Raw genomic sequence first — 57671 nt, forward strand, 5'->3', positions numbered from 1 at the left:
ACTATTTGCCTTTTCAACAATGATATCTTGGTCTTATTACGGACTTCAATCTTGGAAATATTTGTTTGGAAGAGGGAAAACTGCAGATATCGTTTATAAGGTTCTTTTCTTAATGTTCGTGGTTATTGGTGCGGCAGCAACGCTAGACGCTGTAATCAAGTTTTCAGATGCTATGATTCTGGCATTGGTATTTCCAAATATGATAGGTCTGCTTATCCTTTTCCCTAAGGTTAAGAAGAGTTTTGATAGGTATTTGACAGCCATTAGAAAGGTGTACTAATATTTATATAGATTTTGAAAAATCTCAAATCCCACTTCAAGTTGAATAAACAAGAACGAAGTGGGATTTTCTTTTTGTTGTTATTGCTTATCCTTGTTCAAATAGGTTACTATGTCTACAGATCCTATTCTTCAAAAGTGTCAGGTCCTTTAATTTTAGAAAATTCCCTTCAGGTCCAGGTAGATTCTCTAAAAACCATAGCAGCAAAGAATAATAAGGAGCGTGTCTACCCATTTAATCCTAATTTTATTACTGATTTTAAAGGATATTCTCTTGGTATGACAATAGAAGAGATTGATAGGCTACATGATTATAGAAAGCGAAATAAGTTTGTGAATTCAGCGGAAGAGTTTCAGGAGGTTACCAAGGTTTCAGATTCCTTATTAAATGTAATCTCTAAGGATTTCAAGTTTCCGGAATGGACACAAAATGCTAAACCAAAATCTACCCATGAGTCTAGGTCTATTATATCTGAAAAGGTCCATAAAGTTATTTTGAAGGATTTGAACACTGTTACTGCTCAAGACTTGCAGAAAATAAGTGGAATTGGTGAGAAATTGTCTGCTAGGATTATAAAATTTAGAGATAGGTTGGGTGGTTTTTTAATCGATGAGCAACTGTATGATGTTTATGGTCTTGAAAAAGATGTGGTAAAAAGAACTTTGAAAGAGTTTAGGGTGATCAGTAAACCAAAAATCGTAAAAATTAACGTAAATATTGCAACTGCTTCAGAATTGTCAAAATTGATATATCTTCAAAAACACGTATCAGAAAGCATTGTAAATTATCGTAATCTCAACGGAAGTATCAATTCTTTGAACGAATTATCAAAAATAGAAAATTTTCCTATAGAGCGTATTGATAGAATTGCCTTATATTTGTCATTATAAAAATAACGCTATGCAAAGTATGTACTTCACCGAAGAACATCAATTATTTAGGGCCAGCCTTAAAGATTTTTTACAAAAAGAAGTAGTTCCCCATATAGACAAGTGGGAAGAAACAGGGACTATAGAAAGGTTTATTTGGAAGAAGTTTGGGGATATGGGCTATTTTGGTTTGGCAACTCCTGAAGAAGATGGTGGACTTGGACTTGATCTCTTTTATACTATTATACTGTTAGAGGAACTTCAGAAAATTAATTCTGGAGGATTTGCGGCGGCAATATGGGCACATGCATATTTGGCAATGACCCACTTGAACAAAGAGGCAGATTCTTTTTTAAAGGAAAAATATCTGCGTCCAAGTGTAGATGGTGATAAAATTGGCTGTTTATGTATATCTGAACCTTTTGGTGGTAGTGATGTAGCTGCAATGAGAACAACTGCAATTAAAAAAGGTGATCATTATGTTTTAAATGGTTCTAAGACCTTTATTACTAATGGGGTTTATGCGGATTATATGATTGTTGCGGCTAAAACAAATCCTGAATTAGGGAATAAAGGAATAAGCATATTTGCAGTAGATAGAAACAGTGAAGGTGTAACGGCTAATAAGTTGAATAAACTGGGTTGGCGAGCATCCGATACTGCAGAATTGGCTTTTGATAATGTTAAAATACCTGTTGAGAATTTAATGGGTGTTGAAAATATGGGCTTTTCTTATATAATGGAGCACTTTTCATTAGAAAGGTTGATCATGGGGGTAAATGCCCATGCCCGTTCTGAGCATGTTTTGGAGTATGCATTGAATTATATGTCAGAAAGAGAGGCGTTTGGTAAACCTATCAATCAATTTCAAGCGTTAAGGCATAGGGTAGTTGATCTTTATGCGGATATAGATATGTGTAAAGAGTATAATTACTCTGTAGCCTATAAATTGGATAAGGGACAATATGTGGTGAAAGAAGCCACTATTTCAAAATTGAAATCCACAAAGGTTGCAGATGAGGTTGCTTATGAGTGTTTGCAATTTTTAGGTGGTTACGGGTATATTGAGGACTACCCCATGGCACGAAATTTTAGAGACAGCAGGTTAGGACCTATTGGTGGTGGAACATCTGAAATATTAAGGGAAATAATTTCTAAGATTATCATTGATAAGAAAGAATATAAGCCGGCTACGGTTTAGTTCTGGAAATTTTATAGTTTAAAGGTTGCCCATTTAAATATAGTTAGTATATTTGCAGCCTTAATCATAAAGAAAGGAGGTTGTAGCCCATGTTAATAATACCAGTAAAAGAAGGAGAAAACATCGATAGAGCTTTAAAGCGTTTCAAGCGTAAGTTTGATAAGACAGGTACAATGAGACAGTTGCGTAAGCGTCAACAGTTCACAAAACCTTCAGTTGAGCGTAGAGCACAGATACAAAAAGCAGAATATATTCAAGGTCTAAGAGATCAAGAAGAAGTTTAGGCTTTGTTTTAGAAAATAAAAATCCCGCAATTTGCGGGATTTTTTTTGCTCCATAATCAAGTAATTTAAAACTTTGATACCTTTAGGTAATGTATTTATCAGAATTTATATCATACCTCACATTAGAGAAAAAATACTCTGCACATACGGTTAAGGCGTACCAAAATGATGTTCTGGAGTTTAAGAATTTTTGTGGGGCCAATTATGAGATTGAAGATATTGATACGGTAGAATATGTTTTAATTCGTCATTGGATAGTAGAATTGTCTGAAAAGCAGATTGATAATAGGACAATAAATAGGAAAATTTCATCATTGAAGGCGTATTTTAAATTCCTTCAAAAAATTGATGTGACTACTGTTAGTCCTTTGAGTATGCACAGAGCATTAAAGACAGCAAAAAAGATAGAGATTCCTTTTTCTGAGCTTGAGATGGGGAAAGTATTATCTGAAATTGAATATGCAGATGATTTTGAAGGGGTGCGGGATGAATTATTAATACATGTTCTTTATGTTACCGGTATGCGTAGGGCAGAGGTTATTTCTTTAAAAGTGTCAGATGTAGATTTTGCGAATATGACCATAAAGGTGCTGGGGAAAAGAAATAAAGAGCGACTTGTGCCAATGCTTTTGGAAACAAAGGAAAAGTTTAAGATTTATTTGGATAACAGAAAGGATTTAAAGGAAATTAATGACGGTTCATATATGTTTTTGACTTTGTCAGGTAATAAATTATATGAAACACTTGTTTATAGATTAATAAAAAAGTATTTTAGAGAGGTTTCCTCAAAGGTGAAAACGAGTCCGCATATTCTTAGGCATACGTTTGCAACACATCTTTTGAACAAAGGTGCAGATTTAAATGCGGTCAAAGAATTATTGGGTCATTCTAGTCTGGCATCAACCCAGGTATATACGCATAATAGTATTGCTGAATTAAAGAAAGTGCATGCTAAAGCTCATCCAAGGGGAAATAAAAAATAAATGTTTAATCTGGCTAAATTCTTAAGGCCTATAAATTTCCTGACTATGAAAGTAAATACGCAATCGGTAAATTTTAATGCAGACAGAAAATTGATAAATTTTCTTCAAAACAGACTTGATAAGGTGGAAACCTTTTATTCTAAGGTGATTAGCTCTGATGTTTATATGAAAGTGGAAAATACGAGTGCAAAGGAGAATAAGATAGTTGAGATTAAGATTTCTGTACCTAAAGATAAATTTGTGGTAAAAAAGCAATGTAAGTCATTTGAGGAGGCTGTGGATTCAGCTTGTAGTTCGCTGGAACGCAGGCTAATAAAACAAAAGCAGAAATTAAGATTACAAGTTTGAGAAAAATTTTTCAAAATTTGTTTTGAATAAATAAAAAATACTATACATTTGCAGTCCGTTAGAAATAGCGGGCTTTTTTATGACGGAAAAAGTCGTGAAATAAGCCGATGTAGCTCAGCTGGCTAGAGCAGCTGATTTGTAATCAGCAGGTCGTGGGTTCGAGTCCCTCCATCGGCTCTGAAGTTCTTTAAAATAATAGTTTGAGGGGAGATACTCAAGCGGCCAACGAGGGCAGACTGTAAATCTGCTGACTACGTCTTCGCAGGTTCGAATCCTGCTCTCCCCACAAAACTTTTTACTTGAAGGATTTTATTGAAATATTGTAATATTATAAGCGGGAGTAGCTCAGTTGGTAGAGCGTCAGCCTTCCAAGCTGAATGTCGCCGGTTCGAACCCGGTCTCCCGCTCTATAAATTTTGACAGAAATGTCATTCCTGCGAAGGCAGGAATCTGCTATTTGGTAGATTCAACACTTTACGCCGGTGTAGCTCAGGGGTAGAGCGTTTCCTTGGTAAGGAAGAGGTCACGAGTTCAAATCTCGTCATTGGCTCAATTAAGGTATAAATTTGTACACTAATATAAACTAAGATTAAAATACATTAAACATGGCAAAGGAAACTTTCGATCGTTCCAAACCGCACTTAAATATAGGTACTATTGGACACGTGGATCACGGTAAAACTACATTGACTGCTGCTATTACTACTGTTTTGGCAAATGCAGGTCTTTCTGAATTGAGAAGTTTCGATTCTATCGATAACGCTCCTGAGGAAAAAGAAAGAGGTATTACAATTAACACTTCTCACGTAGAGTATTCTACAGCTAACCGTCACTATGCACACGTTGACTGTCCTGGTCACGCGGATTATGTAAAGAACATGGTTACTGGTGCTGCTCAGATGGACGGTGCTATTTTGGTTGTTGCTGCTACGGATGGTCCTATGCCACAAACTCGTGAGCACATCCTTTTAGGTCGTCAGGTAGGTATTCCAAGAATCGTTGTATTCATGAACAAAGTGGATATGGTTGATGATGCTGAGTTGATCGAATTGGTAGAGATGGAAGTAAGAGAATTACTTTCTTTCTATGAGTATGATGGTGATAATGGTCCTGTGATCGCTGGTTCTGCATTAGGTGCATTGAACGGTGAGCAAAAATGGGTTGATACGGTTATGGAGTTGATGGAAGCTGTTGATAACTGGATCGAACTTCCTGCTAGAGATGTTGATAAGGATTTCTTAATGCCGGTTGAAGATGTATTTACTATTACTGGTCGTGGTACTGTTGCTACTGGTCGTATAGAAACTGGTATTGCAAACACTGGTGATCCTGTTGAGATTATTGGTATGGGTGCTGAGAAATTGAACTCTACTATTACTGGGGTTGAAATGTTCCGTAAAATATTAGATAGAGGTGAAGCTGGTGATAACGTAGGTATCTTGTTAAGAGGTATTGAAAAATCTCAAATTAGCCGTGGAATGGTAATCTGTAAGCCAGGTTCTGTAAAGCCACATGCTAAATTTGAAGCTGAGGTTTACGTATTGAAAAAAGAAGAAGGTGGTCGTCACACACCATTCCATAATAACTATCGTCCACAGTTCTACGTAAGAACTACTGACGTGACAGGTAACATTTCTTTACCTTCTGGAGTTGAAATGGTAATGCCGGGTGATAACCTTACGATTACAGTTGAGTTGATTCAGCCAATCGCATTAAGCGTAGGTTTACGTTTCGCTATCCGTGAAGGTGGTAGAACAGTAGGTGCTGGTCAGGTTACTAAGATTATAGATTAATTTAGTCTTAAAAGAGTATTGTGTATAAGGGTGTTCTGCTCAAGCGGGACACCTTTACATGCAAATAATAGAATTGGTGATTTGGTTCACCGTTCATACGGGTGTAGCTCAGTTGGTAGAGCACTGGTCTCCAAAACCAGGTGTCGGGAGTTCGAGTCTCTCCTCCCGTGCACAATAGAATTTGGATGAATAATCCTATTTGTTGAAATTGTAAAACAGTATTTAAATGTTCACATATATAAAAGAATCCGTTGAAGAGTTAAGGAATAATGTTACTCTTCCTTCACGTGCAGAATCATCTAATTTGATGGTTGTTGTAGCTGTGTTTTCTATCCTTTTTGCTTTGGCTACTTGGGGTGTAGATACGGTCTTTAGTAAGGTGATAAAAGCATATTTCAACTACGTTTTAAACTAATAGGACTATGTCAGAGGTTTTAGAGAAAAAATGGTACGTTGTTCGAGCTGTAAGTGGTCAAGAGAATAAAATCAAAGGATACATTGAAAGTGAAGTAGAGCGTCATGGTTTTTCAGACTATTTAGAGGATGTTCTTGTTCCTACTGAAAAGGTAGTTCAGATTAGAAACGGCAAGAAAATTAATAAAGAAAGGGTTTATTTTCCTGGGTATATCATGATCAAAGCCAATTTAGGTGGGGAGATGGTGCATATCATACGTTCAATAACCAATGTTATTGGGTTTTTAGGGGAAACTAAAGGGGGAGATCCCGTTCCTTTGAGAAAAAATGAGGTTAACCGTATGCTTGGTAAGGTAGATGAGTTAGCTGTGAATACAGATAGTGTTGCAATTCCATTTGTTTTTGGTGAAACGGTTAAGGTAATTGATGGTCCTTTTAATGGCTTCAATGGAACTGTTGAGAAAATTAACGAAGAAAAACGCAAGCTAGAGGTTATGGTTAAGATTTTTGGTAGAAAAACACCATTGGAGCTTAGCTATATGCAAGTAGAGAAGATTTAAGTATTTAGATTAAGTGTTACATACATATAATTAAAGTAGTGTTGCTTCCGTAAACACGCTTTTAATTTAATTTTAAACAATGGCAAAAGAAGTAGGTAAAGTAGTTAAACTACAAGTTAGGGGAGGTGCAGCGAATCCATCGCCACCGGTTGGACCCGCCTTAGGTGCTGCTGGTGTTAACATTATGGAATTCTGTAAGCAGTTCAACGCTCGTACGCAGGATAAACCAGGTAAAGTATTACCAGTTGTTATCACCGTTTACAAAGATAAGTCTTTCGACTTCGTTGTAAAAACACCACCGGCGGCAATTCAGCTATTGGAAGCGGCTAAGATTAAAAAAGGATCTGGCGAACCTAACAGAGTAAAATTAGGTAGTGTTACCTGGGACCAAATCAAGGCGATAGCCGAAGATAAAATGGTTGACCTTAATGCGTTTACAGTTGAATCGGCAATGAGTATGATTGCTGGTACTGCACGTTCAATGGGTATGAAGGTAGCTGGTAAAAGACCTTTTTAAAATCTTAAAAGTAATTAAATGGCAAAGTTAACGAAGAAGCAAAAGGAGGCGCATTCTAAAATAGAGAAAGATAAACTATACTCTGTTACAGAAGCTTCTGCTTTAATAAAAGAAATTACCAATACAAAGTTTGATGCATCAGTAGATTTAGCGGTTCGTTTGGGTGTAGATCCAAGAAAAGCTAATCAAATGGTTCGTGGTGTGGTAACATTACCTCATGGAACTGGTAAAGATGTAAAGGTTTTGGCTTTGGTAACCCCAGATAAAGAAGCGGAGGCTCAAGAAGCAGGTGCTGATTATGTTGGGTTAGATGAGTATTTGGAAAAAATTAAAGGCGGTTGGACAGATGTTGATGTTATTATCACAATGCCAAGCGTAATGGGTAAATTAGGACCGTTAGGTCGTGTATTAGGGCCTAGAGGTTTAATGCCTAATCCAAAAACAGGTACTGTAACTATGGATGTAGCAAAGGCTGTATCTGAAGTTAAAGCAGGTAAAATAGATTTTAAAGTTGATAAAACGGGTATCGTACATGCTGCGATAGGTAAGGCTTCTTTTTCCGCTGATAAAATAGCGGATAATGCTAAGGAGTTGTTAGATACTTTGAATAAGATGAAGCCAACTGCGGCAAAAGGTGTTTACATGAAAACTATTTTCATGTCTAGCACTATGAGTCCTAGTTTGCAATTAGATCCAAAGTCAGTTTAACAGCTGGTAGTTAAAAATTAATAGTATGACAAGAGAAGAAAAGGCAACGGTTATAAAAGATTTGACTACGCAGTTGGCAGATAGTGCCACTATTTATGTGGCTGATATTTCTGGTTTAGATGCAGGTACAACTTCTGATTTAAGAAGAGCTTGTTTCAAAGCTAATATTAGACTGGCTGTAGTTAAAAACACATTGCTTGCTAAAGCAATGGAGGCTTCTGAAAAAGAATTTGGTGAATTACCTGAAACGTTAAAAGGAAATACTTCTTTAATGTTTTCAGATGTAGCCAACGCTCCGGCAAAATTGATAAAGAATTTTAGAAAAAAATCTAATAAACCTTTATTAAAAGGAGCTTTTGTTGAAGAAGCAATTTACATAGGTGATGAGAACTTGGATGCGTTAGTAAGCATTAAGTCTAAAGAAGAGATGATTGGTGAGATTATCGGATTGTTACAATCTCCAGCCAAAAATGTTATTTCTGGACTTAAGTCTGGTGGTGGTAAAATCGCTGGTATCCTTAAAACATTATCTGAAAAATAAGTACGCACAATAAACTAAGTATATTTTAAAAATTTTATTAAACGATAGAAAATGGCAGATTTAAAAGATTTCGCAGAACAATTAGTTAACTTGACAGTTAAAGAAGTAAACGAGTTAGCTGATATATTAAAAGAAGAGTACGGTATTGAGCCTGCAGCAGCAGCAGTAGCAGTAGCTGCCGGTGGTGGTGGTGAAGCTGGGGAAGCAGCAGAGGAAAAAACTGAATTCGATGTTATTTTGAAAGCAGCAGGTGCTTCTAAGTTAGCAGTTGTAAAATTAGTTAAGGAATTAACTGGTTTAGGATTAAAAGATGCTAAAGATATCGTTGATAGCGCACCAAAAGCTGTTAAGGAAGGTGTTACTAAAGACGAAGCTGAAGGTATCAAAAAATCATTGGAAGAAGCTGGAGCAGAAGTTGAGCTTAAATAATAGCAACAACCATATTACTTTTGGTTTAGGTCTTTGCGCTTTTTGCGTTTAGACCTAAGCCTTTTTATAGAATTAGGTATATTAAGAGGTATACAACCCAACTAGTACTCACGATCAAAACACTGTCCGTAGATGTTCACAAATAATACTGAAAGAATAAGCTTTGCTTCTGCAAGAAACACACCGGACTATCCGGATTTCTTAGATATTCAGATTAAATCTTTCCAAGACTTTTTTCAACTTGAGACTAAATCAGATGAAAGAGGTAATGAAGGTCTTTATAACACCTTCATGGAAAATTTCCCAATTACTGATACCAGAAATCAGTTTGTATTGGAATTCCTTGATTATTTCATAGACCCACCTAGATATTCTATCCAAGAATGTATAGAGCGTGGTCTTACTTATAGCGTTCCCTTAAAAGCTCGTTTAAAATTATATTGTACAGACCCAGAGCATGAAGACTTTGAAACTATTGTACAAGATGTTTACTTAGGTACAATTCCTTACATGACACCTAGTGGTACTTTTGTTATCAATGGTGCTGAGAGAGTTGTAGTTTCTCAATTGCATAGATCTCCAGGGGTTTTCTTTGGTCAGTCTTTCCATGCAAACGGGACAAAATTATATTCTGCAAGAGTAATTCCTTTTAAAGGATCTTGGATAGAATTTGCTACCGATATCAACGGCGTAATGTATGCTTATATCGATAGAAAGAAAAAATTACCGGTTACTACTTTGTTTAGAGCTATTGGCTTTGAACGTGATAAGGATATATTAGAGATTTTTGACCTTTCTGAAGAGGTGAAGGTTTCTAATGCCGGTCTTAAAAAAGTACTAGGTCGTAAATTAGCGGCAAGAGTATTGAACACTTGGCATGAGGATTTTGTTGATGAGGATACTGGTGAAGTAGTATCTATTGAGCGTAATGAGATTGTTCTTGACCGTGATACTATTTTAGAAAAGGAACACATAGCTGAAATTATTGATGCCGATGTAAAAACTATTCTTTTACATAAAGAGAATAATGCTCAGTCGGATTATGCTATAATTCACAATACACTACAGAAAGATCCAACGAATTCTGAAAAAGAAGCCGTTGAGCATATCTATCGTCAATTACGTAATGCGGAGCCGCCAGATGAGGAAACGGCACGTGGTATTATTGATAAATTATTCTTTTCTGATCAACGTTATAACTTAGGTGAAGTTGGTCGTTATAGAATGAACAAAAAATTACAGTTGGATATTGGAATGGACAAGCAAGTCTTGACTAAAGAAGATATCATAACTATTATAAAATATTTAATTGAGTTAATAAACTCAAAAGCTGAAATTGATGATATTGATCACTTATCTAACCGTCGTGTAAGAACTGTAGGTGAACAATTATCTTCTCAGTTTGGTGTTGGTCTTGCGCGTATGGCAAGAACAATACGTGAGCGTATGAACGTTCGTGATAATGAAGTGTTTACACCAATTGATTTGATTAATGCTAAGACGTTGTCTTCAGTAATTAATTCTTTCTTTGGTACGAACCAATTATCTCAATTTATGGATCAAACGAATCCATTGGCAGAGATTACGCACAAAAGAAGATTATCGGCATTAGGTCCAGGTGGTTTATCAAGAGAGCGTGCAGGTTTTGAGGTTCGTGATGTTCACTATACACACTACGGTCGTTTATGTCCTATTGAAACTCCTGAAGGTCCAAACATTGGTTTGATATCTTCATTGTCGGTGTTTGCGAAAGTAAACCCAATGGGCTTCTTGGAAACTCCTTATAGAAAAGTGGAGAATTCAGTAGTAGACTACAAAAACTATACTTATTTAAGTGCTGAGGAAGAAGAAGGAATGAAAATAGCTCAGGCTAACATTCCAATGAAGGAAGATGGTACTATAGATGCGGAAAAAGTAATTGCAAGGGAAGAAGGTGATTTCCCAGTTGTGGATCCATCGGAAATTCAATATACCGATGTTGCTCCTAATCAAATTGCTTCAATTTCTGCTTCCTTGATTCCGTTCTTGGAACATGATGATGCAAACAGGGCTTTGATGGGGTCTAACATGATGCGTCAAGCAGTTCCTTTGTTGAAACCACAATCTCCAATTGTTGGTACAGGTCTTGAACGTCAAGTTGCTTCAGATTCAAGAGTATTGATCAATGCTGAAGGAGATGGGGTTATTGAGTATGTTGATGCTCAAAAAATCACTATCAAATATGATAGAACTGATGAGGAAAGATTAATCAGTTTCGAAGAAGATAGCAAGACTTATTTCTTGGTGAAGTTTAGAAAAACCAACCAAGGTACCAACATTAACTTGAAGCCAATTGTACAAGTAGGTGATAGAGTTAAGAAAGGACAAGTTCTTTGTGAAGGTTATGCAACTGAAAAAGGAGAATTAGCATTAGGTAGAAACTTAACCGTTGCATTTATGCCATGGAAGGGGTATAACTTTGAGGATGCAATTGTAATTTCGGAGAAAGTTGTACGTGAAGATATTTTTACATCTATTCATGTTGATGAGTATTCTCTAGAAGTTAGGGATACTAAATTAGGAGCGGAAGAACTTACACATGATATACCTAACGTTTCTGAAGAGGCTACAAAAGACCTAGATGAAAATGGTATGATTAGAATAGGTGCAGAGGTTAAGCCTGGTGATATTCTAATTGGTAAGATTACACCAAAAGGTGAGTCTGATCCAACTCCTGAAGAAAAATTATTACGTGCCATATTTGGTGACAAAGCTGGTGATGTAAAAGATGCTTCATTAAAAGCATCACCTTCTTTAAGAGGTGTTGTTATTGATAAGAAATTATTCTCTAGATCAGTAAAGGATAAGAGAAAACGTTCTGAAGATAAAGAAGAACTATCTAAATTAGAATTGGAATACGAAGTGAAATTCCAAGAATTAAAAGATATTCTTGTTGAGAAATTATTTACTATAGTAAATGGTAAGACCTCTCAAGGTGTTCTTAATGATTTAGGTGAAGAAGTATTACCTAAGGGTAAGAAGTATTCAATGAAAATGTTGAATTCTGTTGATGATTTTGCTCACTTAGTAGGTGGTAGTTGGACAACGGATGCAGATACTAATGCATTGGTAGCTGATCTTCTTCATAACTATAAGATTAAGCTTAACGATTTACAAGGTAACTTAAGAAGAGATAAGTTTACTATATCTGTTGGAGATGAATTGCCTGCTGGTATTATGAAACTTGCTAAGGTGTATATCGCCAAAAAGCGTAAGCTTAAAGTTGGTGATAAAATGGCAGGTCGTCATGGTAACAAAGGTATTGTTTCAAGAATTGTTCGTCACGAAGACATGCCTTTCTTGGAAGATGGAACACCAGTTGATATTGTATTGAATCCGTTAGGTGTACCTTCTCGTATGAATATTGGTCAAATCTATGAAACAGTTTTAGGTTGGGCTGGTCTTAAGCTTGGAAGAAAGTATGCTACACCAATTTTTGATGGGGCAACTTTAGAAGAGATAAACAAGTATACAGATGACGCAGGTATTCCAAGATTTGGACATACTTACTTATTCGATGGTGGAACCGGTCAACGTTTTGATCAACCTGCAACAGTAGGTGTGATCTATATGTTGAAACTTGGTCACATGGTAGATGATAAGATGCACGCACGTTCAATTGGACCATACTCTCTAATTACACAACAACCATTGGGTGGTAAAGCTCAGTTTGGTGGTCAGAGATTTGGTGAAATGGAGGTTTGGGCATTAGAAGCTTATGGTGCATCTGCAACTTTACGTGAGATACTTACAGTTAAGTCCGATGATGTAATCGGAAGGGCTAAGACTTATGAATCCATAGTTAAGGGAGAAACAATGCCAGAGCCTGGTTTACCAGAATCTTTCAACGTTTTAATGCACGAACTTAAGGGACTAGGTTTGGATATTAGACTGGAAGAATAGTTCAATAGTTAGTATTGAAGACTATTAAGTAAAACAAATTAAAACATTATCAGAACGCTATTATGGCTAGAATAAAAGATAATAACCAAGTAAAAAGGTTTGATAAAATTTCCATAGGTTTAGCTTCTCCAGAATCTATTTTGGCAGAATCTAGAGGTGAAGTTTTAAAGCCGGAAACAATTAACTATAGAACTCACAAACCAGAACGTGATGGTTTGTTCTGTGAGCGTATTTTTGGTCCTGTTAAGGATTATGAATGTGCTTGTGGTAAATACAAGCGTATTCGTTACCGTGGTATCGTTTGTGACCGTTGTGGTGTAGAGGTAACGGAAAAGAAAGTTCGTAGAGATCGTGTAGGTCATATTAACTTGGTGGTACCAGTAGCTCATATTTGGTACTTCCGTTCTTTACCTAATAAAATAGGTTACCTTTTAGGTTTACCTTCCAAGAAATTGGATATGATTATTTACTACGAGCGTTACGTAGTAATACAACCAGGTATCGCTAAAGGACCTGAAGGTGAAGAAATCAATAAAATGGATTTCTTGACAGAAGAAGAGTACTTGAATATATTAGATACTATTCCTCAAGAAAATCAATATTTAGAAGATACTGACCCTAATAAGTTTATTGCTAAAATGGGTGCAGAGTGTTTAATTGATTTGTTGGGTAGAATAAATCTTAAAGAACTTTCTTTTGAGTTAAGACACAAAGCAAATACTGAGACTTCAAAGCAGAGAAAAACTGAAGCTTTAAAGCGTTTGCAAGTAGTTGAGGCACTTAGGGAATCTCAAGAAAATAGAGAAAACGAACCAGAATGGATGATCATGAAGGTAATTCCGGTGATTCCACCAGAATTACGTCCATTGGTACCATTAGATGGTGGTCGTTTTGCAACATCAGATTTAAATGATCTTTATAGAAGGGTAATTATTCGTAATAACCGTTTAAAAAGATTGGTTGAAATAAAGGCTCCTGAAGTAATTTTACGTAATGAAAAACGTATGCTTCAAGAAGCGGTAGATTCTTTGTTCGATAATACGAGGAAAGCGTCTGCAGTAAAAACGGAATCTAATAGACCTTTAAAATCTCTTTCAGATTCATTAAAAGGTAAACAAGGTCGTTTCCGTCAAAACTTACTTGGTAAGCGTGTAGATTATTCTGCTCGTTCGGTAATTGTTGTAGGACCAGAGTTGAACTTATATGAATGTGGTCTTCCAAAAGACATGGCTGCTGAGCTTTACAAGCCTTTTGTAATCAGAAAATTGATTGAAAGAGGTATTGTAAAAACAGTTAAGTCCGCTAAGAAAATTATAGATAAGAAAGAGCCTGTAGTTTGGGATATTTTGGAAAATGTATTGAAAGGTCATCCTGTATTATTGAACAGGGCCCCTACTTTGCACCGTTTGGGTATCCAAGCTTTCCAACCTAAATTAATAGAAGGTAAAGCAATTCGTCTACACCCATTGGCATGTACTGCATTTAATGCGGATTTTGATGGGGATCAAATGGCGGTTCACTTACCATTAGGACCAGAGGCTATTCTAGAAGCACAGTTGTTGATGCTTGCTTCTCAGAACATATTAAACCCTGCTAATGGTTCGCCGATTACTGTACCATCACAGGATATGGTCTTGGGTCTGTATTACATGACCAAAGAGCGTAAATCAACTCCTGAAGTTCCAATTATCGGTGAAGGTTTAACATTTTATTCTGCAGAAGAAGTAGAGATAGCTTTTAATGAAGGTAAAGTAAATCTTAATGCTGGTATTAAGGTTAGAGCTAAGGATTTTAATGAGGAGGGTGAATTGGTTAATCAAATTATACCTACAACTGTTGGGCGTGTTTTATTTAATAAAAATGTACCAGAGGAAGCGGGTTATATTAACCAAGTATTGAACAAGAAGGCATTAAGAAATATCATTGGTGATATTTTAGCCGTAACAAGTGTTCCTGCAACTGCAGCTTTCTTGGATAAGATTAAGACTATGGGGTATGAATTTGCCTTCAAAGGTGGATTGTCCTTTAGTTTAGGTGATATTATTATCCCGGCTGAAAAAATGGATATGATCGGTGAGGCCAATGGTCAGGTTGATGGCATTATGGCTAACTATAACATGGGTCTTATTACCAATAACGAGAGATACAATCAGGTTATTGATGTATGGACATCAACAAATGCTATGTTGACGGAGTTGGCTATGAAACGTATCCGTGAGGATCAGCAAGGTTTCAACTCGGTGTATATGATGCTTGATTCTGGAGCAAGGGGTTCTAAGGAACAAATTCGTCAGTTAACAGGTATGCGTGGTTTGATGGCCAAGCCTAAAAAATCAACAGCTGGTGGTGGAGAAATTATTGAAAACCCTATTCTTTCTAACTTTAAGGAAGGTCTTTCAATTTTAGAATACTTTATTTCTACACACGGTGCACGTAAAGGACTTGCGGATACGGCATTGAAAACTGCGGATGCTGGTTACTTAACGAGAAGACTTGTTGATGTTTCTCAGGATGTTATTATTAACACCGAAGATTGTGAAACATTAAGAGGGGTGGAAGTTCAGGCACTTAAGAAGAATGAAGAAGTTGTTGAAAGCTTAGGTGAAAGAATTTTAGGTCGTGTTTCTCTACATGATGTATATAACCCAATGACAGAAGAATTGGTTCTTCAAGCGGGTCAACAGATTATGGAAGCCGATGTTAAGAGAGTGGAAGCATCTCCTATTGAAAAAATAGAAGTACGTTCAGCACTTACATGTGAAGCTGAGAAAGGTATTTGTGCTAAATGTTACGGTAGAAACCTTTCAACCAATAAAATGGTACAAAGAGGTGAAGCTGTTGGTGTTGTGGCCGCACAATCAATTGGTGAGCCGGGTACACAACTTACACTTAGAACATTCCACGTAGGTGGTATTGCAGGTAACATTTCTGAGGATAATAAATTAGAAGTAAGATTCTCGGGTATTGCTGAAATTGAAGATTTAAGAACGGTTACAGGTGAAGGTTCTGATGGTAAACCAGCAGAGATCGTAATTTCTAGAACAACTGAGATTAAAGTTGTTGATGCCAAAACCGGTATTACTTTGAGTACAAGCAATATTCCTTATGGGTCTCAGTTGTTTGTGGAAAATGGAGCTAAAGTTGAAAAGGGCGATGTAATTTGTTCTTGGGATCCATATAACGGGGTAATCGTTTCTGAATTCCCAGGTAAAATTGCTTATGAGAATATTGAGCAAGGTGTTACTTATCAAGTTGAAATAGATGAGCAAACAGGTTTCCAAGAGAAAGTAATTTCAGAATCTAGAAACAAGAAGTTGATACCAACTTTATTGATTCAAGATGCTAAAGGTGAAACATTACGTTCTTACAACCTACCGGTAGGTTCTCATATAATGGTCGATGATGGCGATAAGATTAAAGAAGGTAAGACTTTGGTTAAGATTCCACGTAAATCTGCAAAAGCGGGTGATATTACAGGAGGTCTTCCAAGAGTTACCGAATTGTTTGAAGCTAGAAATCCATCTAACCCTGCAGTAGTATCTGAAATTGACGGTGTTGTTTCTTTCGGTAAAATAAAGCGTGGTAATAGAGAGATAATCATTGAATCTAAATTAGGTGAGGTTAAGAAATATCTTGTGAAATTATCTAATCAGATCTTGGTACAGGAGAATGATTATGTAAGAGCAGGTATGCCATTGTCAGATGGATCAATTACACCAGAAGATATTTTAGCAATAAAAGGTCCTTCCGCTGTACAACAGTACTTGGTAAATGAAGTTCAGGAAGTTTATAGACTGCAAGGGGTGAAGATTAATGATAAGCACTTTGAAGTAGTTGTTAGACAGATGATGCGTAAAGTAAGAATTCAAGATCCAGGTGATACTATCTTCTTAGAGAATCAATTGATTCATAAAGATGATTTCATTAAAGAAAATGATGAAATTTTTGGTAAGAAAGTAGTAATGGAAGCTGGTGATTCTGACAATCTTAAACCGGGTCAAATTGTAACTCCAAGAGAGTTAAGAGATGAAAATTCGTTGTTAAGACGTGGGGATAAGGCATTGGTTGAGGCAAGAGATGCAGTTTCTGCAACGGCAACTCCAATCCTTCAAGGTATCACTAGAGCATCGTTGCAGACGAAATCATTTATTTCTGCTGCATCGTTCCAAGAAACGACTAAGGTGTTAAATGAAGCCGCTGTAAGTGGAAAAGTAGATACTTTAGAAGGTCTTAAGGAGAATGTTATCGTTGGTCATAAGATTCCTGCTGGTACAGGTATGCGAGACTATGATAGTATTATCGTTGGGTCCAAAGAAGAATATGATGAGATAATGGCCAGAAAAGAGGCATTAAGATTCTAATTATAATACTGACCCTCAAATTTTATTTGAGGGTCATTTTTTTTTAATATGATATAAACATGAGTGAACATAAGAACCCAAATCAAAAGCAGATAAATATTGAATTGGACGAAAAAATGGCAGAAGGTATATACTCTAATCTAGCTATTATTAATCATTCAGTTTCTGAATTTGTGGTTGATTTTATTAGTATGATGCCAGGAGCTCCAAAGGCAAAAGTTAAAAGTAGGATTATTTTGACTCCTCAACATGCTAAAAAGTTTTTAAAAGCTTTAAACGATAATGTGCAACGTTTTGAGAAAGCACACGGAACAATAAAGGATTATGAGCAACCTTCAATACCAATTAATTTTGGTCCTACAGGAGAAGCATAAAAAAAGCCCAATTTTTAAATTGGGCTTTTTTTATTCAAATTCTGAAGTAAAATGTAGTTTAACTGATGGATATTTTTGCTGGGTCATTTGAAGGGAGAATTGAGAATCTGCTAAAAATACCAATTGACCTCTCTTGTCCTTGGCAAGGAACTTTTGCTTAACTCGTTCAAATTCCTTGAATTCATCTGATTTTCTGTTTTCGGTACCTACCCAACATGCCTTATATACGTTGAAATTTTCATAGCTACATTTCGCGCCATATTCATGTTCCAGCCGGTATTGGATAACTTCGAACTGTAATGCACCCACGGTACCTATAACTTTTCTGCCATTCATTTCTAAAGTAAATAATTGTGCTACACCCTCATCCATTAATTGGTCTATTCCTTTATTTAGCTGTTTGGATTTTAATGGGTCTGCGTTATTGATATATCTAAAATGTTCTGGTGAAAAACTAGGTATCCCTTTATAATGTAAGGTTTCGCCTTCCGTTAACGTATCACCAATTTTAAAATTACCCGTATCATGAAGACCTACAATATCACCGGGATAAGAAATATCAACTATTTCCTTTTTTTCTGCAAAAAAGGCATTAGGACTTGAAAATTTTAAATTTTTACCATGTCTTACATGTAAGTAAGGTTTATTTCTTTCAAATGTACCCGATACAATTTTAATAAAAGCAAGTCGGTCTCTATGTTTAGGATCCATGTTAGCATGTATTTTAAATACGAACCCGGTCATAGCTTTTTCGTTAGCTTCTACCAAACGTTCTTCAGCATTTTTAGAACGTGGTGTAGGGGCAATTTGGATAAAACAATCTAATAATTCCCGAACTCCAAAATTATTAAGGGCGGATCCAAAGAAAACTGGCTGTTGGTCACCTTTTAGGTATAGTTCTTTGTTAAATTTTGGATATACTCCCCATACCAATTCAAGGTTATCCCTTAATTCCGCTGCGGCGTTGCTTCCTATAATTTTGTCCAGTTCAGGATTGGTAACGTCATCAAAAGCAATCGTTTCTTCAATATTCTTTTTACTATCCCCACTAAAAAGATTAATATTCTTTTCAAAAATGTTGTAAATACCTTTAAAATCATAGCCCATCCCAATAGGAAAACTTAACGGAGTAACGGAAAGTCCAAGCTTTTGTTCTAATTCATCCAATAAATCAAAAGCATCTTGACCTTCTCTGTCCAATTTATTAATGAATACGAGCATTGGAATTTTTCGCATACGACAAACTTCTACTAGTTTGACTGTTTGTTCCTCTACACCTTTAGCAACATCAATTACAACTATGACACTATCTACAGCGGTAAGGGTTCTAAAAGTATCTTCGGCAAAATCTTTGTGTCCTGGGGTATCTAAAATGTTAATCTTCTTGTTCTTGTAGTTAAAGGCAAGAACAGAGGTTGCGACAGAAATACCTCTTTGTCTTTCAATTTCCATGAAATCACTGGTCGCGGATTTTTTTATTTTATTGTTTTTTACGGCACCCGCTTCTTGAATGGCACCTCCAAAAAGTAATAGTTTTTCAGTAAGTGTAGTTTTACCAGCATCGGGGTGGGAAATGATACCAAAGGTTCTTCTTCGTTCTATTTCTTGTTTGAAGGTCATATAAAAAATTTGTGCAAAAATAAGATAAAATAGATTCTTACCATTTAAGAAAGCTCAGTGATAATTTAAGTAAGATGTATTCAATGAAGACTATAAGCATGATATGTGAATATTATTTACAATTGTTTTAATGAATATGATCCATATTGCTAGATTGATCGTATTTAAAAGAAATGTTAATATATTGACAACTGTTTGTCCATTTTTTATGCAGATTGCCTATTGAATTTGAGGGTTAATCGAAAAAGAATTTGAGTTGAATTCATTTTAATATATCTTAGCAACGTTTTAATAAGACTGCCCCACTTTCTTATCGAAAACATTAAAAACACTACCATTTGCCATGGTGATTAGTAAAACACTAACACTTATGGGTAAAATTACTTTTTTAAAAATTAATAAGTTTTTCTTAAATAGTACTAACTATTTATATTCTACTTTCCTTACAGTTTTCTGCGTGATTAATTTATTTGGTAGTCAAGCAAAATTACCTAGTAGGTTATCCACAAATGCTATAAAAAGTGAGGTAGATTGCACGGTTCATGATTCCAAAGAAATTCGTTCACAGGATTTAGGTGTTCAAAATGGTATTGATAATGGGACTTTAGCTGTAAATAACGTTGATGTTAGTTATAAATGGGGTTTGCCGGAAGGTAGTGTTTTGATTAGTATGACCGGTGGTAGTACGTTTAATTCTGGGTTGTTCATGGTTCAGAATGGTAAGAAAATAAATTTTTCTATAACGGGGTCTGTACCTGTTAAAATTACGGCTAAACACTCTGAGTTAGTTGCAGGGAATAGTACTGATGGTATTATTGCTTTAGATGGAGTTGTTTATGAATTTACAAATACCATACTCGCAGATGGTCTTACTTCGGGTATGAATGGTAATAATTATTTTGTACATAACAATTCCAATGTCTTAGTTGATGAGCATGAAAGATTTACATGGGAATCTCAAGAAGTAGCTAGTCAAATTGAATTTTATACAACTTCGCACTTGAAAAGTGCAGTAATTTTATTTTTGAAACCGATTGTTTGTCAAAATGAAATTGATACGGACGGGGACGGAGTTCCGGACAGTGCGGATCTTGACGATGATAACGATGGTATCCTGGATACGGAGGAAGATCCCAACCTTGACGGTGACAATGATCCTTTAACGAATCCGCTGGATACAGATAACGATGGTATACCGAACCACTTGGATATCGACAGTGACGATGACGGCATACCCGACAACGTGGAGGCACAGACCACTGATGGTTATATAGCCCCTAACGAGGACGATGCCGCGACCTACGCTTCCAATGACGGGGTGAACAGTGCATATCCTGATGGATTGGTGCCTGTGAACACGGATGGTACGGATAACGTGGATTATCTTGATGACGATAGCGACAACGATCTGGTTCCTGACAATAATGAGGGCAACGACTTTAATTTTGACGGAGTTCCTGACCAGACCTACACCGGTGTCGATACCGATGGTGACGGTCTGGACGATGGTTACGAGGGTTCCGATGTGAACGATGGATTCGATGTGAACGATGAGATCGACGATCCAGCGAACGACCTACCGGATACGGACGGTACAGAGGACGTGAACTACCGTGATCTTGACGACGATGGTGACGGTTTGGATACCCCTGACGAGGATGTCGATAATGACGGCGACCCGACCAATGATGATAGTGACAATGACGGCACTCCTGATTATTTGGACCCTGATAGCCCGGGTCCGGATACGGACGGGGACGGAGTTCCTGACAGTGCTGATCTTGATGATGATAACGATGGTATCCTGGATACGGAGGAAGATCCCAACCTTGATGGTGACAATGATCCTTTAACAGATCCGCTGGATACAGATAACGATGGTATACCGAACCACTTGGATATCGACAGTGACGATGACGGCATACCCGACAACGTGGAGGCACAGACCACTGATGGCTATATCGCCCCTAACGAGGATGATGCCGCGACCTACGCTTCCAATGACGGGGTGAACAGTGCATATCCTGATGGATTGGTGCCTGTGAACACGGATGGTACGGATAACGTGGATTATCTTGATGACGATAGCGACAACGATCTGGTTCCTGACAATAATGAGGGCAACGACTTTAATTTTGACGGAGTTCCTGACCAGACCTACACCGGTGTCGATACCGATGGTGACGGTCTGGACGATGGTTACGAGGGTTCCGATGTGAACGATGGATTCGATGTGAACGATGAGATCGACGATCCAGCGAACGACCTACCGGATACTGATGGTACGGAGGACGTGAACTACCGTGATCTTGACGATGATGGTGACGGTTTGGATACCCCTGACGAGGATGTCGATAATGACGGCGACCCGACCAATGATGATAGTGACAATGACGGTACACCGGATTATTTGGATCCTGATAGCAATGTTGATCTAGATGTGGTAGACGATGCTGTGACCACTCCTGTGAATACACCGATAGAAATCGATATGTTGGATAATGATTTCGGTATTCCAACCGATGGAACGTTAACGGTTACCGACCCTTCTAGTGGAACGGTTGAAATTAATGACGGAGGAACGCCGGATGATATTTCGGATGATACGATTACCTATGTTCCAAATGATGGTTTTGAAGGAACCGATACTTTCGAATATACCGTATGTGATTTAGAGGGTAATTGTGATACTGCAACAATTACGATTACGGTGGGGGAGCCTATTGATCTAGATGTGGTAGACGATGCTGTAACCACTCCTGTGAATACACCGATAGAAATCGATATATTGGATAATGATTTCGGTATTCCAACCGATGGAACGTTAACAGTTACCGACCCTTCTAGTGGAACGGTTGAAATTAATGACGGAGGAACGCCGGATGATATTTCGGATTATACGATTACCTATGTTCCAAATGATGGTTTTGAAGGAACCGATACTTTTGAATATACCGTATGTGATTTAGAGGGTAATTGTGATACTGCAACAATTATGATTACTGTAGGGGAGCCTATTGAATTAGATGTGGTAGACGATGCTGTGACCACTCCTGTGAATACACCGATAGAAATCGATATGTTGGATAATGATTTCGGTATTCCAACCGATGGAACGTTAACGGTTACCGACCCTTCTAGTGGAACGGTTGAAGTTAATGACGGAGGAACGCCGGATGATATTTCGGATGATACGATTACCTATGTTCCAAATGATGGTTTTGAAGGAACCGATACTTTTGAATATACCGTATGTGATTTAGAGGGTAATTGTGATACCGCAACAATTACGATTACGGTAGGGGAGCCTATTGAATTAGATGTAGTAGACGATGCTGTGACCACTCCTGTGAATGCACCGATAGAAATCGATATGTTGGATAATGATTTCGGTATTCCAACCGATGGAATGTTAACGGTTACCGACCCTTCTAGTGGAACGGTTGAAATTAATGACGGAGGAACGCCGGATGATATTTCGGATGATACGATTACCTATGTTCCCAATGATGCTTTTGAAGGTACCGATACTTTTGAATATACTGTATGTGATTTAGAGGGTAATTGTGATACCGCAACAATAGAAATAAATGTGGTGAATGATAATCCTACTGATCCAACTGACAATGCCATTGAGGTAAATCAATTGGTTACACCGAATGGGGATGGCAGAAATGAATTTTTGTTTATTAGAGGAGTAGATAAAATTCGAAATAGCACTTTAAGAATCTTTAATAGATGGGGAGTTGCGGTTTATGAAGGTGAGAATTACAACAATCAAAATAATGTTTTTGATGGAAGATCAAGAGGGCGATCAACCCTAAGTGTTGAAGAATATCTTCCATCCGGAATTTATTTCTATATTTTTGATTACACTACCCTTGATGGGGAAAGTAAAGTAGATAGTGAATATCTGTATATTAGTAGATAATAGATTATAAAATATGAATATTAAGAATAAGGTTTTAATTCTATTTGGAGGTTTACTACTTGTTTGTGGAACTTCTTTCGCCCAACAAGATGCACAATATACCCAGTATATGTTTAATACCATGAGTGTAAATCCGGCTTATGCAGGTAGCAGGGGACAATTAAGCATAACAGGTTTATACCGATCGCAATGGGTAGGTTTAGAAGGTGCTCCAAAAACACAAACCCTCAACATTCAATCTCCAATTAGAAACAGCAAGCTAGGCTATGGTGTTTCAATTGTAAATGATGAAATAGGTGATGGTGTTGTACAAGAAACATATTTTGATGCTGTTATTTCATATACCATAGATGTATCCGCAGAAGGAAAACTTTCATTTGGACTTAAAGCAGGTGGTAATCTTTTAAATCTTGATTTCAATAAATTAAGAAATTTTGATTCGGAGCCGGTTAATTCAGATAATATAGAAAATAGATTCTCACCAAATGTTGGCGTGGGTCTATATTATCATTCTAATGAATTTTATGCAGGACTTTCAGCACCTAATCTTTTCCAAACGGAACATTTTGATAATTCTCAGCAAGATGCCAATTCTGTTAGGTTTTTATCTAAAGAAAGAATTAACTTTTATTTGATTACCGGTTACGTTTTTGATTTGAACGGCAATTTAAAGTTTAAGCCCGCTTTACTTACTAAGGTTGTTGGAGGCGCTCCGTTACAAGTTGACGTATCTGCCAATTTTATGTTTAATGAGAAATTTACATTCGGTGCAGCATATCGTTGGGATGCCGCAGTCAGCGCTATGGCAGGTTTCCAAATATCAGACCAATTTATGATTGGGCTTGCATATGATAGAGAAACCACTGATTTAGGTGGTACACAGTTTAATGATGGATCATTTGAGGTACTCTTAAGGTATGAGTTGGTAAAATCATTTCAAAAATTGGTTTCACCACGATTTTTCTAAAAGGCAATTTTATATATGAAACATAAAGTAAAGTTTATTATCCTAACCTTTTTGATTTGTAACGGATTGGCATTTGCCCAAGAACGATTAATTCAAAAAGGAAATGAGAAATTTGAATCATACTCGTTTAGTCCGGCAATAGATATTTATAAAAAGGTCTTGGAAAAAGGATATGTTTCTGCAGACTTACTACGAAAATTAGGGAATTCTTATTACTATAATGCTGACTACAAAGATGCTGCAAATATATACAAGCAGTTAGTATCGGATTACTCAAATGAAGTAACTGCTGAAGACTATTTTAAATATGCTCAAGCATTAAAATCAACTGGCGAGTATGATACCTCTAAGTCTATAATGAACAAGTTTATAGATATAACTAAGAAGGATGGTCGAGCAACTGCTTTTAATGATGAAGCGGATTTTATGGCTGATATAGAAAAAAATTCAGGGAGGTATAATTTGGGTCCTTTTGAATTTAACTCCGCATATTCAGAATTTGCTCCTTCATTTTATAAAGAAGGTTTGATTTTTTCTTCTGATCGAGATACAGGTAATTTTGCAAGATATCGTCATACGTGGAATGCTAAAGATTTTTTAGACTTATATGAGGTAAATGCAGATAGTTCTTCCTTAAATCAAGTTAAAAAGCTTGGGAAAAATGTAAATACCCGTTATCATGAGTCGACTTCGGCAATAACAAAAGACGGTAAAACTTTATTTTTTACGCGCAATAATATAGAGAAGCGAAAGACTGTAAAAGATGAAAAGGGAATCGTACGTTTAAAAATTTTACGTGCGCAAATGACTGATGAAGGAATATGGGGCGAAGTAGAAGAGCTACCGTTTAATAGCGCTTTTTATTCTGTAGCAAACCCTGCTTTAAGTCCAGATGAAAAAACCTTATATTTTGCTTCGGATATGCCGGGTACGTTTGGAGAATCGGACTTATTTATGGTTTCAATCAATCAAGATGGCACTTTTGGTACACCACAAAACCTAGGCTCTAATATTAACACGGAGGCAAGAGAGACATTTCCTTTTATAACAAGTGAGGAAATATTATATTTTTCATCTGATGGTCATCCTGGTTTAGGTGGGTTGGACGTTTTTGCAACCAAAATAAAAAGACAAGATTTTTCAGGTAAAGTATTTAATTTAGGTAAACCTATAAATAGTAGCAGTGATGATTTTACTTTTATATTTAATGAAGAGTTAAGAACGGGTTATGTTGCTTCCAATCGAGATGAGGGATTAGGTAATGATGATATCTATAGTTTTACGGAGACAAAAGAATTAATTTTTGATTGTAATCAAAAAGTTACTGGAACGGTTAGGGATAAAATTTCCAATGAAGTTTTAATAGGGGCTACTGTAAAAGTTTTGGATGAAAACAATGAAGAATTACTATCGACCATAACTGATTCTAAAGGTAACTATAGTTTAGAATTAGATTGTCATAAAGGGAATTTTGTAAGAGCTTTAATGGAGGGCTATATTCCATTTGAAGAATATATAGGTGCATCGGATGGAAAACCTAAAATAATTGATTTTTATTTGGAAAGAGATCGTTTAACTGCTGGTTTTGGAGATGATTTGGCAAAACTTTTACAATTGAGTACAATATATTTTGATTTTGATAAGTATAATATCAGGAAAGATTCTGAGGTAGAAATAGAAAAGGTAATTGCGGCTATGGAAAAGTACCCAAGCCTAAAATTAAAAGTAAATTCCCATACTGATAGTAGAGGACCTGCAGCATATAATTTGTGGCTTTCTCAAAAAAGAGCAGAATCTACGGTGAATTATATGATTAATGAGGGGATAGACTCTACCAGACTTGTAAGTGAGGGCTTTGGTGAAACAAAATTGCTAAATGAGTGTGAAGATGGTATTAAATGTTCATCAGCAAAACATGATGTAAATAGAAGGTCTGAGTTTATTATTTTAGAATAATTTGTATAAAATACTACAATCAAAAGCAACTCTATTAGAGTTGCTTTTTTAGTTAGTAATACGCTTGAAAGCCTAGTATATTAGGTTGATAATAGACCAATTACCTAATAATTTTTTATTTTAACAGCTCCATTTAAGGTATTCACTTAGGTTATTTCCAACTTCACAACATTTATTGTGCCCTGCTTTAAGACATAGTTATTTTTACGGATGATATTGATTGTAGATAAACTTTGCATTTCAATACCCCCATTAATTTGATTATGAGATTAAAACAATTTTATTACTTAATTCTTCTTTTATGTTCAACTAGTTTCTTTGCTCAAGAGACATATTTGGATACATTTAGCAGTACTTCTTATTCAAATAATAACGGGACACAAAATTTTAGTTCTAATTGGACAGAACAAAATGAGAATAGTTCTGCATTTGGTGGACGTATAACAATTACAGGTGGAAGATTACGTTTTAGAAACAATGATGATAGGTGGATTTATAGATTTGTACCTTTAGCGGGAGCTTCTACAGCGACATTGACACTGGATTATGATGCAAATTCTGCAAACGGGCAAGCATTGGATGTTTATATATATAATGCAGATAGTAATCAATGGAATTATGTTCAAAGAATAAATAATGGTACCGGTACTATTACGTACAATTTAACAGCGGCACAGATAGATTCAAATCCTGCAATTATTTTTTATCCTCCAAATACGAATTGGGGAAATAATAATATTATATATATTGATAATGTTCAATTTACCGCTACTTATGGCGCAGAGTTAGAAATAAATGATGTCACTGTAAATGAGGATGATGGAACAGCTATATTTACAATTAGACAAATAGGTAGCAGCACAAGTGCTTATAGTGTAAATTATACAACCAACGATATATCTGCCATTTCCGGTCAAGATTATTCTGTTTCATCTGGCACTTTAAATTTTAATGGAAGCTTAAATGATACTGAGACTATAACTGTCCCTATTACTGATGATACTATTTTCGAAGGTGACGAAACCTTTGGTTTGTCTTTTACTTCTACAACGAATACGGATGTTGATATTACGGATACCGCTATCGGTACTATCTTGGCAAATGACGCTTTAATTATGACTGATAGGGGCTCCGCAACTACCTGTGATGATACATTTTTAGATTCTGGGGGTATCAGTAATTACTCTGATAACGAAGATTTGGTTTATACTATTTGTCCAGATACGGCAAATAATTATACACAGGTTAATTTTGATCAGTTTGATGTAATTCCCGGCGATATCTTATACGTATATGATGGTAATAGTACCGGTGCAACTTTAATTGGACAATATGATAATGATAATGTACCCACACAAATTTTTGCCACTAATACTAACGGTTGCTTAACATTTAGGTTTACATCAAATAATAATACAACGGGTAATGGTTGGCAGGCTAGTGTTAGTTGTTCACCTCCCGGACCTAAAATTGTTGTAGAAGATGTATACGTAGATGAAGATTCTGGTAGTGCTATTTTTACAGTAACTCACGTACGTGATCGTCATGGTTACAGTTGGTTATTTGGTTTTGTTGAAACACCATTTACCGTAGAGTATATGGTTAGTGACGGTACTGCAAATAATGGTAGTGATTATATTTCTGTAAACGGAACACTTACATTTACCGGTGAGGTAGGCAACGTTCAAACTTTTTCAGTTCCCATTGTAGACGATGGGGTACCTGAATTAGTAGAGTACTTTACAGTAGGGTTTTCTGATGCAACAGCACAATATGCTTCTGTTGATTATAGTGATACCGCCAATGGTTATATTAATTCTCAAATATTGGCAAATGATCCCCTTACGTTATTTCAAGAATTTGACGGTTATTTTGATTATTCTACCACAGGTGGTTCGTTAAGAACAAATGATAATAATACAGATGCCTGTTCAATAACGACTTCATCTTCAAATACCCTAATTTCACCAATACCCAATACGGGCACAATAAAAAAAGCATATTTATATTGGGCGCACTCTAGTACGGTGATAGACGGAACCGTTACTTTTGAAGGACAAACGGTTAATGCCAATTATCAATATCAAACTACGTTAACGAATAGAAATTTTTACGGTTATGTAAGTGATGTAACCGATATTGTTGAAGGTGTGGCAGACCCATCAACCAATGTATTTGATTTTTCTGGCTTGTCAGTAGATAATTCCAACACCTATTGTTCTTCTGCTACGGTATTAGGTGGTTGGACGTTGTTCGTTTTCTATGAAGACCCAAATTTACCAGCGGTGAACATTAATTTATATCAAGGTTTTGATGGTTTAAGTAATGACGGCAATTCTTTTACTTTAGACAGTTTTTATGCAATTGCAGGTGCTGGTGCCAAGGCATCGTTTTTATCTTGGGAAGGAGATTCTACCCTTGATGGTAATAGCTCGGGTACAACCAATCCAAATGGAGAACGATTATCAATTACTAACCAAGCAAATCAAGATTTTACGTTAGCTGGTGATGGTGGTCAAACAGGTAATAACGCTTATAACTCTACAATGTATGATAATACCACCACACCAGATTATAATGATAATACAACGTATGGGGTAGATTTAGATACCTATGACATTTCAACATTTGTATCGCCTGGAGATTCTCAAGTTACGGCAAATGTAGATGTTGGTCAGGATTTTGTGATATCTGCGGCAGTTGTATTAAAAGTGCCTTCAAACCTTATTGCGGGTACTGTTTTTGAAGATGTGAATTACGGTGGCGGGCAAGGTAGAAACATGACCAATGCCAACGGTGTAGGTATATCTAGTGCCATTGTAGAATTATATGAAAGCGATGGAACTTTTGTGAGAAGAACTACTTCTAAAGTGAGTGGTGATTATAGCTTTGGGGGTATGGCAGATGGTGATTACTATGTAAAACTTGTAAACTCCACAGTTAGATCAACCCGAGCAAATGGTATTAATTGTACTACTTGTGTACCTGTTCAAACTTTTAGAAGTTATGGGGATGTTAACAATAATATTGAGGTATTGGATGAAATTGGAGGAGCAGACCCAACTGCCTTCTCAGATTCTGCCTTAGGGGTTTTTGAAGATTCTCAGAGTGTATCATTGGTAAGTATAGCAAGTAGTGGTGTTGCCAATATCGATTTTGGATACAACTTTAATACTATTGTAAATACTAATGAATTTGGTCAGGGTTCTCTAGAACAGTTTATTCTGAATAGTAACACCTTGGGTGAAGTTGGTTTGGATATTGAAGCAAATGCTATATTTGATCCCGCAGCAGAAGAAGATGTATCAATTTTTATGATACCACCTACCGGAGATAGTTTTGGTAGAACTGCCGATGTAAATTATAATGCTGCAGGTTACTTTGATATTTTATTGGATAATTCAAATACCTTTTCTGTAATTACAGGAACAAATACTATCATAGATGGTAGAACCCAAACGGCTTATTCTGGCGATTCAAATGCTGGCACAGTTGGTTCTGGTGGAGCCGGTGTAGGCATTGCAAATACGGCATTGCCTAATTTTACTAGACCGGAAATACAAATTCATAGAAATGGTGGTGATGTTTTACGATTAAACGGTTCAAATGTCACGATACGAGATATGTCAATATATGCGAATAATAATGCTGGGGTTAGAGTTCAAGGAGGTTCGGCAACCATTTCGAACAATTTGTTGGGAGTAAACGCGCTAGGTGCGTCTGCTGGAAACATAGATTATGGTATTGAGCAAACAGGTGGTGATTTATCGGCATTTTCAAATTATTTATCCTCAAATACCATAGCTGGTATTTTTATAGATGGTGGTACACGTAGTACCATTCAGTTCAACCATTTAGATTCCAATGGGAGCACGGCATGTGATGATAATATTCTAATAGAAGATGGTAGTACAATTGTCATTCAAGAGAATCTTATAGAATCGGCAGCAGCATCTGGTATTGAAATTGATAATGTAGACGGAGTTACGGTTTCGAACAATAACATTCTTTTATCAGGTCAAAACGGAGGTAATTGTAGTGGAAATTACGAAGGTATGGCTATAAAACTCTCAGGTGATGATTCTGTAATTGATCAGAATAGAATTTATTCTAATGGCAGTGAGGGAGTGGTAGTTCTTTCTGGTGCATCAAACACCATTTCCCAGAACAGTATTTATGCAAATGGTACCGTAGTGCCTAGCTTGGGTATTGACCTAGGTATGGATGGCGTAACCCTTAACGATAATTCCGATTCAGATTCCGGTCCAAACAATTTAGAAAATTTCCCAATCATCAATTCCGCGTTTATTTCAGGATCTAATTTGGTGGTTACGGGTTGGGCATCTCCAGGTAGTACAATTGAGGTATTTTTTACAGATGTTAATGAAGGTACAGCTACTTTGGGAGACAATCAGTTGGGGCTTACCCAAGATTATGGTGAAGGTCAAACCTATATTGGAACGGCAGTAGAAGGTAGTGGGGATGACCAAGATACTACCACCTCTTCGTATGCAGACCCGGACGGTAATACTGACAATACCAATAAATACAAATTTGTATTTCCTTTACCATCAGGCACTGTTGTAGGAGATTTAATAACAACCACTGGTACAAGAAGTAATTCCACATCTGAGTTTTCACCAGAAATTATAATTAGTGCGTATACGGTAATTACTAATAGGAACATTACCTATCGTATTAAAGGAAATTAGATTTACAGGAAAGTTTTTTCTTACAAATATATTCTTCGCTAACCCTTTATTTTATTGGGATTTCGCGGCAGCCTACATATTTAAGAGTGTTTACAAATATCCTGTATAAATTGGCAACATAAATTTCATAACCCGGTTTGATTAGCTGAATTTTATTAAACAGAATCATGCTACTATTCCCTCTAACAGCATATCAAATATATGTTTATGGAGTTTTATCTGCTCAAAAGGATAAAATTTGGGGTTATTGGTGGTTTTATTATTGCTGCATTATCAGGTATAAAACTTAATGCACAAACGAGCTTTACAGAAAGCGCGGCTGCTTTTGGTCTAGATTTAGGACAAAAAAAAGACGGTGGGCACGCTTGGTCAGATTTTGATAACGACGGTGATTTAGATGTACTCGTTCTCGAAAATAATAATAATGCCAACGTAAAAAGTTTCTTAATGCGCAATAATGGTAACAATACGTTTTCCAATGTGCAATCAATTTTGGCACCCGGCATGTTAGGGGATTATGCCGAAAGACAAGCAGTTTGGGGAGATGCTAATAATGACGGCAGACCAGATTTCATGATAAATTCATCTGGTAATAGTAATGCCAGACAGGCTATTCAAATTTTTATTCAAAATACAGACGGTACTTTCGGTGACGGTATTGGGGGGTACAACCCAATAACCATAGGAAGATCGGGTTCAACAATAGTAGTACCTGCAGTAAATTCAGAAGGCGTTGGTTTTTTTGATTTTGAAGGTGATGGTGATTTAGACGTTTTTTTTGATAATCATGATATGGGTATTGAGTTGTTGCGAAATAACTTTATTGACCATACAAATCATACTGTTGCAAACCCGGCACCAACTGCCTTGTTCACTCATATTACGACCGGTAACGGTAGTGGCGTAACTGAATTTGGTCTAAACCAATTTGCCACGGATGGGGATTATGGTACCGCAGCCGATGTAAATGATGATGGTTGGGTTGATATTTTCATGCGTAAACGAGATGAAAATGACTTTTTCTTAAATCAAGGTGGCTCATTTTCAAATGGAGCAGATCTAGGTCAGGCGGCCAACAATAATAAAGGAGGTAATGGATTATGGGATTTGGATAACGACGGTGATCTAGATGCGGTATGGACAGAGAATGGCCTTACGCAAATACATAGAAATGATGGGGGAGGGATATTTACTCCTTTAGGAGCAGCTTCTTTTCCAGGGTTACCACAACCGGGTAATGTAAACAATGGTAGTTCAGGCGCTCGTATAGATGCTTTGTCAGGTGGAGATATAGATAATGATGGTGATATAGATATTATTTTAGTAGGTAACAGTAGAAGTTATTTGTACATCAATCAATTGAATAGTCCAACTCCCGCTCCAGGTGTAATTGGTAGTGGTGCGGCAATGAATTTTGCACTAGATGCTGAACAATTTAATTCAGGTAGAGACGGTGAAGGTACTACAATGGTTGATGTAGATGATGACGGTGATCTGGATATTTATATCAATATAAACAATAGTGCTAACCAATTATATATTAATAATTTACCGGCAGCCAATAGAAATAATCATCTATTGATAGATGTTACCGAAGATAGAGGTGCTAATGGTAATACAGGCGGTTTTTTAGGGAGGGTAGCCATTGGTACAAATGTGTTGATCAGAGATTGTTCGGGAAATATTATTAGTGGATTAAGACAAGTAAATGGGGTATATGGTCATGGTACCCAGCAACCGGAAGAAGTACATTTTGGTTTGCCTTTAGGTGAGAATGAAACTTATATTATAGAAGTTCATTATCCAAATTTTTATGATTCATCTGATCCTAGTGGCTATTCCAGATTAGTGGCTACTGCTATTGCGCAGCCAAGTACTATCGCAGGAACAAATCACTATACATTGACCACTACAGATGCTGAACTAATTGAAAATCCTAATGCCCCTGAGGCAAATAATGATCAAGAACAAGTATCATATGGAAATAATGTATCGGTTCAGATAGACCTATTTGCAAACGATTCTGATGCTGACGGAGATGATTTTTCTGTTGAAAGTATTACTCAACCATCAGTGGGTTCTGTGGTTATAGATGATGCGGATAATGGCTTGGTAACATTTACGTATAATGAAGCAACACCTTTTCCCGGCGAAACTACTTTTGACTACACCATAACAGACTCTACCAATTCTCTTTGTCCCTCATTAGGAAAAAGTGATACGGCAACAGTACGGATCTTTGAGCCGTGTACGGACCCTACGGGTATAGATACTGATGGTGACGGTATTAATGATGTTTGTGATCTAGATAATGATAACGACGGTATTTTAGATGTCGATGAATGTAACATATCGGCCGCATTGGTTGATAATGGCGATTTTGGATATTGGATTTTCAATGCTCCGGGATGGACAGGAAGCGGTAATCAATGGAATATGGACACCAATAGGGCTTGGTTTCCTCAATGGAACGGTACGGGTACTGCCAGTTTTTATCAGACTATAAATGTAGTGCCAGGTGTTGAGAATACTATCACCTTTGACTTAGGAGCTGACAACAGTTATGGTCGCGAAGTTATCTTGAATGTCTTAATTGGTGGGCAGGTAGAATTTACCGAAACTTCCAATCAAATAGTTTCAGCAAACGGAGGGAGGGCGCAAAATAATAATGAAACCTTGAACATGTCAACAAGGACATTTTCATTCATTCCAACTTCTAATAGTATAGAACTAAGGTTTAATGGTATTTCATCTGCTACAAATCATGATAGAATGTATGTGGATAATGTAGTTCTTTCAACTGGTTGTGGTGATACCGATGGTGATGGTATTGTGGATATTTACGATTTGGACAGTGATGGAGATGGTTGTTTTGATGCTTTGGAAGGTAGCGAGAGTTTAAATTTTTCAGATTTAAATGGCGATGGAAGTATTTCAGGAGGGGTAGATAGTAATGGTGTTCCTCTGACGGCAAATGGTGGGCAAGGTTTAGGTAGTAGTAATGATTTTACGGTAACAGCAGATGAATGTGATGATGATGGTGATGGTGTGAACAATGCAAATGATAAATGTCCTTATTTTGATGATGCCATTGATAGTGATAATGATGGCGTTCCCGACGGATGTGATAACGATGATGATAATGATGGCATATCCGATTGTGACGAGTCTTTAGAAAGTGTTTCTAGTCAGTTTGCATGGACATTAAACTCACCTTCCGGAAATTTGAATATGGATGCTACCTACGCTTCGGAAACAAATGATTGGGTTTTGGAGAATACAGATGCCATGATATTGAATACGTCTATATTTAATGTAAATGGAAGTAATATAGAAATACGGCCAATAACGGCAGTTGATAAAGAAGAGGCAATAATAAATGAAGATTATATAGAGGTTTCTTTTACAACTGGTTCTGAGGTATCCTCGTTTGAATTGAGCGGAATTACTTCTGGTTGGTATCAACCTTACAGAGGAGATTCCTATTATTCATCAGCGGTATTTACAAGAACAGGTTCTAACGCGTGGACTACCCTTTCTACAGATGTTTTTCATACGGATAATGGTAGTAATTACGCCACATTTCAACATTTGGATATAGGGTCTGTCTATTTAGAGGCAAATACAGAATATACCTTTAGATTTTATGTCTATGGTCAAATTAATGATTCATCAGAAAACTACTCTATTATAGACGACATTCATTTTAATTTTATTGCATGTAGGTCTGGTAATTTAGATGGCGATGCATACCCAAATCATTTGGATGATGACAGTGACGGCGATGGGTGCAATGACGCAGATGAAGCCTATGCAAATACATCATCCGATGTAGATGGCAATGGTATGTATGGTTCTGGCATACCCACGGTAAATGAAAGTGGATTGGTAACGGCTGCTTCATATAGTGAACCTATTGACGGTGATAATAATGGTAATTATGATTTTTTACAGGTTGGGCAAGTACCTGTAATAACGGATCAACCAGTAGATGCCAACGCTTGTCCAGGTGGATCGGCTTCATTTAGTGTGAGCAGTTCGGCAGGAGATATGTATCTATGGCAAGAAATTATTAGCGGTACTTGGACTAATATCTCTGAAGGAGGAAAATATAGCGGTACCGATACAAATACCTTAACAATAACAAACACTTCGCTATCAGATCATAATAATAGATATAGGGTCGTGATATCTAATCCGGCTTATGTATGTGCAAATACTACATCAGAAGAAGCGGTACTAATTGTTCAAGTGCCGATAGCAAATGCTGGTTCAGATCAGACCATATGTGATGGCGAATCCGCAACATTAACAGCTTCGGCTACTGGAGGAAGTGGTAGTGGTTATATATATGAGTGGAGCACAGGCGCAACAACTCCAAGTATCACCGTTTCACCTTCAGGAAATACTAGTGGAAATGTAATGGTCAATTATACGGTTACCGTTACAGATAGTAGTGGATGTACAGATACAGATGAGGTCACCGTTACTGTTGAGCCTACACCTACCATCACGGTTACGAGCTCACCAAGTTGTAATTTTAGATTGTTTCAACCAACAACCTACTCTTTTGAAGTTACCGTTAGCGGTGGTACGGTAACTGCCACAGATGGTACGGTAACCAACGTTTCGGGTGATGTTTGGAGAATAGCAGATATTCCCGATGGTACAGATGTGGTTGTGACTTCAACACAAGGTAATTGTAGCAGAGATTTACCGGTAACGGCACCAAACTGTGTTTGTCCGGTGGTAGATCCTCCTACTAGTGACGGTAATAAAGAATATTGTCAAGGAGATACAGTACCTGAAATTTCTGCAAGTACGAGTGGAGGTACAGAAACTATAGACTGGTATGATGCTTCTTCAGGAGGTAACTTACTTCAAAATAATAGTTTAACATATCAGCCGTCTTCGGCAGGAACGTACTATGCCGAAGCAAGAAATACTTCTACAGGATGTGTTAGCGGTACTAGAACAGCTGTAACAATTATCGAAAATGCACCTCCTTTGGCTAATGCTGGTTCAAATCAAACCATTTGTGACGGTGAGTCCGCAACATTATCAGCCACGGCAACTGGTGGTAGTGGTTCTGGCTACTCTTATGTTTGGAGCACAGGGGAAACAACACCTACAATAACTGTAACTCCGACAGGCAATCCAAATTCAAATACTACAACAACGTATACGGTAACCGTAACAGATGCTAATGGATGTAGTGATACCGATACTGTTAACGTTACTGTTTATTCTAATCCAACCGTAACCATAAGTACTGATAATGCTTCTTGCGGAATAGATAATGGGGCAATTACTTTTAATTTTCCAGACCACTCAAATAGAACCGGTATTAAGTTTAGTATCGATAATGGGGCAAATTATACCAGTGCGGCAGATAATAGTGGCAGTTATACGTTTTCAAACCTTCCTGCAGGAACATACCCGCTATGGGTACGCTGGGGTAATAACGCTTGCCCGGTAAGCTTGGGAGATTATGATATTAATACAACCCCGGAAGTTATGGTTGTAACACAACCAGTGGATCGGACTGTATTAACTGGTGAAAATGCCCAATTTACGGCTAATGTAACCAATGCGGATACATATCAATGGCAAGTAAGTGTCGATGGGGTTAACTATGTAAACTTAGTGGATGATTCTGAGCATTCTAGTACTCAAACGTTAACTTTAAATGTGTTGAACGTTCTAAAGGAAAAAGAAGGGTATTCTTATAGACTTCTCGCTTCAAATTCCGGTACATCTTGTACGGAAACACCATCTAACGCAGCATTATTATTTGTAAATGTTAGAACGGTAATTACAAATAAACGTATAACATACCGTATAAAACCTAATTAAAATTTAGTGTTCCTTCTTTTGTAATTCCTTGAATGTGGAAACTCTAAACCAATGTTTTTTTAAGCATATAATTATAGGCTAAAGAAGGTTTGTTTAGAAGTTTAGGTTATCGTTTGCATTAATGTTAAACAGTACTTTTTTTAGTGGTTAATAAAAAGTCCTTGGTTTTTTATAGAACCAAAAACTACCCGAATAACAGTGTATACTCGACGAACGACAATAACATTTTACAAAGTTTTAACATGTCTATACCTCATATATATAAGACTATATGTCATAAATATTGGCTTACACAACATTTATTTTAGTGAGCACTACTTAAAATGAATATTTGTGTATTGTGATTACCATAGATCCATCTTGTATGAATCAATTATTGATGTTTTTTGGTAATTACCTTTTTTAAGACCTATATGATCAAAGAATTTTTGAAGGTGGAATTGAATATTAAAAGTATGAAAAGTCGAACTACTACAACCTTGGGTAATACCATTAAATTTACAATGGTGTTATTTGCTTTACTGCTATCTGGCATTTCTATGGCACAGACGACCGTGACCTTAGAGGATCAATGTAATTGTGAAGTACTTCAGGGAACTGATGTTACTGCACCAGGTGGTGTAACACCTGCGGGAGCGGATTTAGGAGATTTGTATGTAAATACGGATACAGGTACAATTTATTTCTGGGATGGCGATTCTTGGGAATATACATCTACAGATGCAAATACAACCAATGCTTCCTTGACCGAAGATGGGGTAAACTTGATTCTGACCGATAGTGACTTAAATACAGTTTCAATACCTTTAGCGGACATAGCAGCAATTGTAGATACAAATACTACTAATGTAACTTTTACAGTAAATAGTACTAATGGGACTTTGGATATCATTGATTCTAATAGTAATGTAGTAGCTGTTCCTTTAGCAGATATTGCAGCACTTGTTAATACCGACGAACAAGAAGGTACGGAAGTCTTGTTGACCAATCCTTTGGATGTTGATGGCGATAGTGTAGACGAGACAACAGTGGAAGAGGCCATAGCGGATATAGCTGCAGCCAATGCATTAGATCTGGATATTGACCCAACGAACGAACTTACAACAAGTGGTGCAGGTGCACCAACAGGAACTCCGGCAAATAATAATCCTGGTGTAACGTATTTGGATACGGATACAAATGAACTATATGTTTACGATGGTACAAACTGGACAATGGTCACCGATAATCAAAATGCAGGTGAGGTTGAGGTAACCCCAGCAGGAAACATTACTACAACCAATGTACAATCCGCTTTAGAAGAGTTGGATGGCATTATCACATCAAGCGAGCTTACGACCACGGTTGTTGAGGGAGATGGTGTAGATGTAACATCAACGGTAGTCGGGAACAATACGGAATATACTGTAGCGTCTGAGATCAGTGCTGCAGCAGGAAACAATCTTAGCGTAGAAACTGACGGACTTTTTGCAGCTGACGATCAAAATGCAGGTGAGGTTGAGGTAAGCCCGGCAGGAAACATTACTACAACCAATGTACAATCCGCTTTAGAAGAGTTGGATGGCATTATCACATCAAGCGAGCTTACGTCCACGGTTGTTGAGGGAGATGGTGTAGATGTGACATCAACGGTAGTCGGGAACAATACGGAATATACTGTAGCGTCTGAGATCAGTGCTGCAGCAGGAAACAATCTTAGTGTAGAAACTGACGGACTTTTTGCAGCTGACGATCAGAATGCAGGTGAGGTTGAGGTAACCCCGGCAGGAAACATTACTACAACCAATGTACAATCCGCTTTAGAAGAGTTGGATGGCATTATCACATCAAGCGAGCTTACGACCACGGTTGTTGAGGGAGATGGTGTAGATGTAACATCAACGGTAGTCGGGAACAATACGGAATATACTGTAGCGTCTGAGATCAGTGCTGCAGCAGGAAACAATCTTAGCGTAGAAACTGACGGACTTTTTGCAGCTGACGATCAGAATGCAGGTGAGGTTGAGGTAACCCCGGCAGGAAACATTACTACAACCAATGTACAATCCGCTTTAGAAGAGTTGGATGGCATTATCACATCAAGCGAGCTTACGACCACGGTTGTAGAAGGAACGGGAATAGATGTAACATCATCGGTTACCGGAAACAATACGGAATATACGGTTACGGTAGATCCTACGGATATCGTTGGTGATGGTAGTATTACATCAAGTGATATTGATGTTACCGGTGGAGCTAATTCAACTTTGAACGATGTTACATTAACAATCGCAGATAACGCAATTACAAATGCAAAGATGGCAGATGATGCCATAACTACCACTGAAATTTTGGATGGTACCATTGCAAGTGAAGATATCGCGGCGGATGCGGTGAACGCAACGACCATTAACGCAGATGTAGCGGGAGCAGGACTTGCGCAGAATGCAACGACAGGCGCATTGGAAGTGGACGAAGCGGCAATAGCCGACGGAACGATCTCGTCAACGAACAGTACCATAGATATTACGGGAGGTGACGATTCTGTGTTCAAGGACGTGACCTTGGATGTAGCGGACGATGCCATCACCACGGATAAAATAGCTGCGGGCGCAGTGGAATCTTCGGATATCGCGGCGGATGCGGTAAACGCGGGGACCATTAACGCAGATGTAGCGGGAGCAGGTCTTGCGCAGAATGCAACGACAGGCGCTTTGGAAGTGGACGAAGCGGCAATAGCCGACGGAACGATCTCGTCAACGAACAGTACCATAGATATTACGGGAGGTGACGATTCTGTGTTCAAGGACGTGACCTTGGATGTAGCGGACGATGCCATCACCACGGATAAAATAGCTGCAGGTGCAGTGGAGACATCCGATATTTCGGATGATGCCGTAGCCTTGGAAAAATTGGCGAACGGTACTGCCAACGGTCAAGTAATGCAATGGAACGGTACCGATTGGATTTTAATCGATTTAGGTTCGGTAACGGTAACGGAAAATGATGGTGTAATAGGAAATGAGGTGGTTGGTCCATCAAATGGAACATTAACTTTATCTGGAGCAGGCTCTACGGTAGACCCATTAAGATTAGCGGTTTCTACGGACGGAATAACAACCAATGAAATAGCTCCAGGAGCAGTAGAGACAGCAGATTTAGCTGACGAGGCTGTAACTTTGGGGAAATTGGCAGATGGTAACAATACCGGAGAAATGATTCAATGGAACGGTACGGATTGGGAATATATAGACCCAAGTACCTTGATTCCTGCAACTACGGTATCTAACACAAGTACTGGCAACACTTTATCGACTACGGTTAATGGTGTTACCGGAGCAGGGGTTCCAATAGTTAATAGTAACGTACTAGGTTTAGATACTAATAATGATTTGATAAGTACGGTAAACGGAGAAGCCTCTTCAGCGTTGGATTTAACTCCGGCAATACAAGCAAATCAAACCACGACTACAGTTGTAGAAGGAACGGGAATAGATATAACATCATCGGTTACCGGAAACAATACGGAATATACGGTTACGGTAGATCCTACGGGTATCATTGGTGACGGTAGTATTACATCAAGTGATCTTGATGTTGTAGGTGGTGCGAACGCAACTTTGAACGATGTTAGTCTAACAATTGCCGATGATGCTGTCGATGCAGCAACCATTAACGCAGATGTAGCGGGAGCAGGTCTTGCACAGAATGCAACGACAGGCGCATTGGAAGTGGACGAAGCGGCAATCGCCGACGGAACGATCTCGTCAACGAACAGTACCATAGATATTACGGGAGGTGACGATTCAGTATTCAAGGACGTGACCTTGGATGTTGCGGACGATGCCATCACCACGGAAAAAATAGCTGCGGGCGCAGTGGAATCTTCTGATATCGCGGCGGATGCGGTAAACGCGGCAACCATTAACGCAGATGTAGCGGGAGCAGGTCTTGCACAGAATGCAACGACAGGCGCATTGGAAGTGGACGAAGCGGCAATCGCCGACGGAACGATCTCGTCAACGAACAGTACCATAGATATTACGGGAGGTGACGATTCAGTATTCAAGGACGTGACCTTGGATGTTGCGGACGATGCCATCACCACGGATAAAATAGCTGCGGGCGCAGTGGAATCTACGGATATCGCGGCGGATGCGGTGAACGCGGCGACCATTAACGCAGATGTAGCGGGAGCAGGTCTTGCGCAGAATGCAACGACAGGCGCTTTGGAAGTCGACGAAGCGGCAATAGCCGACGGAACGATCTCGTCAACGAACAGTACCATAGATATTACGGGCGGTGACGATTCTGTGTTCAAGGACGTGACCTTGGATGTTGCGGACGATGCCATCACCACGGATAAAATAGCCGCAGGTGCAGTGGAGACATCCGATATTTCGGATGATGCCGTAGCCTTGGAAAAATTGGCGAACGGTACTGCCAACGGCCAAGTAATGCAATGGAATGGTACCGATTGGACATTGGTAGACCTAGGTTCGGTAACGGTAACCGAAAATGACGGAGTTATAGGAAATGAAGTTGTGAATGGTACAGATGGTACTTTGGTACGTTCAGGAGCTGGTACTACGGTAAGTCCTTTTACCTTGGATGTAGCCGCAGACGGTATTACCAATGCCGAAATAGCTGATAATGCCATAAACACTGAAAACATTACCGATGGTTCGGTAGGAACGGCTGATCTTGCCGATGGAAACAATGCCGGAGAAATGATTCAATGGAATGGTACGGATTGGGAATATATAGACCCAAGTACCTTGATTCCGGCAACTACGGTATCCAACACAAGTACTGGCAACACTTTGTCAACTACGGTTAATGGTGTTACCGGAGCAGGGGTTCCAATAGTTAATAGTAATTCACTTAGTTTAAATGGAAGTAATGAACTGGTTAGTACAGTGAATGGTGAAGCTTCAAACGTTATAGATTTGACTCCGTTCGTAAATAATGATACCAATGAAATTCAAGATTTACAATTAACGGGAGATAATCTAACATTGACAAATGACCCAACTGCAACTGCAATAGATTTATCAGATTATAGAGAAACTATAATAGGGGCAAATGATATAACGGTAACCGATGACGGAAATGGTAATTTTACTGTCGATTATGTAGATGGAGATAAGAGCGATACCAATGAGATTCAGGATTTAACCTATGACCCTTCAAGTCAAACTTTAAATATAACGAACAATCCATCAGCTACGGATATTGATTTATCCGCGTTAGTAAGTTCGGATAATCAGAATATTGAAAATTTAGCATTTTCTGGTACAACGTTAACCGTAGGAATTGAGGATGGAACTTCTCAAACAGTTAGTCTTGCTGAATTAGCGGATAATCAAAGCATTACTGGTTCAGGCTTATCGGGGAATACTTTGACAATTGGAATAGAGGATGGATCGAGTGAGACCGTCGATTTATCTCCTCTAGCGGATAATCAAAGCATTAGTGGTTCAATTTTATCTGGAAATACCTTGACTATAGGTATTGAGGATGGATCGAGCGAAACAGTAGATTTATCATCTTTAAATGAAACTGTAACGGGAACAAATGATATAACGGTAACCGATGATGGTAACGGAAACTATACTGTTGATTATGTAGATGGTGATAACGACTCCACAAACGAATTAACGCAAAGAGGTACAGGAGGTCCAACAGGTTCACCTGCGGAAGGTACCACTTATGTAGACACTGCTAGTGGTCAACTTTATGTATACGATTCTGGCGCATGGCAACCGGTAGGTGGTAGTGCTACACCAGGAGATGCTAGTGATACTAACGAGCTAATAACTTCTTTTGGAGTTGTGGGTACTAATCTTCGTATTACCGAAGCAGGTACTGATTTTGATGTTCCTTTGAGTGATTTAGGAACGGACAGTCAAGATCTTTCTTTAACAGGAGATAATCTAACATTGACCAACGACCCAACTGCAACGGCTATAGATTTATCAGATTATAGAGAAACTGTAATAGGAGCAAATGACATAACTGTTACCGATGACGGAAATGGTAATTTTACTGTCGACTATGTAGATGGTGATAACGACGATGAAAACGAAATAGAATTACCAGAAGGAGGAAATAATGGTCAAGTACTTTCTACTGATGGTTCAGGAACATATTCTTGGGTAGATCCAGATTCAGGTCCTGCAGGTGCTGATGGAGCGGACGGCAACGGAATAGCATCAACGACCGATAATGGAGATGGAACCTTTACACTGACTTACGATGATGGAACAACTTTCACCACGTCGGATTTAACAGGTCCTCAAGGAACTCCTGGAAATGATGGAGCTGACGGAACAGATGGAGCAGACGGAGACGGATTTACCGGAGGAAACTATAATGCAAGTACAGGAGTGGTTACGTTCACATCCGATGACGGATTAGGATTTACAACAGGAGATTTAAGAGGTACCGATGGCGCTGACGGAGCCGACGGAGCGGACGGGGCAACAGGTCCAACAGGTGCTGACGGAACAGATGGTGCTGATGGAGACGGCTTTACCGGAGGAAACTATAATGCAGGTACAGGAGTGGTTACGTTCACTTCTGATGACGGATTAGGATTTACAACAGGAGATTTAAGAGGTGCCGATGGCGCTGACGGAGCCGACGGAGCGGACGGGGCAACAGGTCCTGCGGGTCCAGTAGGTCCAGTAGGTCCAGCCGGTGCTGATGGTACTGATGGAGCTGACGGAACAGATGGTGCTGATGGAGACGGCTTTACCGGAGGAAACTATAATGCAAGTACAGGAGTGGTTACGTTCACTTCGGATGACGGCTTAGGATTTACAACAGGAGACTTAAGAGGTGCCGATGGCGCTGACGGAAACGATGGTGCCACGGGAGCGACAGGTCCGCAAGGTCCTCAAGGAGAAGTTGGTCCACAGGGACCGGCAGGTCCAGCGGGAGCAGACGGAAACGATGGAGCAACGGGAGCAACAGGTCCACAAGGTCCTCAAGGGGAAGTTGGTCCACAGGGACCGGCAGGTCCGGCGGGAGCAGACGGAAATGATGGTGCAACGGGTGCAACAGGAGCGACAGGTCCGCAGGGTCCACAAGGAGAAGTTGGTCCACAGGGACCGGCAGGTCCAGCAGGAGCAGATGGAAACGATGGAGCAACGGGAGCGACAGGTCCTCAAGGTCCTCNNCACAAGGTCCTCAAGGGGAAGTTGGTCCACAGGGACCGGCAGGTCCGGCGGGAGCAGACGGAAATGATGGTGCAACGGGTGCAACAGGAGCGACAGGTCCGCAGGGTCCACAAGGAGAAGTTGGTCCACAGGGACCGGCAGGTCCAGCAGGAGCAGATGGAAACGATGGAGCAACGGGAGCGACAGGTCCTCAAGGTCCTCAAGGAGAAGTTGGTCCACAAGGACCAGCAGGTCCAGCAGGAGCCGATGGAAACGATGGAGCAACGGGAGCGACAGGTCCACAGGGACCGGCAGGTCCAGCAGGAGCAGATGGAAACGACGGTGCCACGGGAGCGACAGGTCCGCAAGGTCCTCAAGGAGAAGTTGGTCCACAAGGACCAGCAGGTCCAGCAGGAAACGATGGAGCAACGGGAGCGACAGGTCCACAGGGACCGGCAGGTCCAGCTGGAGCAGATGGAAACGACGGTGCCACGGGAGCGACAGGTCCGCAAGGTCCTCAAGGAGAAGTTGGTCCACAAGGACCGGCAGGTCCAGCGGGAGCAGACGGAAATGATGGTGCCACGGGTGCAACGGGAGCGACAGGTCCTCAGGGTCCTCAAGGGGAAGTTGGTCCACAGGGACCGGCAGGTCCAGCGGGAGCAGACGGAAACGATGGAGCAACGGGAGCGACAGGTCCCCAAGGTCCTCAAGGGGAAGTTGGTCCACAAGGACCAGCAGGAGCAGACGGAAACGACGGTGCAACGGGAGCGACAGGTCCTCAAGGTCCTCAAGGAGAAGTTGGTCCGCAAGGACCGGCAGGTCCAGCAGGAGCAGATGGAAATGATGGTGCAACGGGAGCGACAGGTCCGCAAGGTCCTCAAGGAGAAGTTGGTCCACAAGGACCGGCAGGTCCAGCGGGAGCAGACGGAAACGACGGTGCAACGGGAGCGACAGGTCCTCAAGGTCCTCAAGGAGAAGTTGGTCCACAAGGACCAGCAGGTCCAGCGGGAGCAGACGGAAATGATGGTGCAACGGGAGCGACAGGTCCCCAAGGTCCACAAGGAGAAGTTGGTCCACAGGGACCGGCAGGTCCAGCGGGAGCAGACGGAAATGATGGTGCAACGGGAGCGACAGGTCCCCAAGGTCCACAAGGAGAAGTTGGTCCACAAGGACCGGCAGGTCCAGCTGGAGCCGATGGAAACGATGGAGCAACAGGAGCGACAGGTGCTCAAGGTCCTCAAGGAGAAGTTGGTCCACAAGGACCGGCAGGTCCAGCGGGAGCAGACGGAAATGACGGTGCAACCGGTGCGACTGGGCCACAAGGTCCGGCAGGTCCCCAGGGTCCAGCAGGTCAGGATGGTCAGGATGGTGCAACGGGACCACAAGGTCCAGCAGGTCAGGATGGTCAGGATGGCGCAACAGGACCACAAGGTCCGGCAGGACAAGACGGTCAGGATGGTGCAACAGGTCCCCAAGGTCCGGCAGGTCCTCAGGGTCCAGCAGGTCAGGATGGTCAAGATGGTCAAGATGGCGCAACAGGTCCCCAAGGTCCAGCAGGTGATCCTGCAACTGATGACCAAACATTGGCAACAACAGGTGCGGCTGGTCAAATATCAATTTCTGGTGGTAACGCTATTACCTTGAATGTAAATGATGCTGATTCAAATGCATCAAACGAAATTCAAACTATTACGTCTACTGATGGTTCGGTAACGGTTACTCCAAATGGAATCAATTATAACCTATCCGTGCCAACGGCAAACGGAGCAGAAACCATAGTGGAAGCGGCACCGGATACAGATATCAGTGTTACTGGAACTGGTACGTCGGCTGATCCATATTTAATTGCCAATACAAGGCCGGATATTTTCTATCCACCTTCTATTGAGGTAGATGTGGCAACAACAGGTACAGGTAGAACAATTGATTTACATGCGGAGTATTTAGCTCAGTACGGTACACCGGCAGTGGTTAGCGCAGGTGCCCCAACAGCAATACCAACTTATGCGAATAATGAATTGTATTATTATGTAACATATTATGATACAACCGTATTTGCAAATGTTAGTGTGAACGCTACGGGTATAATGACTTACGATGTTATAGCGGCTCCAACAGATTATAATACACTGATCAATGTAGTTTTTGTAGCTCAATAATTAGCTAATTGAAACAAAGATCCCAAATCGATTTGAAAAAAAATTATACATATAGAACTATAATCCTAAGCATTGTTTTTACAATGCTGGGGATTTTTGTCTCAAACGCGCAGTTTTTATTGCAGGCTCCAACAGATAGTGATCAAAATAACTTTCGTTGGTACGAAGCCTCGGATACTGCAACAGTTTTGGGTACAGATTCTTTTTACGAAGTAACCCAACCTGGTATTTACTTTGCAACATACGATGGTACTTTATGTGGTTCTAATGCAACGGGATATTTTATTGTAACGGATTGTAATAATCCTGAGAATGAAGTAACCATGGATATTACCAACAATGTATCTACCGGAGCTACGGTAAATTGGAGTCCGGCTATTACGGGAGACCAATTAAGGCCAATGGTAATTGCAACCGATGCTGTTGTAAAATATACGGCGATGGTAACCAAGGCGGGCAATACGTTCAACCTCCCTAATTTTACTGTGGTTTGTTTACCACAAGCAGCAGACTTAGAAGACGATTTTGTAACCACTGATGAAGAAGTACCTGTAGTTATAGATATTTATGGTAATGATGCCGATTTACCCGATGTTGGTGCTTTAACAGCGACCGATCCTTCTAATGGTTCGGTAACCATTGATGATGGTGGTACACCCAATGATCCTTTAGATGATATTGTAACCTACACTCCAGATACAGATTTTAATGGTACCGATAGTTTTGACTATACCATTTGTAATGCTTATGGAGATTGTAGCACAGCTACAGTAACCATTGAAGTTTTACCGGTTTTAGATACCAACGATGATTCCATTGCAATTGATATAAATGCAATTACTGCCATAGATACATGGCAATTGAACGATAATGATTTGCCAACAGATGGTTCGTTCAGTGTTACACAACCAACCAATGGTTCTGTTACCGTTGATGATAATGGTACGCCAAATGACCCATCAGATGATATTCCTACGTATTTTCCTAACAATAATTACTTAGGTACAGATGCTTTTGACTATACGGTTTGTGATACTGTTGGTAACTGTAGTACATCAACCATTACAATTATGATAAATCCATTAGGTGTAGATATGGATAGTGATGATGATGGTATTGTTGATAGCTTTGAAGATTTAAATTTAGATGGTGATAACGATCCATCTACCAACCCGACTGATACGGACGGAGACGGATTCCCAGATTATTTGGATATCGATGCAGATGGCGATGGTATACCCGATAATGTTGAAGCTCAGGCAACTGCTGAATACATTCCGCCATCAGGGATCGATGCGAATACCAATGGTTTAGATGATGCCTATGAAGCTAATGGTTTAACTGGAATATTCCCAGTAGATACTGATGGAGATAATCTGCCGGATTATTTAGATGAGGATAGTGACAATGATAATGTGCCGGATGCTATAGAAGGTCATGACTATGACCATGACGGTATTCCAGATGTTGTAGCAATTGGTTCTGATAAGGATAATGACGGTTTAGATGATGGTTATGAAGGAGCAATTTCTGTAGATACAGATGTCAACGATGAAATTGATGACCCGTATGCACAACTTCCTAATACCGATAGTGATGAAGAATCAGATTATAGGGATACGGATGATGACGATGATGGTATTGAGACTCGTGATGAAGATTTAAATCTAAACGGGGATTATGCAGATGATGATACGGACGGTGATGGTATACCAAATTACTTGGATTCAGATTTAGGTCAATTAGAAGAAGAAATTGAAGTTTTCAACGTTATTACACCTAACGGTGATGGTATTCATGATGTTTTAAGAATAAACGGATTGGAAAATTATCCTAATAACACCTTGAAAATCTATAACAGATGGGGAGTATCGGTTTATATGACCAAGGCATATAATACAGAAGGTAATGTCTTTGATGGTACTTCTGAAGGAAGGGTAACAGTAGATGTTGATCGTAAATTACCGGTAGGTACATATTTCTATATACTGGATTATGAACTGCCTAATGGAGAAACCGAAACATTGTCTGGTTACATATATATAAATAGATAAGAATAATGCTTAAAGATTTTATATACAATAATAAAGTACAACTACTAAAACGGGTTTTCACCATAGTGATGCTTGGTCTTGGGGTATTTTGTTACGGCCAGCAAGACGCGCAGTACACACAGTATATGTATAATACCATTAGTGTGAATCCTGCATACGCCGGCTCTAGAGGGCATATAAGTATAGGTGCTTTACATAGATCTCAATGGGTGGGCTTAGATGGTGCACCAACTACACAGACTTTTAATGCACATTCCCCAATTGGATATAGAGGTGTAGGCTTAGGACTATCTATTGTTAATGATGAAATAGGACCTACGTCAGAAACTAATTTTGATATCGATTTTTCATACACCGTATGGACTTCTACCGAGGGTAGATTAAGTTTTGGTTTAAAAGCAAGTGCTAACTTGTTGGATATTAGGTTTTCAGAATTAAATCAATATACTACAGATCCTACTTTACAGCAAGATATAGATAATAGGCTTTCGCCAAATATTGGAGCGGGAGTATACTACCATACGAATAAATTCTATGCGGGTTTGTCCGTACCCAGATTTCTAGAGACCACACACTTTCAAGGATCAAATTTATCTACGGCAAAAGAACAAATGAACCTTTATTTGATTACCGGATATGTTTGGGATTTAAACGAATTTTTAAAATTTAAGCCAGCACTACTTACCAAAGTGGTAAGAGGAGCACCTTTACAAGTAGATTTATCGGCGAACTTCATGTTGAACGATAAGTTTATTTTAGGAGCGGCCTATAGATGGGATGCCGCCTTTAGTGGTATGGCTGGGTTTAATGTATCAAACAAATTTTTAATTGGTATAGCATACGATAAAGAAACAACAGAACTTGGTAATACAGCTTTTAACGATGGATCCTTTGAAGTTATTTTCAGATATGATTTCATAACTACCAAGAACAATTTAAAATCTCCTCGTTTCTTCTAGTATTTTCTTTTTATACATCATTACGTAAAATAAGTTAAACGCCTTATTTTTACGTTATGAAGGAAGAACAGGTAATTCTCGTAAATCAAGATAACGAACAAATTGGTACCATGCCCAAAATGGAAGCCCATGAAAAGGCGGTGTTGCATAGGGCATTTTCAGTATTTATTGTCAATGACAACGGAGATATCATGTTGCAACAAAGAGCGGCATCAAAATATCATTCTCCATTACTTTGGACCAATACATGTTGTAGCCATCAGCGCGTTGGTGAATCTAATATTGAAGCCGGCAAAAGAAGGTTGCAGGAAGAAATGGGATTTCAGGCTGAATTGAAAGAGTTATTTTCCTTTATATATAAAGCTCCTTTTGATAATGGATTAACGGAACATGAATATGATCATGTTATGTTGGGGAATTTTAATTCAGAACCTAACATAAATCCTGATGAGGTAGAAGCCTGGAAATGGATGTCACCGGAAGCTGTAAAAGAGGATATTTCTAAAAATCCCAACGATTATACAGCGTGGTTTAAGATTATCTTCGATAAGTTTTACGAACATTTATTTAATACGCCGGCGAAATGATGAAGGTTAAGGTAAGTAGAAAAGCACATTTTAATGCTGCCCATAGATTATATAGGAAAGATTGGGATGATAATAAAAACACTGAAATTTTCGGTAAATGTAATAACCCTAATTTTCATGGTCACAACTATGAAATGGTTGTAAGTGTAACAGGTGAGATAGATCCAGAAACAGGTTTTGTAATGGATATGAAGGTGTTAAAAGATTTGATCAAAGTAGAGATTGAAGATTATTTAGATCACAAAAACCTTAATGTTGAGGTACAAGAGTTTAAAAGTTTAAATCCTACGGCTGAGAATATTGCAGTAGTTATTTGGAAAAGATTGCGTTCGCATATTCAAAAAAGTCATGAGCTTGAAGTGGTTCTTTATGAAACACCTAGAAACTATGTTACATTTTCCGGATAAATTTAAAATGTAAGAAAAAACTTTATTTTTCGTTATTAGTTTAATTTAGTAGACCAACAAAAAAACAATCAATGATACATCCATTAAAATTTAAGCCTATTTTAAAAGAAAGGCTATGGGGAGGCACCAAATTAAAAGAGGTGTTTGGAAAACCAATAGAGAGTGATATTACCGGTGAAAGCTGGGAATTATCTACCGTGCCAGGAGATATTTCGGTGGTGGCCAATGGAAGTTTAGAAGGTAAATCGCTTCAAGAATTAATAGATTCCAATGGCGAGGAGTTGTTAGGGAAAAGCGTTGTTGAGCGTTTTGGAAAGGAATTTCCCATTTTAATAAAATTCATTGATGCAAAACAAGACCTATCTATTCAATTGCACCCAAATGATGCCTTGGCAAAAGAACGTCATAACTCTTTTGGAAAGACAGAGATGTGGTATATTATGGATGCAGATCCTAAGGCAGAGCTTATAGTTGGTTTCAATAAAGATGTTACCAAAGAAGAATATGCTGAAAGTGTTGCTAATGATACCCTACTTGATCTTCTTAATTATGAGCAAGTTAAAGAAGGGGATACATTCTTTATCAATACCGGAAAAATTCATGCTATAGGGGCAGGGGTAATGTTGGCAGAGATCCAGCAAACTTCAGATGTTACCTATCGTGTTTTTGATTTCAATAGAAAAGACAAAGATGGAAACCTTAGGGAGTTACATACAGACTTGGCATTAGATGCTGTAGACTATGAAAAGAAAGACGATTTTAAAGTTTCTTATAGCCAGGAAAAAAATGAAGTAAATACCATGGTAGATTGCCCATATTTTAAAACGAACTTTATTGAGCTTACTGAAAACTTGGAATTGGATACGGTAAATAGAGATTCGTTTACCATTTTTATGTGTGTTGGCGGTGAAGCTAAGATCAGTACTGCAGAAGGTGAAGTAGCTATTAAGAGTGGTGAAACGGCACTATTACCAGCATCTACACAGAAAATTTCATTACAATCTACAGGAGCTAAATTGTTAGAGGTTACTATTTAAGCTGTAATTAACAATACGGCAAACCAAAAATTGTACTTTTGTAAAAAATAATTAGAGATGGCAAGTATTAAAAATTTAAAGAAAGATATTAATAATGTTCTTGGTGACATTATAGAAGGTGTTTATATAGTAGAGGCAACCAACGGTACTACGCATTCAAAAGAGGGTACTGCCATTATTGATGAGGCAATAGCAACATTTGATGAATTGGTGGCTAAAGTCAATAAGAATGATGTTGAGAACAAAAAAGCACATTTCAAAGAAGTAAGAAGTGATTTGGAAACAAAAGCAACTAAATTGGTAGAAGACCTAAACAAGTTGGCTTAATTCAAAATTCCTTTAGAAATAAAAAAGCATCCTAATCATTAGGATGCTTTTTTAGTTATACCAATTTGGTAATTGTATTAATTCTTTCCAAGTAGTGCAGCTAGCTCTTTACCATATTTAGATGCTGCCACCTCTGGTGATAGCACACTATATATAGAATCTAAATATTTCTTGTTGGCATCTGGTATTTCCTTAAGTGCAACATAAGGCGCAATAAAGGATGATTTGTTGTTAAGAGCAAAATTAATGGCAAAAGCATAGCCGCGTTGTAAATTTCTATTGCTGATATTTTCTAGGGAATCAATACTCACAGCACTTACGTCACCCTTTGCTTGCGCGGCATTCATCATAATTTCAATATTTCTCTTATTAATGCCAGACATGGTCTCTCTGTATTCTTCAAGTCTTTTTTGAGTTTCAGAGCCGGTAATTTTAGCTGTGGTATCAAATGTATTCCAATCGGAATTTATGGTCATCGTACCTGGTTCCGCAAAGAAAGTAATACGGTCATTGATATCGTTATTATCTTTCTTATCTAAATACAGATAAAATATTTCAGGACTGGATAATTTGGTTTTGAAAGAGAAATTTCCATCTCCGTTAATGGCAACCGAATCTACAGTAATTAAAACTGAATCTGGTACATGTTGCAGGTAAAGCGTACCTTTTTTTAAACCTTTTATTTTACCGTTTACAATTAGAGTTTCTTTTGTGTCATCACCACAAGAGCTCAACGCCAATAGTGCAGTAATTACGAATAATATTTTCTTCATTCTTCTGATTTAGGGCGCAAATATCTATAAAATTTGATAATTAAGAACGCCAACTTTTTAATTTGTTAGTAACTAAGGTCTGTTTATAAGCTTGAAGCCACTTCCATCAAATATGCACATAACAATGCGCCACCTGTACCTACAACGTAGCCTAAAACAGCTAAAAGTACCCCTACCGAGGTCAAAGAAGGGTGAAATTCAGCAGCTACAACAGGTGCAGAAGCAGCGCCACCAACATTCGCCTGGCTACCTACCGCTAGAAAGAAATACGGAGCTTTTATCAATTTAGCCACTAATATCATTAATCCTGCGTGAATGCTGATCCAAATAAAACCAACGGCGATCAATCCTGGATTTTCAAGAACTTTGCCCAGGTCCATTTTCATACCAATGGTGGCAACCAAAATATAAATGAACATTCCACCAATTTTGCTGGCACCCGCCCCTTCATAATTTTTAGCTTTGGTGAAAGAAAGTGCTATACCTAAACCAGTAGCGATTACCACCATCCAGAAAAAACTAGAACCTAAGAAGGATAAAAAACTCTTTTGGTCGCTTACTACATCAAAACTACTGGTTAAATATGTGCTCATGTAATCACCAAAAAAATGAGCGATACCTACTGCTGTAAATGCCAAGGCAAGCATAATCATATAATCGTTCAAGGTAGGTACACGGGTAATTTTCTTCGTAAACTCGGTCACCTTTATTTTTAAGGTTTCAATAGCAGAAGTATCTGCCTTTAACCATGAATCAATTCTTTTGGTTTTACCAACTCCCAATAATACAATGGCCATCCATACATTGGCTACCACAATATCAATTAATACCATACCACCATATTTTTCAGGGTTATATTGAAAAATTTCTAGCATGGCAGCTTGGTTGGCACCACCACCGATCCAACTACCGGCAATTGTAGATAGTCCCCTCCAAATAGCATCAAAATCGTTACCGCCAACTGTATCGGGTGAAAAGATAGATACAATAAGAATAGCAATGGGGCCACCGATAATAATACCTGCGCTACCGGTCAAAAACATAATAATTGCTTTAGAGCCTAAGTTGCTAATAGCTTTAATATCTATACTTAAGGTCATAAGTACCAAGGCAGCCGGTAAAAGATATCTACTTGCCATAAAGTATAAATTGGAAATTTCATCGGAAACTATGCCGGTACTTGTCAGTATTGCAGGTAATAAATAGCACATAAGAACAGCCGGTACTATGGAATAGAACTTGCTCCAGAAGCCCGTTTTTTTATTTGATGTGTAAAAGATGAAACCTAAGCATAGTGCTAAAAGTCCAAAAACTACAGTGTCATTTGTTATTATGGGCTGGGCAATTAAGTGTGGCATATACATATAGGTAAGTTGCTAATTTCAAATATAGTTAATTCACTAAGTTTTCTGCAATGTAATGCGCTACACCATCTTGGGTGTTTTCTAAAGTTATATAAGTTGAAATAGCTTTTACTTCTTCTCTTGCATTTGCAACGGCAACACCGCAGCCTACATTTGAAAGCATATCTATATCATTATAATTATCGCCAAATGCGATTACATCTTGCAATGTTTCATGGTCTTTTAATAGCAGCTGTATAGCAGATAGTTTTGAAACTTCTTTTGGGGCAATTTCAATTAAAGTATCGTTAGAACGGTAAAGATTCAGTAATGCACCCAATTTTTCATTAAGAATAGGCATTAATTCATCTGCACTTTCTTTAGTACACATAAGCATAATTTTGTGAGCACCTATCTTTCGTTCATTCCAATCGCTTAAAGTAGTATCGGTATCTTGAAAAGTAGGGGTAGATTTAGTGTATTTAATTTCTTTTTCTACACGTACCGATGTTCTTGGAACGTACCATTCATTTTTATAATATAGACCTAAGTCTGCATTAAGCCCTTTACACAACAAATAAATTTGGTTTAAAACGGAAATAGGTATGAATACAGATGTGATTTCAGTATTGCCAGATAGTACCAAAGCACCATTATAACATATTATAGGCTGCTCCTTAATACCTAAATCTTCTTGAATGTAATACATAGCGCTGGGCATTCTAGCGGACACTAGAATTATGTTGGTTTCATGTTTAATTTTATTGATCTGTTCAATAAGATATTTAGAAACGTCACTTTTAGAAGATAGCATTGTACCATCTAAATCTGAGCAAAGGATTTTGAATTTCATTTTAAATATTTAACCAGTAGGTAAGTTTTAAGTTGATAGAACGATATTTGGGTTCAAACGAATTGACAAAATAATTGTCATTATACACTATAAATAAATCTGACAATGGAGCAAAACGCCATTGCAACCTAGAGTTAAAACCTAAATTATCTCTTTGGTTACTATATTGTACCAGCGTAGACCAAAATATAGACTTGCTAAAGGTAACATCTATTTTAGGACTAATTAGCCAAATATCTGTACTTGAATAGGGTTCCGGTAACGATATTTTATCATAGTTCATGGCCAATGACAAAAAAACTTTGGGTTGAAATCTTAAAAACATTTCAGCTCCCAAAGAAAATCTATCTCCGTTAAAAAAGCTTCCTAACGTAGGTTCAATGCTATAAGCAAATCTTTTTCTGCTGTCAGATTGGTATTCCAATGAAATAAAATTATAATGATAGCCAAGCATTCCGGGTAGTGGTATGGCATCATCTAAGTTGGTAGGGTCAAAATCTTCGAATAAATAGGTGTAGGAATGGGTGTATGATACATTTATTTCTGATTGGTCATTAAATTTAGATTCCCAAGCCCCCATAAGGTCATAGTCTGTATGTAAAAAATCATTTTCTGGACTCCAGGTCAACACTGGGAAAAATTGAAAACTGTGACTCTGTAAAGCACTGTTTTCCGGCCAAAAGACACGCTCAAACATTGTGGCTGTCTTAAAAATATCTGTTCTACGAATAAAACCAAGATCGGACCTAAAGTCTTCACCTATATAAACTAAGTCCTCAAAAAAATTCCAGTTTCTAGAATTGTATTGCATAAATGCTCCTGACGAAAGATTTGCCTTGCCTGCATCATGTGCAAATGATTTATGTAGATAGAATTTACCATTCCATATATTGTTATCCGATATTAAGTTATAATCAATACCGGCAACCCTATTATAACGATCTTCATCATCTTGAAAATCATAGTCCTTAAACGTTTGTCTATTGATAAAGAACATTCCAATATTGGAACGTCCAAAAACATTTTGCTGAAGCGCCAACATGGTGTTGTTGTTCGAAGCTATATTTTCTTCAATATCTTCAGCGGTCTGTAGATTTAGAAAACCCAATCTAAGCCCTTTATTGATCTTGCCGCTTAAACGTACACCGCCAATTATTTTATTTTCTATAGTATTGTCTGCAGTATCTTTGGCTATACCTATACGTCTTGAGAAGAACGGATTTGCATCTCTACCACCACCAAAGCTGCCAAAAAGGTCACTGTTGTCAATAAAGAACTGTCTTTTTTCGGGCAGGGAAACTTCAAATCTGGTGAGGTTCGTAATCTGGTCGTCTACCTCTACTTGAGAAAAATCGGGATTTACCGTAACATCTAAATTCATACTATTGCCAATGGCAATTTTGGCATCTCCACCTACATTAAGTTTTGTATTGGCTTCATCCAATTCAAAGTCCTTTTGTGACCCCATATTTATATATGGAATAACAGCAAGTGGCGTACGGAATTTACCCAATGGTTGTTCAAAGATCATATCACCCATAAAGGTGAGACCGTAAATATTCTGATTTTGGGGAATATTTGTCCAAGTACTGTTCTCGTTAGATTGTGTATCAAATCTATAACTATTAAAACGCCATTTTGTTTCCCCTTCTTTAAACTTGAAGGCAGTTAATGGTATAACCATTTCAGAAGTGTAGTAATCTTCATATATTTTAGAATCTCCCCGCCACTTCACATCCCATGAAATAGTAAATCCGTTAAGGTTTAGTCCACCACCTGAAACTAGACCTTCTCGTCTTACACCATAAGGGTTTATACCGAATAGAAAAGCATTGTTTCCATCATTGAAAGTATCAAAGAGCAAGGTAATGTTATCACTGTTGCCAGCTCTAAAATCTCGTTTTAGCGATTGTATTGAATAATCTTGGCCAGCTGTGTAAATGGTTATTCCAACGTAAAGATTCTTGTCGTCATAAAGCATTTTAATTTCTGATTGCTTTTTAGATTGTACAGAATCTGTTGGGAAGTATTGCCAAAATTTATCCGCTTTGTCTGCCTCTATCCATACGGGTTCATCAAGAAGACCATCGGGAGTTATGTTGGCGGTTATTTTTTTTACAACAAATGATTTGTTGTTGGTTTGGGCATTTAAAAGTATGCAAAAAAGTATAAGCACTAAAGTACTTAGGTATTTGGTCATTTTGGTAAAAGTTTGGTAGTCAACCAAATTTAAGTTTTTGTTTGTTAAATAAGTTGTACAACTGTAATAAAAACACAAAAAATGTAACTAAAACCGAATTTTAATACCTGAATGATTTTAACCTTTAAACTTTTTACTCTTCTTTTTATTGGGGTTCTTAAATAGACGTTTAAAAAAACCATCGCGCTTTATTGGGTCGCAATTTAAAGCTTCTTGTACCGTAACAGTCGGTTTTGGAAAGGTCGGTTTTGTATATGTATTAAATTGCTTGTCCTTATTCAATTCTTTCATCCAAAGTCCAAACAAGGGTAGGGCAGCATTGGCACCTTGTCCAATGCTTGTATTGCTAAAACCAATTTCGTGTTGATCTAGGCCTACCCAAGTAACATGAACAAGTTTAGGGGTAAGGGCAACAAACCAAGCATCTTTATTATTCTGTGTTGTTCCGGTTTTACCGGCAATATCATTTTTGAGTCCATAGGTGCTTCTAAGTCTTGCTGCAGTTCCAGAATTAACGGTAGATTTCATCATTTCTATCATTATCTGTCCGGTTTCTTTTGAAAATGCTGACTTTTCGTTTAATTCAGAATTAAATTCAACTAAAACCGAGTCTCTATGATTAGAAATACTTTTGATCAGGTTTGGCTCAATGTGTTTTCCGTTATTGGCATAGCTGGTATAGGCCTGTGCTAAATCAATGATTTTTATTTCTCCCGTTCCAAGCGCAATAGAAGCTTCTTTAGGCAGTTCATTATTAATACCCATATTTTTTGCCATGAGAAGAACGTTGTCAATTCCTGCCTTTTCCAGAACTTTTACGGCAACAGTATTAATAGAGTTGCTAAGCCCTTCTTCCATAGAGTAGTTGAGGTAAGCTTCATCCTTATCACCAGAATTGGAAGGAGACCAGCCTTTTAAATTATCATATGCTATTTCTTCGGCAGAGAAATAGGTACAGGGTGAAATGCCTTGGTCTACTGCAGTGGTATACACAATGGGTTTAAAAGTAGACCCTACCTGGCGTTTACTTTGAGAAATATGATCATACTTATATTGCTCAAAATTAATACCACCAACCCATACCAAGATGTCACCATTTGTGGGGTCTACCGCAAGTGAACCGGTATTTAGGAATTTGGTATAGTGTTGAATACTATCCATAGTACTTGCCATTTGTTCTTCGT

Annotated in this window: 34 protein-coding genes and 5 tRNA genes (2 of these 39 running past the window's edge); 33 read left to right on the top strand and 6 right to left on the bottom strand. The window is 38.3% G+C overall.

All coding sequences use genetic code 11. The annotated features are described in order from the left end of the window. From CSC80_RS13125 to CSC80_RS13225, 21 genes are all read left to right on the top strand, one after another. A protein-coding gene (locus CSC80_RS13125) for an alanine/glycine:cation symporter family protein (RefSeq protein WP_074669758.1) crosses the window boundary here: on the top strand, positions 1-280 show its end. The gene continues 1331 nt to the left of window position 1, outside the view; only the last 280 of its 1611 coding nucleotides appear in the window; its start codon lies off the left edge, out of view; it ends in the stop codon at positions 278-280. 41 nt (positions 281-321) lie between these two features. Next, positions 322-1170 (top strand): helix-hairpin-helix domain-containing protein, encoded by an 849-nt coding sequence (locus CSC80_RS13130; protein WP_236973390.1) that lies wholly within the window; start codon positions 322-324, stop codon positions 1168-1170. Between the two features lie 10 nt (positions 1171-1180). Beyond that, on the top strand, positions 1181-2350 hold the full coding sequence (locus CSC80_RS13135) for an acyl-CoA dehydrogenase family protein (RefSeq protein ID WP_099192440.1): 1170 nt from the start codon (positions 1181-1183) through the stop codon (positions 2348-2350). Positions 2351-2439: 89 nt separating this feature from the next. After that, complete coding sequence (gene rpsU, locus CSC80_RS13140) at positions 2440-2634, top strand: 30S ribosomal protein S21 (protein ID WP_058105996.1); 195 nt, start codon at positions 2440-2442, stop codon at positions 2632-2634. An 89-nt stretch (positions 2635-2723) separates the two neighbouring features. Then, positions 2724-3617, top strand: coding sequence for a tyrosine-type recombinase/integrase (locus CSC80_RS13145; protein WP_099192442.1), 894 nt, complete (start codon positions 2724-2726; stop codon positions 3615-3617). Between the two features lie 45 nt (positions 3618-3662). Further along, on the top strand, positions 3663-3965 hold the full coding sequence (gene raiA / locus CSC80_RS13150; RefSeq protein ID WP_058105998.1) for a ribosome-associated translation inhibitor RaiA: 303 nt from the start codon (positions 3663-3665) through the stop codon (positions 3963-3965). Between the two features lie 103 nt (positions 3966-4068). Further along, positions 4069-4142, top strand: a tRNA-Thr gene (locus CSC80_RS13155). Positions 4143-4169: 27 nt separating this feature from the next. Then, a tRNA-Tyr gene (locus CSC80_RS13160) sits at positions 4170-4251 on the top strand. A 48-nt stretch (positions 4252-4299) separates the two neighbouring features. After that, positions 4300-4372: transfer RNA gene (locus CSC80_RS13165), tRNA-Gly, on the top strand. 71 nt (positions 4373-4443) lie between these two features. Then, positions 4444-4515 (top strand) — tRNA-Thr (locus CSC80_RS13170). A 55-nt stretch (positions 4516-4570) separates the two neighbouring features. After that, on the top strand, positions 4571-5758 hold the full coding sequence (gene tuf / locus CSC80_RS13175) for an elongation factor Tu (protein ID WP_058105999.1): 1188 nt from the start codon (positions 4571-4573) through the stop codon (positions 5756-5758). Positions 5759-5855: 97 nt separating this feature from the next. Continuing rightward, positions 5856-5928 (top strand) — tRNA-Trp (locus tag CSC80_RS13180). A 56-nt stretch (positions 5929-5984) separates the two neighbouring features. Next, positions 5985-6173 (top strand): preprotein translocase subunit SecE, encoded by a 189-nt coding sequence (secE, locus tag CSC80_RS13185; protein WP_058106000.1) that lies wholly within the window; start codon positions 5985-5987, stop codon positions 6171-6173. 7 nt (positions 6174-6180) lie between these two features. Beyond that, a complete protein-coding gene (nusG, locus tag CSC80_RS13190) occupies positions 6181-6732 on the top strand; it encodes a transcription termination/antitermination protein NusG (RefSeq protein ID WP_058106001.1) in 552 nt (183 codons plus the stop codon). Positions 6733-6811: 79 nt separating this feature from the next. Then, on the top strand, positions 6812-7249 hold the full coding sequence (gene rplK / locus CSC80_RS13195) for a 50S ribosomal protein L11 (RefSeq protein WP_058106002.1): 438 nt from the start codon (positions 6812-6814) through the stop codon (positions 7247-7249). A gap of 18 nt (positions 7250-7267) precedes the next feature. Then, positions 7268-7957, top strand: coding sequence for a 50S ribosomal protein L1 (gene rplA / locus CSC80_RS13200; RefSeq protein WP_058106003.1), 690 nt, complete (start codon positions 7268-7270; stop codon positions 7955-7957). Positions 7958-7982: 25 nt separating this feature from the next. Beyond that, positions 7983-8498 carry a 50S ribosomal protein L10 gene (gene rplJ, locus CSC80_RS13205; RefSeq protein ID WP_058106004.1) on the top strand — a complete coding sequence of 172 codons (516 nt, stop codon included), beginning with the start codon at positions 7983-7985 and terminating at the stop codon, positions 8496-8498. Between the two features lie 51 nt (positions 8499-8549). Next, positions 8550-8927, top strand: a complete 378-nt coding sequence (gene rplL / locus CSC80_RS13210; protein WP_058106005.1) for a 50S ribosomal protein L7/L12 — start codon at positions 8550-8552, stop codon at positions 8925-8927. A 132-nt stretch (positions 8928-9059) separates the two neighbouring features. Then, entirely contained in the window at positions 9060-12869 is a 3810-nt protein-coding gene (gene rpoB / locus CSC80_RS13215) for a DNA-directed RNA polymerase subunit beta (RefSeq protein WP_058106006.1), read from the top strand. Between the two features lie 62 nt (positions 12870-12931). Then, the gene (rpoC, locus tag CSC80_RS13220; protein WP_058106007.1) at positions 12932-17230 is read left to right on the top strand and encodes a DNA-directed RNA polymerase subunit beta'; all 4299 of its coding nucleotides are present in this window, start codon (positions 12932-12934) and stop codon (positions 17228-17230) included. A gap of 59 nt (positions 17231-17289) precedes the next feature. Then, positions 17290-17604, top strand: coding sequence for a DUF3467 domain-containing protein (locus tag CSC80_RS13225; RefSeq protein WP_058106008.1), 315 nt, complete (start codon positions 17290-17292; stop codon positions 17602-17604). A gap of 30 nt (positions 17605-17634) precedes the next feature. Here CSC80_RS13225 and CSC80_RS13230 read toward each other — a convergent pair whose 3' ends face one another. Continuing rightward, on the bottom strand, positions 17635-19224 hold the full coding sequence (locus tag CSC80_RS13230; protein WP_099192444.1) for a peptide chain release factor 3: 1590 nt from the start codon (positions 19222-19224) through the stop codon (positions 17635-17637). A gap of 457 nt (positions 19225-19681) precedes the next feature. Between CSC80_RS13230 and CSC80_RS13235 the strand changes: the two genes are divergently transcribed. The 12 genes from CSC80_RS13235 (at position 19682) to CSC80_RS13290 (ending at position 51318) form a co-directional block, all read left to right on the top strand. Beyond that, a complete protein-coding gene (locus tag CSC80_RS13235; RefSeq protein ID WP_236973391.1) occupies positions 19682-23155 on the top strand; it encodes an Ig-like domain-containing protein in 3474 nt (1157 codons plus the stop codon). 13 nt (positions 23156-23168) lie between these two features. Then, positions 23169-24122, top strand: coding sequence for a type IX secretion system membrane protein PorP/SprF (locus CSC80_RS13240; protein ID WP_058106079.1), 954 nt, complete (start codon positions 23169-23171; stop codon positions 24120-24122). A 15-nt stretch (positions 24123-24137) separates the two neighbouring features. After that, positions 24138-26078: an OmpA family protein gene (locus tag CSC80_RS13245; protein WP_099192448.1), complete on the top strand. Its 1941-nt coding sequence runs from the start codon at positions 24138-24140 to the stop codon at positions 26076-26078. Positions 26079-26413: 335 nt separating this feature from the next. Then, on the top strand, positions 26414-30790 hold the full coding sequence (locus tag CSC80_RS13250; RefSeq protein ID WP_236973392.1) for a Calx-beta domain-containing protein: 4377 nt from the start codon (positions 26414-26416) through the stop codon (positions 30788-30790). 207 nt (positions 30791-30997) lie between these two features. Further along, a complete protein-coding gene (locus CSC80_RS13255; protein WP_180268622.1) occupies positions 30998-36646 on the top strand; it encodes an FG-GAP-like repeat-containing protein in 5649 nt (1882 codons plus the stop codon). 8725 nt (positions 36647-45371) lie between these two features. Further along, positions 45372-45947 carry a hypothetical protein gene (locus CSC80_RS19615; protein WP_201796640.1) on the top strand — a complete coding sequence of 192 codons (576 nt, stop codon included), beginning with the start codon at positions 45372-45374 and terminating at the stop codon, positions 45945-45947. Between the two features lie 83 nt (positions 45948-46030). Next, positions 46031-48001, top strand: a complete 1971-nt coding sequence (locus tag CSC80_RS13265; RefSeq protein WP_099192461.1) for a gliding motility-associated C-terminal domain-containing protein — start codon at positions 46031-46033, stop codon at positions 47999-48001. Between the two features lie 5 nt (positions 48002-48006). Continuing rightward, a complete protein-coding gene (locus CSC80_RS13270) occupies positions 48007-48960 on the top strand; it encodes a type IX secretion system membrane protein PorP/SprF (protein WP_099192462.1) in 954 nt (317 codons plus the stop codon). A 56-nt stretch (positions 48961-49016) separates the two neighbouring features. After that, complete coding sequence (gene idi / locus CSC80_RS13275) at positions 49017-49547, top strand: isopentenyl-diphosphate Delta-isomerase (RefSeq protein ID WP_099192463.1); 531 nt, start codon at positions 49017-49019, stop codon at positions 49545-49547. Then, complete coding sequence (locus CSC80_RS13280) at positions 49547-49954, top strand: 6-carboxytetrahydropterin synthase (protein ID WP_074674652.1); 408 nt, start codon at positions 49547-49549, stop codon at positions 49952-49954. The genes idi and CSC80_RS13280 overlap by 1 nt, the downstream gene beginning before the upstream one ends. Positions 49955-50028: 74 nt before the next feature. Then, entirely contained in the window at positions 50029-50991 is a 963-nt protein-coding gene (locus CSC80_RS13285) for a type I phosphomannose isomerase catalytic subunit (RefSeq protein WP_099192598.1), read from the top strand. A gap of 57 nt (positions 50992-51048) precedes the next feature. Beyond that, entirely contained in the window at positions 51049-51318 is a 270-nt protein-coding gene (locus CSC80_RS13290; RefSeq protein ID WP_058105671.1) for a hypothetical protein, read from the top strand. A gap of 77 nt (positions 51319-51395) precedes the next feature. On the opposite strand, the gene CSC80_RS13295 is transcribed toward CSC80_RS13290, so the two are convergent. The 5 genes from CSC80_RS13295 to CSC80_RS13315 all read right to left on the bottom strand — a co-directional run. Continuing rightward, a complete protein-coding gene (locus CSC80_RS13295) occupies positions 51396-52091 on the bottom strand; it encodes a DUF4369 domain-containing protein (protein WP_058105672.1) in 696 nt (231 codons plus the stop codon). 83 nt (positions 52092-52174) lie between these two features. Beyond that, positions 52175-53449, bottom strand: coding sequence for a DUF819 family protein (locus tag CSC80_RS13300; protein ID WP_099192464.1), 1275 nt, complete (start codon positions 53447-53449; stop codon positions 52175-52177). Between the two features lie 34 nt (positions 53450-53483). After that, the gene (locus CSC80_RS13305) at positions 53484-54287 is read right to left on the bottom strand and encodes a Cof-type HAD-IIB family hydrolase (protein ID WP_099192465.1); all 804 of its coding nucleotides are present in this window, start codon (positions 54285-54287) and stop codon (positions 53484-53486) included. A 1-nt stretch (position 54288) separates the two neighbouring features. Beyond that, positions 54289-56487, bottom strand: coding sequence for a DUF5916 domain-containing protein (locus CSC80_RS13310; RefSeq protein WP_099192466.1), 2199 nt, complete (start codon positions 56485-56487; stop codon positions 54289-54291). 117 nt (positions 56488-56604) lie between these two features. After that, on the bottom strand, positions 56605-57671 hold the 3' end of the coding sequence (locus CSC80_RS13315) for a transglycosylase domain-containing protein (protein ID WP_099192481.1). The gene runs 1195 nt beyond the window's last position; only the last 1067 of its 2262 coding nucleotides appear in the window; the start codon falls outside the window, past its right edge — the gene reads right to left on this strand; it ends in the stop codon at positions 56605-56607.

Origin of the sequence: Maribacter sp. 6B07 (assembly GCF_002700155.1) — a bacterium.
Taxonomy (GTDB): Bacteria; Bacteroidota; Bacteroidia; order Flavobacteriales; family Flavobacteriaceae; genus Maribacter; species Maribacter dokdonensis.

Coding starts and splice junctions, on each gene's coding strand:
- rplK (WP_058106002.1), top strand. CDS start 6,812: ATGGCAAAAGAAGTAGGTAAAGTAGTTAAACTACAAGTTAGGGGAGGT.
- CSC80_RS13280 (WP_074674652.1), top strand. CDS start 49,547: ATGAAGGTTAAGGTAAGTAGAAAAGCACATTTTAATGCTGCCCATAGA.
- secE (WP_058106000.1), top strand. CDS start 5,985: ATGTTCACATATATAAAAGAATCCGTTGAAGAGTTAAGGAATAATGTT.
- rpoB (WP_058106006.1), top strand. CDS start 9,060: ATGTTCACAAATAATACTGAAAGAATAAGCTTTGCTTCTGCAAGAAAC.
- CSC80_RS13230 (WP_099192444.1), bottom strand. CDS start 19,224: ATGACCTTCAAACAAGAAATAGAACGAAGAAGAACCTTTGGTATCATT.
- CSC80_RS13310 (WP_099192466.1), bottom strand. CDS start 56,487: ATGACCAAATACCTAAGTACTTTAGTGCTTATACTTTTTTGCATACTT.
- idi (WP_099192463.1), top strand. CDS start 49,017: ATGAAGGAAGAACAGGTAATTCTCGTAAATCAAGATAACGAACAAATT.
- CSC80_RS13245 (WP_099192448.1), top strand. CDS start 24,138: ATGAAACATAAAGTAAAGTTTATTATCCTAACCTTTTTGATTTGTAAC.
- CSC80_RS13255 (WP_180268622.1), top strand. CDS start 30,998: ATGGAGTTTTATCTGCTCAAAAGGATAAAATTTGGGGTTATTGGTGGT.
- rpsU (WP_058105996.1), top strand. CDS start 2,440: ATGTTAATAATACCAGTAAAAGAAGGAGAAAACATCGATAGAGCTTTA.
- rplJ (WP_058106004.1), top strand. CDS start 7,983: ATGACAAGAGAAGAAAAGGCAACGGTTATAAAAGATTTGACTACGCAG.
- CSC80_RS13225 (WP_058106008.1), top strand. CDS start 17,290: ATGAGTGAACATAAGAACCCAAATCAAAAGCAGATAAATATTGAATTG.
- nusG (WP_058106001.1), top strand. CDS start 6,181: ATGTCAGAGGTTTTAGAGAAAAAATGGTACGTTGTTCGAGCTGTAAGT.
- rpoC (WP_058106007.1), top strand. CDS start 12,932: ATGGCTAGAATAAAAGATAATAACCAAGTAAAAAGGTTTGATAAAATT.
- CSC80_RS13270 (WP_099192462.1), top strand. CDS start 48,007: ATGCTTAAAGATTTTATATACAATAATAAAGTACAACTACTAAAACGG.
- CSC80_RS13305 (WP_099192465.1), bottom strand. CDS start 54,287: ATGAAATTCAAAATCCTTTGCTCAGATTTAGATGGTACAATGCTATCT.
- raiA (WP_058105998.1), top strand. CDS start 3,663: ATGAAAGTAAATACGCAATCGGTAAATTTTAATGCAGACAGAAAATTG.
- CSC80_RS13300 (WP_099192464.1), bottom strand. CDS start 53,449: ATGCCACACTTAATTGCCCAGCCCATAATAACAAATGACACTGTAGTT.
- rplA (WP_058106003.1), top strand. CDS start 7,268: ATGGCAAAGTTAACGAAGAAGCAAAAGGAGGCGCATTCTAAAATAGAG.
- CSC80_RS13265 (WP_099192461.1), top strand. CDS start 46,031: ATGCTGGGGATTTTTGTCTCAAACGCGCAGTTTTTATTGCAGGCTCCA.
- CSC80_RS13145 (WP_099192442.1), top strand. CDS start 2,724: ATGTATTTATCAGAATTTATATCATACCTCACATTAGAGAAAAAATAC.
- tuf (WP_058105999.1), top strand. CDS start 4,571: ATGGCAAAGGAAACTTTCGATCGTTCCAAACCGCACTTAAATATAGGT.
- CSC80_RS13290 (WP_058105671.1), top strand. CDS start 51,049: ATGGCAAGTATTAAAAATTTAAAGAAAGATATTAATAATGTTCTTGGT.
- CSC80_RS13295 (WP_058105672.1), bottom strand. CDS start 52,091: ATGAAGAAAATATTATTCGTAATTACTGCACTATTGGCGTTGAGCTCT.
- CSC80_RS13240 (WP_058106079.1), top strand. CDS start 23,169: ATGAATATTAAGAATAAGGTTTTAATTCTATTTGGAGGTTTACTACTT.
- CSC80_RS13135 (WP_099192440.1), top strand. CDS start 1,181: ATGCAAAGTATGTACTTCACCGAAGAACATCAATTATTTAGGGCCAGC.
- rplL (WP_058106005.1), top strand. CDS start 8,550: ATGGCAGATTTAAAAGATTTCGCAGAACAATTAGTTAACTTGACAGTT.